Genomic DNA, 55,982 nt, shown 5'->3' on the forward strand with positions numbered 1-55,982 from the left:
GGTTCGCGTCGCGGATCTTCTGAATCTCGACGGCGAGGCGGGTCTCGCGGAAGTCCGACCCCCGGACGTACTGGAGGACGAAGACCCCGTCCGTGAGGTACTCCACGATGCCGTGCCGCGAGGTGTACGGCGTGTCCTCGCTCGCCTCGGAGGTGAGCAGCGTCGTCACCCCCGCCTCCTTCAGCGAGCGCGTGAACCCGAACACCTCCGAGCGGCGCTTCGCCGGGTGGTCGTACATCATCTCCAGCAGGGAGACGGAGTCGAGCACCAGCCGGTCCGCGTCGAACTCCGCGATGAGCCGGACGAGGTCGTTGCGGATCGACGACAGCGAGTTCGCCATCTCGGTGGGGTCGATGGCGACGACCGCGAGGCGGTCCTCCGCGGCGTGTTCGCGGAGCGACCACCCCTTCTCGTCTGCCGTGTCGTAGATCGACTCCCTCGTCTGTTCGAGCGTGATGTAGATCCCCTTGTTCCCCGATTCGAGCGCGTGGTTGAGGAACTGGAGCGCGAACGTCGTCTTCCCGGTACCGGCCCCGCCGATGACCGACAGCAGCGACCGGCTGGGGACGCCCCCGAGGATCATGTCGTCGAGCCCCTGTATCCCGATGTCGGTCCGATCGATCCCGGACTCGAACTCGTCGGGGTCGACGTCGAAGTCGGTCGATCCGCCGGCGTCGGCGTCGTCGCCGAACGCGTCGAACCCGAACTGGTCGTCGCCCGCGCTCGCTGCGCCGCGGTAGCCGCCGAACGGGTCGCCGCCACCCCCCGCCGCTCCGCCGCCGCTCGACCGGCCGCCGGACCCGCCACCACCCCGACTCCCGCCGAAGGGGTCGTCGTCGCCGAAGGAGTCGAACCCGGCGTCGGCGTCGACGTCGCCGAACGCGTCCGCCGGAACGCCCCCGCTCGCCGATCCGTCTCTCGTTTCGTCGCCTCCGGAGTCGGCGTCCTCACCGACGGTGCCGCCGAAGGGATCGCCGTCGCCGAAGGAGTCGCCGTTGCCCCCCTCTGCGTCGGTCTCGTCGACGGCGCCGCCGAACGGATCGGCGGACTCGTCGTCGCTCGCGGCTTCCGTTTCCCCCGCCGGATCATCCCCGCTGGCTTCCGCGTCGTCTACCGCGTCCGCCTCGTCGGCGTCGCTCGCGGCACCGTCGGAGCCGCCTTCCACACCGTCGACCGGCGGCTCGTCCGACTCCTCGTCGGTCTCGCGCAACGCGCGGTCGAACCAGTCGTCCTCCTCGCTCATCGTTTCCGCCGCCCGTGGGGGGTCGACATGGGCCGAGCAACGCGGCCGAGCGGCTTGAAACTTTCCGGCGAGCTTTCAGGTCGCGAGAACTCGGCCGACTCACCGATGTCCGCATGCTTTTATTCCGGGATCGGGATGGGTTTCGCATGGAAGTGGGCATCGTGGCGCGGAAGGGGAGCGAGCGGGCGGCGTCGCTCGCGGCGACCCTACGAGACGTCGTCGCCGACGCGGGCGAGCGCGTCTGGCTGGACGAGGAGACCGCCGCGGCGCTCGACGCCGGCGACGACGCCCGGCCGGTCGACGCGTTCGGCGACTGCGACATCGTCGTCGCGGTCGGCGGCGACGGGACGTTCCTGTTCGTCGCGCGCAACGCGGGCGACACCCCGATCGTCGGGGTGAACCTCGGCGAGGTGGGCTTCCTCAACGCCGTCTCGCCGGCGGACGCCGCGACCGCCCTCCGCGCCGAGATCCGGGCGTTTCGCGACGGGGGGCTGGACGTCCGCGAGGCCCCGCGGCTCGCCGCCAGCGCCGGCGACTGGACGTCGACGCCGGCCGCGAACGAGGTGGTCGTCCAGGGCGAGCGCCGCGGTCCGGGCGGCGGGATCGACTACGAGGTGCGCGTCGACGGGTCCCGATACGCCGGCGGCCACGCCGACGGCGTCCTCGTAGCCACGCCGACCGGATCGACCGCGTACAACCTCTCCGAGCGCGGGCCCCTGGTCCACCCCGAGGTGGACGGGCTGGTCGTCAACGAGATGGTCGCCGACGAGGGGATGCCGCCGCTCGTCGTGGACACCGACGCGACGGTCACCGTCTCGGTCACGGGCGACGCGGGCGCGACGGTCGTCAGCGACGGCCGCGACACCGCCGAACTCGACGGCCCGGTCGAGGTGACCGTCGAGCGCACGGCGCCGCCGATACGGATCGCGGGGCCGCCGTCGGACTTCTTCGAGGCGCTCGGAAAGCTGTCATGACCCCCGAGCGTACGACTTCAACACTCGCTCGAACGCACCCACAAAGCGTTTACCGAGCGCCCGAAGACCGGAGAGCGTGAATCGCCGGTCGACGCTCGGGCGGTACGCGGTCGCGGGCGCCGTCGTCGCCGCGCTGGCGGCGCTCGCGCTCGCGGTGTCGCCGGAGGCTGCGCTCTCGCGGCTCCGCTGGCTCGCCACCGACCCGCTCCGGTTCGGGGTCGCCGTCGTCGCGCTCGCCGCCGTGAGACCCCTCCTCGCGTGGCCGACGACGCTGCTCCCCGTCGCCGTCGGCTTCGGCTACGGCTGGGTCGGGACGCCGTTCGCGCTCGCGCTCGTCGTCGGCACCGCGCTCCCGCCGTACGCGCTCGCCCGGGCGGGGCGGATCCGGCTCGGCGACGACACCGAAACGGGAGCGGAACAAGGTTTCGCCGCCCAGTTCTGTCGGGCCGGCGAGCGCTTCGCGGCGGAGTCCGGCAGCGTCCGCGCCGTGGCCGGGACCCGCCTGCTGCCGCTCCCCTCCGACGCGGTGACGGTCGGGGCCGCGGCCGCCGGCGTCCGGACCCGACCGTTTCTGGCCGGCACCGCGCTCGGCGAACTGCCGTGGGTCCTCTCCGGAGTCGCGGTCGGCGTCTCGATCGACCGCCTCGCAGCGAGCGGCGGATCGCTCGTCGACCCGACGGTGATCCTCGGGATGGCCGCGGTCGGCGCGCTGGTGCTCGCCGGACCGCTCTACCGGACGTTCCTGCGGTCGGACGCGACGGCCGCCTGACTCGGTGCGAAATAAAAAGCGCCGAAACGGTGAACGGATCGGGGAAAACGAAGATCGCCCGTGTGCGTTGTCGCGCGGACGATCGTGCGGGTCGTGTGCCTCTGACGGCGAACGCGTGCCTCTGTTCGGGAACCGACCGCAACGGCGCGCGCATTCCCCCGGTCCCCGAATCCCGGGAACCGACCCAGCCCTGACCCCGAAGTCGCGGCGCGGTCCGCGCTCGCGCGGAGCGAGCGGCCGGACGCGACGCGACTTCAACGGGGGACCGGGGGACTGCGGCGTCGCTACGAGCCGTCGGTCTCGTTGCCGTCGCTCGAACCGCTCTCGTCCGATCTTTCCGGCTCCTCGTACTCCACTTCGATCCCGCTCGGCACCGGCCGGAGGAGGTACCGTCCGTTCCCCCGCAACACCGGCGCGAAGTCCGCGGTGAACGTCGTCCGCGTGTTCTCGCGGGTCTCGAACGGCTCGTTGAACTTCAGCGGCGCGTTGCCCGGCAGGTCGACTGGGGCGTCGCTCCCGTCGGTGAGCGTCCCGTCGGCCGACGACACGTCGAGCTGGAGATACGGGTACTCGCCGGTCTGTAGCTCCCGCTCGTCGACGAGCTGGGTCTCGCCGTTCTGGAGTTCGACGAGGTCAGCCTCCTGGGATTCGTCGAACTCGAAGTACTCGCGACCCTCGGCGGCGTCATCCTCGTCGCCGGTCTCGTCGCCGGCGTCGGTCTCGTTGCCGCCGGCGGACCCGTCGTCGCCGCCGTCGTCCGTGTCGGTCTCGTTGCCGTCGTCGTCGCTCTCCTCCGGGTCGGCTCCCTCCGGACCGAGCCAGAATCCCTCGACGGTGACGACGAGCGACTCGAAGTCCGCGATGTCGGCCGGCTGGTCGGTCACCTGCGTCGCGAGCGTTCCCGTCGCGCGGCCGACGCAGCCGGCGAGGCCGGTCGTCCCGAGGGCCGCGACCCCGGTCGCTTTGAGGTAGGTCCGGCGATCGAGCGCGTCGAGGTCAGGCGCGTGGTCCGTCACGTTACGCCTCCCCCTCCGCGTCGGTTCCGCCGTCCGCGTCGCCCTCGCCGGCGCCGTTCCCGGCGACCTCGCTCACGGTCTCGCCGAGGTCGTCGACGCCGCCGCCGAGGAACTCGTTCACGCTATCGAGGATGCCGCCGACGAAGTCCGGCACCTGATCCGGGAGGTCGCTCGGCGGGCCCGCGTCGCCCGAGGCGTTGTCCGGGCCGGGCGTCGCCGCGACGGCACCGGCGGCCGCGCCGGTCCCGATCAGTACCACCGTGGCCAGCCCCACGAGCAGCGTCGTTCTGAGTGCGGTCATTGCGACTCACCCTCTGGGTCCGACCCCCTTTAATGGCGCAAGCCGTTCAGCCGAATTACGCCCAATTTAACTCGGTTTAACCGCCGTGAGAGGCTTCGAAAGGCGGATATCGTCGAATCGGAGGAGTCGTTTATAACAGACGGCAAACGGCCGGCAGATCGATCGTCGCTCGCGCGGGAGTCGGATGTCTCTCGTGCGGCGGCGTGTCAGGGTACGGTCGGGGGAAGTCTCGGGACAGCCGGGGGGAGTCCCGCCTGCCCGAGTCGAGCGCGTCCCGCTACGGCTCCAGCCGGTTCGGGTCGCGCGGGAACATGATCGCCTCCTTGATGTTGTCGAGGTCGGCGACCTTCTGGACGAGGCGGTCGATGCCGAGCCCGTAGCCGCCGTGGGGGGGCGTGCCGTAGCTCAGCGCCTCGATGTAGAACTCGAAGTTCGCGGTCTCGACGCCCTCCGCCTCCATCACGTCGACCATGCGCTCGACGTCGTGTTCGCGCTGGCCGCCCGAGGAGAGTTCTTGGCCCTTGTAGATGAGGTCGAACTTCCGCGAGGCGATGTCGTCCTCCGGCACGTCCTGCATGTAATAGAACTTCTCGTCGGGGTAGCCGACGACGAAGAAGGCGGGATGCCCCTGTTCCTCGAAGTGTTCGCCGAGGAGCTTCTCGCCCTTCGTGTCGAGGTCGGTCGGGTCGTCCGGGAAGTGCCCGTACTCGGTTTCGAGGATGTCGAGCGCCTCGTCGAAGGTGATCCGCGGGAAGTCGTCCTCGGGCACGTCGAGGTCGACGTCGAGCAGGTCGAGTTCGCGCTCGGCGTTCTCCGCGACCTCGCGGAGCGCGTAGCGCAGCGACTCCTCTTGAACGTCCATCACGTCGTCCTCGTCGTCGATGTACGCCAGCTCCACGTCGAACATCGCGATCTCGGAGACGTGGCGCGAGGTGGCGAAGTCCTCGGCGCGGAACGCCGTGCCCGTCTCGTAGACGGCCTCGTACCCCGAGGCCATCAGCATCTGCTTGTACAGCTGGGGGCTCTGCGAGAGGAACGCGTCCTGGTTGTAGTAGAGGATCGGGAACAGCTCCGCGCCGCCCTCGGCGCCGCCCTTCGAGATCAGCGGCGTCTTGATGTCGACGAACCCTTCGTCTTCGAACCACTCCTCCATCGCGGTGATCAGCTCCGAACGGAGGGTGAACACCGCAAGCGTCTCCGGCTTGCGGAGGTCGAGCGCGCGGTTGTCGAGCCGGGTCGAGAGGTCGACCTCGATGTCCTTCGAGATCTCGAGCGGGAGCGGGGACTCCGCCTCGTCGATGACCTCGTACTCGGTCGGCGCGATCTCGACGCCGCCGGGCGCCTGGTCGCTCTCCAGCGGTTCGCCGACGACGCGGACCACGTCCTCGGCGCCGACGTCCTGAACGGCCTCGAACAGGTCCGGCTCGCGCTCCTCCTTGAACACGATCTGGATGAGCCCTTCGCGGTCGCGCACGATGAGGAAGACGAGGCCTCCCAGGTCGCGGATCTCGTGGACGTGGCCGGCGATGGCGACCTCGTCCGCGTCCGGTTCGACGTCCGACGTGTGGATTCGCTCGATCATGGCGGTCTGCTTGTCCGCAACTGGTCGGGGAGCCGGCATAGGCCTGTCGTCTCGGCGTCGACGGAACGGCTCGCCGGCGGCCGCTCTGGCGGGTTCTCGGGGACTTCCGAACCAAACCCGCCGTGGCATGTGGTCGCATAACTAACATAATTTTAATACGAAACCGACACACGAGGTGGATAACGGCGCCCGAGGCGCCGCGGAGTCCGATCATGACCCGTTCCACCACCTCGACGCTCGCGCGGTCCGCGAGCGTCGCGTTCCTCGGGTGGATCGGGATCGGGTATTCGGCTCCGAACTCACGGTCCGTCCGCCCGACCGCGTGACGCGCGTCGGCTGGGGAGTTCCCCCGCGGGACGGACCATCTCCCGTTCTCTCCAGCCGCCGCTGTCCGTCGCGCGCGTCGAGCCTGACGGCCGTCCCCTCGCGAGCGCCGCCGGTGGCCCGGCTGCCGACCCCAGTCGGTGGCTCGCCGTCGGCGCGTTCGAGGACGCGGATCTGTCGCTTCCCGGGTTCGAACCGGGAGTCGACCGGCCGCGCCGCGTTCGACTCGCGGCGAGGGCGTATGGCGGCAGCCATCCACACGCCGTCGGTCGAGGCCACGGTGACCGTCCGCGTTTCGCAGGCGGCCACCGGCGACCTCGTCGCCGGCGCCAGAGCACAGATCGAGCGAATCGACGGTCTCCGCGTCGAGGAGATCGAGATCGCCGGCCTCCGGCCCGGCCTCAACGACACCACGGTTGAGGCGGTCGCCACCCTCGCGGTCGGCGAGGAAGCGGGTCCGGACACGGACCCCGACGACGCCGCGGGGTTCGTCGTCGTCGACCGCGTCCGCGAGCGCCTCGCCGACGGGTTCGGCGTCGACCCCGAGCGGGTCGAGCGCGTCGACCCGCCCGACTGACGGCAGTGGGGGTCGTCCTCCCTCGGCCTACTCCCCCGAGAGTCGCTCCCGGACCTCGGCCTCGGCGCGCCGAAGGACCTCGCGGATCGGGAGGCCGGTCGCCTCCGCGACCGCGGCTGCGTCGTCGTACTCCCCGCTGACGTCGTACACCGCCCCCGCCGTCGTCGAGGCGACCTTCACGCTCACCTCGTGGTCCGCGCCGTCGACTCGGAGCGTCGCCGTCTCGAACTCGCGCTCGGCGATCCAGCGGTGGCTCGCGCCAGACTGGCGCACCCCGAGCGTCCCCGTCTCGCGGGCGAGTCGCTCGGCGACCGCCTCGGCGTCCTCGGGCTTACAGATGACCTTCACGAGGTGGCCCGGGCGGGACTTCTTCATCGTCGTCGGAACGATCGTCACGTCCCGCGCCCCGGCCCGCTTGAGCGTCTCCTGAAGCCCGCCGAGGACCTCCGGCGCGGCGTCGTCAAGGTTCGTCTCCAAGACGGCGATGTCGTCGTGGACGAGTGACCCGTCGGTGGAGTGGCCGCCGTGTGCGTGGTCGGCGCCGTGTTCCTCGCGGTCGTCGTCCGATCCGGGGTCTCCCCCGTCGCCGACGAGCGCGCGCAGGACATTCGGATGGCGCTCGAAGTCGGCGTCGCCGGCGCCGTAGCCGGCGCGTTCGACCGCCAGGTCCGGGACCGCGTCGACGCCCTCAGCGACAGCTCCCAAGATCGCGGCGCCGGTCGGCGTGAGCAGTTCGCGGTCGATCGGCCCGCCGACGATCCGGAAATCGGCGCGGGTCGCGATCTCGGTGGTTGCCGGGGCGGGAACCGGGTATGTGCCGTGACTCATCTCGACCGTCCCCCCGCCGGCGGCGACAGGCGTGGTGACAACTCGGTCTGGGTCGAGGTCGGCGAGCAGCAGCGCCGCGCCGACCACGTCGGCTATCGCGTCGTCCGCGCCCACCTCGTGGAAGTGGGTGTCGTCGAGGTCGGTGCCGTGGACCGACGCCTCGGCGCGGCCGAGCAGTTCGAAGGCGTCGAGCGCGGTCGACTCGACCGGGGCAGGGAGCCCCATCGACTCGACGAGGCCGACCACCTCGCGGTAGCTCCGGTGAACGCCGGCGCCCTCGGCGGGTTTGTCCGGTTCGGCGGAGTTCGTGTCGTGCGTGTGGTCGTGATCATGGCCGTGACCGTGACCGTGGTCGTGGTCGCTGTCGGTCTCGACCGTCTCATCTCCGTCGTCAACGAGGACGTCGACGGTCGTCGCGCGGATCCCGTTCTTCTCGGTTTCGCCGACCTCGTATCGGACTGGGAGCGCCTCGCTCACCGGGGCGAGGACGTCGGGGTCGGCGCCGGCCGCGATCAGCGCCGCGCAGATCATGTCGCCGGCGGCGCCGGTCCGGCCGTCGAAGACGAGCGTTCGCATGGATTCTCCGAGGCGACTGGCAGACAAATACCCCCGGATCGGCGACGTCCATTCTGTCGGATAGTCGGTTAAGCGTCTCCGCAGGACGGTCGTCTCCAATGTATAGATAGTCGACGACGCCGCGCGGAACACCGCCAAAGCCCCGGCGCTCGGTCATACTCAGGTGTTACTCCGAACAGTACCTCCAAAGCCCCAGCCGGGAGGATGGCACACGCTCGTTGCGCGCTTCAGTCGCTCACGCTGTTCGCTCCTTCCAGTGCTTACGTCGCCTGTGCCATCCTCCCGGCTGCCCCTTTGAGTCCCCCCGCCCGCACAGCACCGCACCTCACCCCTCCCCAGCCTCGTCGGCCGCCCTTCGGTCGGCCGACTCCAGTGAGGGACCTCCGGTCCCTCTGGCAGCCGGCGCGTAGCGCCGGCGACCTCGCACGCGCTCCTCGCGCCCTTCGGGCGCTCGGAGGCGCGCGCCATACCGTCAAATCCAATAGTAAGTCGAACACGTCGGAACGTCGCCGCAAAACGGCAAAAACGGCGGGTGCGACCGACCGCGAGTCCACGGCGAAAACGCACGCTTACGACGAGGTTTTAAGAGCGGATACCTAACCGTGCTATATGATAACACAACCTGACGCGGGCGTCGGGCGCTCGGCGCCGGGCGGCGCCGGGACGGGCAACAGGCTTATTCCCGAACCGGAAGGAGATACCACCATCCCCCGCGAGGAATCATGAACGAAGTCCAACTCGAAGTGGCGAAGGCGTACCCGAACGACTCGGGGCGCGGCATCGCCCGACTCGACCCCGACACCCTGTTACACCTGAAGCTCTCGCCCGGCGACATCATCGAAATCGAGGGCGCGGAGACCACCGCCGCGAAGGTCTGGCGCGCGGACCGCCAAGACTGGAACACCGACACCGTCCGCGTGGACGGGTTCACCCGGCAGAACGCGGACGTCGGGATCGGCGAGCGCGTCACCATCCGGAAGGCGGAGGCCGAGAAGGCCGACAAGCTCGTCTTGGCCCCGCCCGAGGAGGCGTCGGTCCAGTTCGGCTCCGACGCCGCCGGCATGGTGAAACGCCAGATACTCAAGCGCCCGGTTGTCGAGCGCGACATCGTCCCCGTGATGTCGTCGACGAACCACCCGTTCATGCGGTCGCCCGGGCAGGCGATCCCGCTGATCGCGGTCGAGACGGAGCCCGACGGCGTCTGTCTCATCACCGAGGACACCGAAGTCGAACTGCGCGAGGAGCCGATCTCCGGCTTCGAGAAGACCGGGGGCGGCATCACGTACGAGGACATCGGCGGCCTCCAGTCGGAGATCCAGCGCGTCCGCGAGATGGTCGAGCTGCCGATGAAACACCCGCAGATCTTCTCGAAGCTCGGGATCGAGCCGCCGCAGGGCGTCCTGCTTCACGGCCCGCCCGGGACGGGGAAGACGCTGCTCGCGAAGGCGGTCGCCAACGAGACCTCGGCGTCGTTCTTCTCGATCGCCGGCCCGGAGATCATCTCGAAGTACTACGGCGAGTCCGAACAGCAGCTCAGGGAGATATTCGAGGACGCGAAGGAGGAGAGCCCGAGCATCATCTTCATCGACGAGCTGGACTCGATCGCGCCGAAGCGGGAGGACGTCACCGGCGAGGTCGAGCGCCGCGTCGTCGCCCAGCTGCTGACGATGATGGACGGGCTGGAGACCCGCGGGCAGGTGATCGTCATCGGCGCGACGAACCGCGTCGACAGCGTCGACCCCGCGCTCCGCCGCCCCGGGCGCTTCGACCGCGAGATCGAGATCGGCGTTCCCGACGAGGTCGGCCGCAAGGAGATCCTCCAGATCCACACCCGCGGGATGCCGCTCTCGGACGACGTGAGCCTCGACCACCTCGCCGACGAGACGCACGGCTTCGTCGGCGCCGACATCGAGAGCCTGACGAAGGAGGCGGCGATGAAGGCGCTGCGCCGGTACCTGCCAGAGATCGACCTCGACGAAGAGGAGGTGCCGCCGAGCCTCATCGACCGGATGATCGTCAAGCGCGACGACTTCTCGGGCGCGCTCAACGAGGTGGAGCCCTCCGCGATGCGCGAGGTGCTCGTCGAACTCCCGAAGATATCGTGGGACGACGTCGGCGGGCTCAGCGAGGCCCAACAGCAGGTCCAGGAGTCGGTCGAGTGGCCGCTCACCTCGCCGGAGAAGTTCGACCGCATGGGCGTCAACGCCCCGAAGGGGGTGCTGCTGTACGGGCCGCCCGGGACCGGGAAGACGCTGATGGCGAAGGCGGTCGCCAACGAGACGAACGCGAACTTCATCTCGGTCAGGGGACCGCAGCTGCTCTCGAAGTGGGTCGGCGAGTCGGAGAAGGCGATCCGGCAGACCTTCCGGAAGGCCCGGCAGGTGAGCCCGACGATCATCTTCTTCGACGAGCTCGACAGCCTCGCGCCCTCGCGCGGGCAGGAGATGGGGAACAACGTCTCCGAGCGCGTCGTCAATCAGCTCCTCACCGAACTCGACGGGCTGGAGGACATGGGCGACGTGATGGTCATCGGCGCGACCAACCGCCCGGACATGATCGACCCGGCGCTGCTCCGGTCCGGCCGGTTCGACCGCCTCGTGATGATCGGCCAGCCCGATCAGGAAGGCCGCGAGCAGATCCTCGACATCCACACCGAGAACACGCCGCTCGCGCCCGACGTGAGCCTCCGCGAGATAGCCGAGATCACCGACGGTTACGTCGGCTCCGACTTGGAGGGGATCGCCCGCGAGGCCGCCATCGAGGCGCTGCGCGACGACGACGACGCCGAGGAGGTCGAGATGAAGCACTTCCGGCGCGCGATGGAGTCGGTGCGGCCGACGATCAACGAGGACATCCTCGCGTACTACGAGGACGTCAGAGAGCAGTTCAAGGGCGGCGGCGGCGAGTCGCTCCGCGACACCGGCGGCCGCATCGGATTCCAGTAACGCGGCCGACCGGGGGCGCCTTCGGAGGCATTTTTCCGTTTTCGCGCGCGTAGTGTGAACCATGCCCGACGACGTGACCGTCGACGTGGAGGTCGAGGTGGAGGTCGACCGCGACGAACTGGAGGTCGAACGCGAGGACGCCGAGGTCCTCGAAGCGACCTACGAGGCGAACGGAATCGAGATCGAGATCGAAGCGGAGGTGGAGACGGACGGCGGAGACGGCGAGTCCACCGGAGACGACGACGAATCCGCCGAGGGCGACGAAGAATCCGGCGACGAGGACTTCGAGTAGCGGGCGTCGCGGTCGCCGTCGCTCCGGCCGACGACCGACCTGTTCCGCTCCTTTTAACCTCGACAGCGACTAAGGCGGAGCCATGTCTCAGCCCCGCGTCCCCGGCGGCGACGAGAACGCGCTGGAGCTACCCTGCGGGGAGACGGTCGGCGTCGGCGAACTCGACCTCGGGATGCGCGAGTACGAGTGCGACTGCGGCGAGACCCACGCTGTCGTGATGGACGTCCACCCCCCGGAGCGGTTCCTCCCGGACTTCCTCGTCGAGGTCCTCCGCGAGGCGATCGAGACGACCAGCGAGGAGATGCCGGAGTTCGACACGCCGCACCTGCTCGGCGTCGTCTTAGAGGAGTTTCCGGAGGCGGTCGTCTCGCACGACGCCAGCGAGAACGCGGACGTGGGGTACGCGATGGTGTGGGTGACGGAGTTCGACTCCCGGCGCCTCCACGAGGTCGTCGTCGAACTCGTTGTCGAACTGATGGAACACGCCGTGAGCCACGCCGACGACGACGAGGCGCTGTCGGCGTTCGAACAGGAGATGGTCGAGTTCGACGTGAGCGAGTTCGTCGAGCAGTACCGCGCGGAGCGCGACCTCGAAGCCGAAGACCCGTACGCCTAATCGAGACGACCCGCCGCCGGTCGGTTTTCGCAAATCCGCTCAAACCTCCAAAAAAACCCGTCTCACGCCACGTGTCAGACAACCGTCCGACTCCTGTCTCACTGAACCCTATATGTTCGGAGACCATACGTAAGACGTATGAGCGCCGGTGAATACGACCGGTACGACCGGATCCGCGGCGTGCTCGCCGAGGCCGACGAGCCGCTGACGGCCCGGGAGATCCTCGCGCTCGTCGAGGAGTGCGACGAATGCGACGGGATCGACAGCCCGCACCGCGTCGCCACGGTACTCGGGCGCCGCGCCGAGCGCGGCGAGGTCGAGGTCATCGCGGGCCAGCCGTACCGGTACCGGCTCGAAACCTGAGCCGGCTCGGAACGCGGAGCGATCCCGCCGCACCGAGGGGCGGATCTGCGGTCAGCTGGCGGCGGTTCGCGGACACCTCTACGGCGTGACGATCAGGTCGAACCGAGAGATGCCATCTCGGTACTCGACGACGACGTTCCGGAAGTCGACGCGGTCGTCGTAGCGCTCGATCGGTTCGAGGTCGCCGGCGATGCCGAGCGCGTCGAGGGCCTCACCGAGTTCGTCCGACGGCGGCGCGCCTTCCTCGTAGCGGCGCGGGTCCTCGGCGAGCGCGTCGTCGAGCACCCCTCGCGCGCCCGCCGAGAGCCCGGCCGCGTCGAAGTCGCGGTCGACGATCGCCGCCCGCGCGTACTCGTCGAACCGACTCCGCCGGTCGGCTATCTCGCTGATCGCGTACGTCCACTCCGGAACGTCGACGGTCCGTCGCTCCGCGACCGCCCGGAAGTACTCGTCTTCGTACTCAACGAACTCGAACGGCGGCGACGGGACGAGGGCGCTGGCGTCGGCGTCGAGGTCGTGGTGGAACTCGACCGTCTGAAGCTCGTCGAACTCGGGGTCGCCGAGGAAGCCGTCGTGGCCGGCGTACACGGCGTCGAGCGCCGCGTCGAGTACGCGCTGGTCCTGATCGGAGAGGTCGAACGGCGGCCGGGCGACCGTCGCGTCGTCGGGCGGCGTCTCGTCGATCCGGTCGACTGCGAAGTGCCACCGCTCGCGTTCGAGGACGCGCTCGTCGGCGATTCGAACCTCGTAGAAGGTCCCGTCGCGTTCGATGAACGTCGGGCGGGGTCGCGTCTCGGTCCCCCACGCGTCCCGACCGACGAGCGGCCACTGTTTGACGGTCACGCTCCCGGTCTCGAACAGGGTCGAGAGGGAGGCCTCCTTCGTCTCAGTCGCGAAGTCGACGCGAGTCACGGCGTCAACCGCGGTCGGATCGGGCCGCAGGTAGGGTCGACCGACCGAAGAAAGGTCCAGATCGTCGCCGATGAGCGCGTACGAGTCGAGGCTGCCGGGGCTGAGACAGCCGGCGGCGCCGGCATAGTGCCTAGTAGAAGTTATGAAGGTAGAGTTTGATGTGTAGCTATGTCTGGGGATCGCCGTAAAGAGATCGTCCGTCACCTCAGCNTTGAGAAGCTTACAGCTCAGATTAGTTTCGCAGCCTCTTGGATCGATGATCACCTCGGTGACTATCTTCAAAAGTTACGCTAGGTACTACGCCGGCGCCGCCGAGCAGTTGGAGGGCACGGCGGCGGGAACAGGGCATGTCGTTCCGAAAATCTCGACATCTCGGTAAATTCCTTGTGGTGGGCGGCTCAGGCCGTTGATTCGACGGTGCCGCGCTGTACGGGCCGTGCGTCGAGTCCCGGCTCGTGATGGAAGGTATCGACTATCGTGGTGTATCATATCATCCACCGTGGTGCGAATTAACTTGCGAAAATCGCAAACTCGCTGCGAGATTCGTACTCTACCGCCGACCTTATTACGATGAGCGTATTCCGTCCGCGTAATGAGCGAGGACCGGACGATTCTACTCATCGGCAGCGGACCGATCCAGATCGGGCAGGCGGCCGAGTTCGACTACTCCGGCGCGCAGGCGTGTCGCGCCCTTCAGGAGGAGGGCGCCCGCGTCGTCCTGGTGAACTCGAACCCCGCGACGATCATGACCGACCCCGAGACGGCCGACCGGGTGTACATCGAGCCGATCACGCCCGAGGCCATCGCGGAGGTCATCCGGATCGAGGAGCCGGACGGCGTCATCGCCGGCCTCGGCGGCCAGACCGGACTCAACGTCACCGCCGAACTCGCCGAGGAGGGAATCTTGGAGGAACACGACGTCGAGGTGATGGGGACGCCGCTCGACACCATCTACGCGACGGAGGACCGCGACCTGTTCCGCCAGCGGATGGAGGGGCTCGGCCAGCCGGTGCCGAAGTCGACCACCATCTCCCTCGACGACGACGAGTCGGTCACCGACTTCGACGAGGAGTACTTCCGCGAGCGCGTTCAGGACGCGGTCGACGCGGTCGGCGGGCTCCCCGTCATCGCCCGGACGACGTACACCCTCGGCGGCTCCGGCTCGGGCGTCGTCGACGAGTTCGAGGAACTGGTCGAGCGCGTCCGCAAGGGGCTCCGCCTCTCGCGCAACAGCGAGGTGCTGATCACGGAGTCCATCGCGGGCTGGGTCGAACTGGAGTACGAGGTGATGCGGGACGCCGACGACTCCTGTATCATCATCTGTAACATGGAGAACATCGACCCGATGGGGATCCACACCGGCGAGTCGACGGTCGTCACCCCGTCGCAAGTGATCCCCGACGACGGCCACCAAGAGATGCGCGACGCGGCGCTCGAAGTGATCCGCGACCTCGGTATTCAGGGCGGCTGTAACATCCAGTTCGCGTGGCACGACGACGGGACGCCCGGCGGCGAGTACCGCGTCGTCGAGGTGAACCCGCGCGTCTCGCGCTCCTCCGCGCTCGCGTCGAAGGCGACGGGCTACCCGATCGCCCGCGTCACCGCGAAGGTCGCCCTCGGCAAGCGGCTCCACGAGATCGACAACGAGATCACCGGCGAGACGACCGCCGCCTTCGAGCCCGCCATCGACTACGTGGTGACGAAGGTGCCGCGGTGGCCCATCGACAAGTTCGACGACGTGGACTTCGAGCTGGGCACGGCGATGAAGTCGACCGGCGAGGCGATGTCGATCGGCCGGACCTTCGAGGAGAGCATGGTGAAGGCGTTGCGCTCCTCCGAGTACGACCCCGCCGTCGACTTCGACGCGGTCGACGACGACGAGCTGGAGTCGGAGTACCTCGAACGCCCCAGCCCGGACCGCCCGTACGCGATGTTCGAGGCGTTCGACCGCGGCTACGCCGTCGACGACGTGATCGACCTCACCGGCATCCACCGCTGGTACGTCGAGCGGTTCGAGAACATCGCCGACGGCACCGCCGCGGCCGCCGAGGGCGACTTCACCGAGGCCGCGATGGTCGGCCGCACCGACTCGGAGATCGCGGCGACCGCGACCGCGGGCGGCGTCGACGCCGACGTGGGCGAGGTCGAGACGGCGGTGCCCGACCGCACCTACAAGCAGGTCGACACCTGCGCCGGCGAGTTCGAGGCCTCGACGCCGTACTACTACTCCGCGCGGCTGCCGGAGTTCCTTCAGGGTGCGGACACCGCGGGCGCGGCCAACGAGGTTCGCGTCGACCCCGACGTCGAGAGCGTCGTGGTCGTCGGCGGCGGCCCGATCCGCATCGGGCAGGGCGTCGAGTTCGACTACTGCGCGGTCCACGCGGTGCGCGCGCTCCGCGAGTTGGGCATCGACGCGCACGTGATCAACAACAACCCCGAGACGGTGTCGACGGACTACGACACCTCCGACGGGCTGTTCTTCGAGCCCATCTCCGCCGAAGAGGTCGCCGACGTGATCGAGACCACCGGCGCCGACGGCGTGATGGTCCAGTTCGGCGGGCAGACCTCCGTCAACGTGGGCGAACCGCTTCAGGCCGAGATCGAGCGCCGCGGGCTCGACTGCGAGATTCTGGGGACCGGCGTCGAGGCGATGGACCTCGCGGAGGACCGCGACCGGTTCAACGTCCTGATGGACGAGCTGGGTGTCGCCCAGCCCGAGGGCGGCACCGCGACGAGCGAGGCCGAGGCGCTCGAACTCGCACACGGGATCGGCTATCCGGTCCTCGTGCGTCCCTCCTACGTGCTGGGCGGCCGCGCGATGCGGGTCGTCGAGGACGACGCGGAGCTGGAGGAGTACATCGAGGAGGCCGTCCGCGTCTCTCCCGACAAACCCATCCTCGTCGACCAGTTCCTCGACGACGCAGTCGAGCTGGACGTCGACGCGGTCGCGGACGGCGAGGACGTCCTCCTCGGCGGCGTGATGGAGCACGTCGAGAGCGCGGGCGTCCACTCGGGCGACTCCGCGTGTATGATCCCGCCGCGGTCGCTGGGCGAGGAGACGCTCGGCCGGGTCCGCGAGGTCACCGAGGACATCGCCCGCGCGCTCGACACGGTCGGCCTGCTCAACGTCCAGCTGGCGGTCACGGGCGTCGAGAGCGACGCGGAAAGCGAGGTGTACGTGCTGGAGGCGAACCCCCGCTCCTCGCGGACGGTCCCGTTCGTCTCGAAGGCGACGGGCGTCCCCATCGCCAAGCTCGCGGCGAAGGTGATGACCGACGACCTGACGCTCGCCGACCTCGACGTCGACGAGCAGATCCCCGAACACCGCTCCGTGAAGGAGGTCGTCCTCCCGTTCGACCGCCTGCCGGGGTCGGACCCGCGGCTCGGCCCGGAGATGAAGTCGACCGGCGAGGTGATGGGCACCGCGACCTCCTTCGGCAAGGCGTACGACAAGGCGCAGGACTCGACCGGAAAGCCCATTCCGGAGTCGGGCACCGCCGTCGTCGACCTTTCGGCCGAGGAGTTCCCGGACCCAGGCACTGAGGCGGGCGAGGCGCTCGTCGACGGGTACGCCGAGCACTTCGATCTCAGCGAGGCGACGGACCTCATCGAGGCGGCGAAGCGCGGCGACCTCGACCTCATCGTCTCGCGCCAGCGCGACCTGCTGGAGGTGGCCGTCGAGGAGGAGATCACCTACTTCTCGACGCACGCCTCCGCGACGGCGGCGCTGGAGGCGCTCGACCACGCGGGCGACGACCTCGACGTGATGGCGGTGTCGGACCGACCGAAGCGCGTCGCGGAGTGGGGCGCGGGCGAGTAAGCGGCGGTGACGGTCCGAAATTCGGGCTCTTCTAAGGGGGAACGCACAAGCCGTCCGCCGCCCTGCGGACCGGTGTGAACGTCGATATTCTGATCTACGACGGGTTCGACGAACTGGACGGGATCGGCCCGTACGAGGTGTTCGACTACGCGCTCCGCTACGCCACAGACGACGAGGACCGCGCCGGCCGCGTCCGGTACGTCACGCTCGACGAGCGAGAACGCGTGACCGCGAGCCACGGGACCCGCGTCGGCGTGGACGGGACGCTCCCCGACCCGAAAGCCGACGACGCGCCCGACCTGTTGGTCGTTCCCGGGGGCGGGTGGAGCGCGCGCGACGAGGAGGCGAGCGCGTGGGCGGAGGCACAGAAGGGCGACGTGCCGGACGCGCTCGCGGCGCACCACGCGGCCGGCACGCGCATCGCCTCGGTGTGTACCGGGTCGATGCTGCTCGCGGAGGCGGGCGTCACCGACGGCCGCCGGGCGGTCACGAACGCCTCGGCGATCGAGGAGCTCCGCGAGTCGGGCGCCGAGGTCGTCGAGGCGCGCGTCGTGGACGACGGCGACCTCCTCTCCGCGGGGGGAGTCACGTCCGGGATCGACTTGGCGCTGTACGTCGTCGAACGCGAGTTCGGGAGCGACGTCGCCGACCGCGTGGCGACCGTCATCGAGTACGAACGACAGTACGAGGTCGCGGAGTAGACGGACTGCGGGGACGACGAGCGTTCCCCGCCCACGAGCCCGACGAGCGTTCCCCGCCCACGCGCCGGACGCTCAGTCGCCGTCGTTCGGGAGGGGGACGTCGCCGTCGTCGCCGCTTTCCGCCTCGTCGCCCGTGGTCTCGCCGTCGGCGTCGACCGTGATCACGGTACAGTCGAGCTCGCCGCGCAGGAACGAGTCGATGTCCGGGTCGGAGAGCAGCTTCTGGACCATCCGCCGCCACCGGCCGGCCTGCTTCGAGCCGATGACGACGATATCGGCCCCCTCGGCGACGATCTCTTCGAGGATCGTCTCCTCGACGAGGAAGCCGCGGCGGACGACGTAGCGCGCGCGGTCGAGCCGACCGATCCGCTCCTCGACGGCGCGCTTGAGGTCGCTGCGCGAGACGCCGCCCGAGCGCTGGTACAGGTCGACGTGGAGGATCGTGAGGTCGGCGCCGCGCTCCTCGGCGATGCGAGCCGCCTCTCGGAGCGTCGCCGCCGAGTGCGACGAGGGAGGGAATCGGACCGGGACCACGACGAGCGTCATGTCAGACCGGTGGGACCCCCGGCGTAAATACGCTGTCGGTGTGGCGGCTGCCCGGCCCGCCGCTCAGTCGTGGCCGTCGATCGGGACCGGCTCGTACGGCTCGGCCAGCCAGTCGAGGTCCGAGTCCGAGAGGTCGATTTCGAGCGCCTCGACGGCGTCGACGACGTACTCCGGCTTCCGCGCGCCGACGATCGGCGCGTCGACCGCGTCCTGATGGAGCAGCCACGCCAGCGCGATCTGCGCCATCTTCACGCCCTGCTCCGCGGCGAGTTCCTCGACGCGCTCGTTTATTTTCCGGCCACCGTTCGCCGCGTACGTCGTCAGCCGGTCGTGGAGGTACTGGTCGGTTTCGCCGCGGACGGTCGCCTCCAGCTCCTCGTGTGGCCGCGTGAGGTACCCGCGAGCCAGCGGGCTCCACGGGATCAGCCCCACGTCGCGCCCCTCGCAGAGGGGGACCATCTCGCGCTCCTCCTCGCGGTACGCGAGGTTGTAGTGGTTCTGCATGGTGACGAACGGCTCGTACCCCCCGCGCTCGGCCGCGTGAAGCGCCTCGGCGAACTGGTAGGCCCACATCGAGGAGGCCCCCACGTGGCGAACGTCTCCTCGTCGGACCGCGTCGTCGAGCGTTCGCAGCGTCTCCTCGATCGGCGTCTCGTCGTCCCAGCGGTGGATCTGATAGAGGTCGATCGCGTCCGTGCCGAGCCGATCGAGGCTGTTCGACAGCTCCTGTTCGATCGCCTTCCGCGAGAGCCCGCCGGAGTTCGGGTCGTCGTCGTCCATCTGGAAGTAGCCCTTCGTCGCGATCACCTGCCGGTCGCGGTCGTACCCCTCCAGCGTCTCGCCCAGAACGCGCTCGCTCGCGCCGGTGTTGTAGGCGTTCGCGGTGTCGAAGAAGTTGATCCCGTGTTCGATCGCGGTGTCGACGACGTCCTGCGCCTCTTCGGCCGAGAGGTGCCACTCGGCGTCGCCCCCGAAGGTGTTGGTCCCGATCCCGATCCGGCTCACCTTCGTCCCCGAACTCCCGAGCGTGGTGTACTCCATACGACGGCCACGCGCGGCGGGGAGGAATGCGTTCGGTTCGCGGCCGCGACCGCGGGCTTTTGCCGCCCGCTCCCGAACGGACTCGTAATGAGTCGGGACGGAACGCGAAGCGCGGTCGACGCCTGAGATGGACCGCCTCCCCACCGAGCGGCTCTCGCCGCTCGCGAGCCGCGTCGACGACGTCCTCGCGCTGTACGGCTACGAGATGCGACCGGCGATCGACGCCATCGACGCCGCCGTGACCGGCTACGGCGGCCTGTTCGACCCGACGACGACCGACGCGGAGATCCGGACCGCCGTCGAGGAGGTGCTCGCCGCCGACCCGCCGCCGGCGAGCGACGACCCGCGTGCGGCCGCCGGCGACGCCGTCGTCCTCTACGTCGACGGGAGCTCGCGCGGGAACCCGGGGCCGGCCGGCGCGGGGGCCGTGCTGCTGGTCGACGACGACCCACTCCTTCAGTTGGGCCGGCCGGTCGGCACCAGCGCCGAGAACAACACCGCGGAGTACGCGGCGCTCCACCTTGGGCTCGAAGCCGTGGCCGCGCGCTGCGACCCGGCTGCGGTCGAGGTCCGGATCGACTCGCGGACCGTGATCGACGACGTCTGGGGGGACGGCGACGGGGTCGCGGCGGCCGCGCCGTACCGCCCGGCGATCCGGGAGCGGCTCGGGGCGCTGCCGGCCTGCGAGTGGACCCACCTCGCCGACAGCGATCCGAATCCGGCGGACGCGCGCGCCGCGGTCGGCGCCGACATCGCGGCGCTCGGCCCGTAGACGGCACCGACCGCGACCGCGTTACGACCCGTCTTCCTCGTCGCCGGCCGAGACGACCTCGGGGTCCCCTCTCGGGGGTTCGAGCCGAACCGGGTGCCGCGTGTGTCGGGCGTGGGTCCGCGCCCAGCGCCGCGCGGGCCGCTCGGAGAGGAACCGCTCCCCGTCGGGACAGCGGTCGCACCGAGCGACCCACGGAGTCACGCCGTCCGGGTAGTGGCCGGTGTGACGCTCGTGGTCGAGCGCGAACTGCTCGATCGCGTGGCTCCCCGGATCGAGGTCGTCGACCTCGCGGTCGAGCGTCCACTCCCGGTCGCATCGTTCGCACGAGACGGTCGGTCCCTCTCGGTCGTTGGAAAACCCGTCGTCGGAGAATCCATCGTCGGAGAAGCCGTCGTCGGTCACGGGATCGCTTCGGGGCGCACACACTTGAACGGCGACGCCGCAGTGTCCCGAAGGCGCCTCAAAGCGCGGGCGGCTCGTCGCGGCCGATGACGATCTCCTGCCCCTCGACGTCCTCCAAGGCGGCGACGCGGCCGCCGATCTCGACGCGCCCGTTCTCGGTCTCGACGACGAGCGACGCGACCTCCTCCGTCTCCACGATCGCGACGTCGACCACCTTCCCGCGGACCGTCACCTCCTCGCCGGTCTCGATGTCACGGCCCTCGACGGTCGCGTAGAACTCCTCGTCGTCGAACTCGCGGACGTCCTTCACGGCGCGGCGGATGGAGGCGTAGCGGCGCGGGAAGGGCCGCTCCTCCCCGTCGGCGGCGAGCGTCTCCGCGGTCGTCCACAGAACCGTCCCGAAGAAGCCCGAGACGAGGAAGCCGAGGGCGGAGCGGTTGAAGATGACGCCGTAGCGCTCGCGGTCGTCTCGCAGCGCGTCCTGCGTGGCGTACACGGAGTACTCGCCGTCGCCGACGGCGAGGACCGGCGTGGTAATCCCGCGGCGAGCGCGAGCGATGGTCGCGACTTCGAGGTAGTCGAACTCCGTCGGATCGGGCGCGTTCGACGCCGGCGTGACGAGCAGTTCGACGCTGACGCCCGCGGCGACCTTCGCGGCGAGTTCGTCGCGGAACCGCCGAAGGAGCCCGGGCGTGAGCGACAGGGCGAGCTCGTACTCCGCGTTCGCGATCACCTCTTCGAGGTACCGGAGGATCGTCGAGCGCGACTTCACGAGCGACACCGCCTCCGTCTCCCGCGTCGGCGCGGTGTATCGGGCCTCCAGCTCGTCAACCATCTCCGTGAACGACGAGCGCAGTTCGCCGAAGGCGTCGTCGGGGTCGACGGCGACGATCTTCATCGGCCGCGACTCGCGGAGCTCGACGAGCCCGCGGTCCGAGAGGCTCCGGACGGTGTCGTACACCCGCGGCTGCGGGATGTCGGTCCGGTCGGCGATGTCGCTCGCCGTCAGTTCCCCGTGTTCCAACACCGCGAGGTACGCGTCGATCTCGTACTCGCCGAGGTTGAACCGGTCCCCGACGCGGTCGAGGGTGTCCCGGAGATCGTCGGTCATGGTCAGACGAACGGGGGCGGGGATTATAGCTTTTTACTATGAGTCGAGTTGTACGCGTTTTCGGAGCGTGGTCCTCACCGCGGGACCCGCCGGCCGGTTCGCCGCCGGACGTACGCGGGGAGAAACGCTTTTTCGGATGGCCGACGGCGAATTCCCATGGTCTTCCCGGAGGGGGCGGCGATGGCGGGAGTCGTCTCGCGGCTCGACGGGCTCGTCTCGCGGCTCGCGGATCTCCCGGGAACCGGCGTTCTGACGGTCGTCGCGTCCGTCGCGCTCGGCGTCGTCGTCGCCAACTTCCTCGTCCGACTGATCGGCCGGCCGGTGGCGCGTCGCGTGTCGCGACAGAGCGTCGCGCAGACGATCGTCCGGGGCGTCCGAGTGGGGACGATCGGGGCGGCGCTCCTCGTCGGTCTCAGCGCGGCCGGCTTCCAGTTCGAGGAACTCCTCGTCGGGACGGCGGTGTTCTCGGCGGTCATCGGTATCGTCCTCGCTCCGCTGGTGGGGAACTTCATCAACGGCGTCTTCATCCTCGCCGACCAGCCGTTCGAGATCGGGGACATGATCGAGTTGGAGGACGGGACGACCGGGTTCGTCGAGGACATCACGATCCGCTACACGAAGATATTCACGCTCGATAACACGTTCCTCGTCGTGCCGAACGGGACGATGCGCGAGCGCGACGTGACGAACTTCTCGGCCGAGGACGAGCGGACACGGCGGTCGATCGACGTCCTCGTCACCTACGAGAGCGACATCCCGGAGGCGCGCCGGCTCGTCGAGCGCGCCGCGCGGGACTGCGAGGCCGTCATCGACGGCGGGCCCGACATCCGCATCGGGGTGGCGCGGTACATGGCCGGACCGGACTGTCGGCTCCACGAGTTCGGCGACGACGGAATCTTACTCCGCCTCCGCTACTGGGTGAAGAAGCCGTACAAGCTGGCGAAGGTCCAATCGGACGTGAACACGCAGATCCGGCAGCGGCTGGCCGACGCGGACGTGGAGATGGCGTACCCGCACCGCCACCTCGTCTTCGACGACACGTCCGGTGTCGCCCGCGTCGACGCCGGGGCCGGGTCGCCGGCGGACGGCGACGCCGCCGCGGGCTCGGAGCCCCCCGGAGCGGACGGTTCGGAGTCGTCGAGCGCCGTCGACCCCGGCCGCGACCGGGGCGACCTGGGGACCGGAGGATGACCGAATCGGAAGTCTGATAGAGCGCCCCCGGCGTTTGTGTAGCAGTGAGCGACGAGCCCGCTGCCGATCCCTCCGATCCGTCGGACTCCACCGACGGGCCCGACGACGCCGTCAAGCGCCGCGAGGGCGACACGCCCGGCGACGGCCCCGAGGACGACGGCCCGCTCGACGACGAGTCGATCACCGAGGGGAGCCTCCTCCGGCCGCTGTTCCGCCTCGCGTGGCCGATCGTCGTCATCCAGCTGTTACAGGTGACGTACAACATCGTCGACACCCTCTACCTCGGCCGGCTCTCGGCGGAGGCCGTCGGTGCGATCAGCCTCGCGTTCCCGCTGATCTTCCTGCTGATCGCGGTCGCCGGCGGCTTCACGACCGCGGGCGCGATCCTCGTCGCGCAGTACACCGGCGCCGACGGCGACGGCTCCGCCGGACTCGTGGCGGGACAGACCATCTTCACCGTCTCGGTGCTGTCCGCGTTCATCGGGGTCGGCGGCTACTTCTACACCCGGCCGGCCCTCGAAATCCTGCCCAGCGACGCGGACACCGCTGCGACGGTGATCCCGCTCGCGGCCGACTACATGGAGGTCATCTTCGCCGGGATCCCCTTGATGTTCGGCTTCTTCGTCTTCTCGGCGCTGATGCGCGGCTACGGCGACACGCGGACGCCGATGGCGGTGATGTTCATCTCCGTCCTCCTGAACGTCCTGCTCGACCCGTTCTTCATCTTCGGGTTCGACGGGAACCCGCTGTTCGAGTGGCTCGCCGCCGTGCCGGGTATCGCCGCGCTCGACCTCGTCGCGCTGGAGGCGACGCTGCTCTCGATGACGGGGGTCACCGGGATCGGCATCCAGGGCGCCGCGCTCGCGACCATCCTCTCGCGGGGCGTCGCGACGGGCATCGGGCTCTGGATCCTGTTCGGGACCGGGTACGGGCCGAACGTGACGTTCGGCCACCTCGTCCCGGACCTCGACTTCATCCGCGACATCTTCCGGCTCGGCCTCCCCTCCAGCGTCGAGCAGACGACGAGCGCGCTCGCGATGATCACGCTCACCGCGATGATCGTCACCTTCTCGCCGCCGGTCGTCGCGGCGTACGGCCTCGGGAACCGCCTCATCTCGCTCGTGTTCCTCCCCACGATGGGGCTCGGCCGCGCCATCGACACGATGGTCGGGCAGAACCTCGGCGCGAACCGCGCCGACCGCGCGGGCAAGGCCGTGAAGTTCGCCGCCACGACCGGCGCGGGCGTGATGTTCCTCGTCGCGGTCGTCGCCGTGACGTTCACCGAGCCCATCGTCGGGGCGTTCCTCGGCGACGTGCCGGACGCGCCGGCGACGATCTCTTACGCGGTCGAGTACGTCCGGATCCGGTCGGTCGAGTTCGCCTTCATCGGCGTCTCGCAGGTGATCCTCGGCGCCTTCCGCGGCGCGGGCAACACGAAGACCGCGATGGTCATCTCGATCGTCACCCTCTGGGTTGGTCGGGTCGCGAGCGTGGCGTACCTCGTGTTCGTGGCCGGGTGGGGAGAGACCGGCGTCTGGGTCGGCATGGCGCTCGGAAACATCCTCGGCGCGGTCGTCGGCGTCGCGTGGTTCTCGCGCGGCACGTGGACCGAGCGCTACATCGACGACCCAGAGCCCGCCGTCGACCCCGTTGGCGACGACTGACGGACTCAGCGGTCTCCCGTTCGCTCAGTGCCTGAACAGATAGACCGCGTCGCCGTCGCGGAGCAGACAGAAGCGCGCGCCGTCGTTCTCCGGGAACGTCGTGCCGGCCTGTCGCGTGAGGAACAGCCGCGAAAAGACGTCCTCGCACACCGGACACGCCATCTCTTCCCTGTTCTCCCAGAGGCTCGTGCGGCCCGAGTCGCGGAGCTGTTTCAGCTCGTGGCGGTGGTCGTGAACGTCGAACTCGCTCATAGGCGGGGGTTCGACGGGAAGGTGTTGAACGTGTCCTCGCGAGTCTCAGTTCGGAGAACGCGGACTCAGCATTTTCGAGGTGGAGCCTCCGGCCTCGAGCGAACGGAGTGAGTGAGTAGGCTGAAGAGGAAACCGACATAGTACGACACAACCGGCATACCTCGACTACCTGACTCCCAAGAGTTTAAGAAGCGTTAGAACTACATCTGAAATATGGAGGTCCGACGTACTGCACCCGTCAAACTTGTCGTTCCCGACGAGCGCCGCGACGACCTCCACGAGTCCGCCCGGCAGTTCCTTCACTGCGCCAACCGTGCCGCCGAGTTCTGTTGGTCCGACGACTCCTACACTGATTGTGTCACGGCCAACACGACCGCACGAGACGCACTCTACGATGAACTCCGGGAGGAAACCGATCTCACCGCGAACCTTGTCCAAGAGGCCATCCGACGCGCCGTACAAGCGACGAAAGGATGCGTCGAACGGTGGAAACAAGCGAAGCGAGTGAGCCAACCGGAGTTTACGTCGTGGAGTATGCTCTACGACAAGCGCAGCGCCACATTCTATCGGAACAAAGTCTCGCTCTCAACCATCAACGGACGTGTAGAGTGTGATTTTGAACTCCCCTCGGATAGCCCGACGCCCTACGACCAGTACGTGCTGTCCGATGAGTTTGAGTACCGGGCGAGTACGCTTCAATATGATAAGGCGACCGACGAGTTCTACTTCCACATCACCACGCGGAAGTATGACTCCGAAGAAGACAACGATTCGTCCGAGGTTTCGGAAGATGCCGGGCACCAAACAGTCCTCGGTATCGACCTCGGCGTTAACAGCCTCGCTGTTTCCTCAACGGGGCGCTTCTGGCAGGGAGACGACTACGACCACTGGTGTCGTGAGTTCGAGAAGCGGCGTGGTGAGATGCAACAGCGCGGCACGCAAGCCGCACACAAGGCCCTGCTTCGCCTCGGCAAGCGCGAAGAAGCGTGGCGGAAACAGTACATCCACACGGTTGCCAACGAGATCGTTTCGGAAGCCGTCGAACACGACTGCGACGTAATCGTGTTCGAGGACTTGACCGACATTCGTGAGCGACTTCCGCACGCGAAGTGGCACCACGTGTGGGCGTTTCGACGGGTGTTCGAGTACGTCTCCTACAAGGGACCAGAGGAGGGTGTCTCCGTGGAGGAGGTTGAGCCGAACCACACGTCCCAACGCTGTTCTCGGACGGACTGCGGGTTCACACACGGCGACAATCGCCACGGAGAACACTTCCACTGCCAGAAGTGCGGGTACGAAGTGAACGCGGATTACAACGCGGCGAAGAACATTGGCGTGCGATACGGCCGGAAGCGACAACACAAACTCCGTTCCTCGCCCAAGTCGGGGAGTGGAGACGCACCAGTAGACGTGCGTGTGAATGGTGGGACGTTCACGAGAGCGGAGCTCTCGTGAGCCAACCAGAACGCTTTGCGTTCTGGTGACGTTGAACGGCGAGAGTCACCAGCCTATTGCTGGCGACTGATTGTCGGGAGTCCACATCAAAGCCCCACCCTCAAGGACCGAGGTCCGTATGCGCCGAGGGAGTAGGGTGGGGTAGTTTACTTCTCCAACCGCAACGGCTGTTTCTCCCCGTAGGTGAGCGTCCGCCACACCCACTCGACGGGGCCGAACCGGAAGTACCGCAGCCACAGCACCGAGAGGGGGACCTGAACCGCCCAGATGGCGACGACGATCCCGTACTGCTCGACCCGGCTGACGTATCCGAACAGCCCGAACCCGTGCCCGTAGAAGATCGTGGTGGCGATCACCGTCTGGAGCAGGTAGTTCGTGAACGCGGTCCGCCCGACCGCGGCGAACGCCCGCGTCACGGGGCCGTCCGGCCGACGCTTTGCGTACAGCATGACGAGCCCGACGTACCCGCCGGCCACGAGGAAGCTCCCGACGAAGTTGAACTGGAGGAAGAACAGCGCGGCGTCGGCGCTCCAGTCGTTCGCCCGGATGTACGCGACGCCCGCGACGACGATTCCGAGGCCCACGACGCCGGCGGCGACGAGCCGCCGGTACAGCGTCCGCGAGCGGTCGCCGGTCAGGACGCCCCACTTGTACAGCGCCATGCCGAGCAGCATGGTGCCGCCGATCTGCCAGAAGCTCTCGAAGATGGCCAGCTGTCGGTTGAACGCGGCCGGCACCCGGTGGTCGAGCTGTTGGAGCCAGCCGCCGCGGTAGGCCGCCACCTCCTGTCGGATCGCGGCCTCCGACGGCGCCCAAGACCCCCCGATCGCCTCGGCCCCGAGCGTCACCGCGGCGAACAGCCGCAGGCCGACGAAAAGCAGGAGGAACGCGACGCCGAGCCCGGCCAGCTTCCGCGCCTCGAGGTCGCGGGCGAACACCAAGAACAGCGCCGAGAGCCCGTAGGCCACGAGGATGTCGCCGTACCACAGCACGTACGCGTGGAGGAGCCCGATCGCGATGAGCACGGCGGTCCGGCGATAGTGGAGCCGAACGGCGTCCTGCCCCTTCCGCTCCTTGCTCTCCGCGAACAGGACGATGCCCGCGCCGAACAGCGCCGAGAAGATCGTGATGAACTTGTTCTGCGCGAACACGTGGCCGACGAACCAGGCCCAGTAGTTCGCGCCCGTGAAGTCGCCGTACGAGGTGGGGTTGATCAGGGTCGACTCCGGCATCGCGAACACCCAGATGTTGATGGCGAGGATACCGAGCAGCGCGAACCCTCGGAGCGCGTCGAGGCTGGTGATCCGTTCGGAGGGCGGCGTCGGGCCGGAATCGCGAGTCACGAGTTGTCAGAGGGGAATGAGTCCAGCACCGAATAGGTTCCCATCGCGGAGCGGCTCTCAGTCAAGCCGGACCGCCGCACCGATCTCCGAGGACCGGTAGATGGCGTCGATGACGCGCTGGACGCGCAGTCCCTCCTCGACGGTGTTGATGCCGGGCGCCTCGCCCGCGGCGGCCGCTTCGAGGAACGTCTCCTGCTCGGCGGCGTGGGCGTCGCCCTCGCGCGTCTCGACGGTCGCGTCCGTGAGGTGGTGGCCGCCGCCGACGCCCGACTCGTGGACCGTGAGGTCGCCGCTGCCGCGGTCGAACGTCGCGCCCGCCTCGGTGCCCCGGACGACGAACTCGTCGGTCTCGGGCCGGTTCGTCGCCCACGCGGCCTCCAGCGACACCGTGGAGCCGTCTTCGGCGCGGATGAACGCCGACGCGGAGTCGTCGACGTCGAACCCCTCCGGCCCGGCGTCGTCGCCCCACATGTGGACGTACGCGTAGTCGTCGCGGCCGCCGAACTCCGAGCGCGTCTTCCCCGAGACCTCCACGACCTCGGGGTGGTCGAGGAAGTAGAGGGCGAGGTCGATGGCGTGGACGCCGATGTCGATGAGCGCGCCGCCGCCGGCGACGTCCGCCGACGTGAACCACGAGCCTCGGCCGGGGACGCCGCGCCGGCGCACGTAGTTCGCCTCGACGTGGGTGGTCTCGCCGAACCGCCCCTCGTCTTGGTAATGTTTGACCACTTGAACCGGCTCCGCGAACCGGTTGTTGAACCCGACCATACAGAACCCCTCGGCGGCGCGGGCGGCCTCGGCGATTCGCTCGGCGCTCTCCAGCGTGTGCGCCAGCGGCTTCTCCAAGAGGACGTCGAGGCCCGCCTCCAGCGCGGAGGTCGCGTACTCCTCGTGGAAGCGATTCGGCGTGGTGACCAGCACGGCGTCGCAGGCGTCGTAGAGGGCCGCCTCGTCCTCGTAGGCGGGGACACCGAACTCCTCGTGGAACCGCCCGCGGGCGTCGGCGTCGACGTCCATTCCGCCGACGAGGGTCGCGCCGCGCTCGGCCAGCTTCGTCGCGTGGTGGGACCCGATGCCGCCGAGGCCGACGATGCCGACGGCGACGTCGTTCGGATGCGTCATGGGCGGGATTCACAACGAGTGTTGTTAAGGCTCACGTCCGGGGCGACGGGGGCGCGGGACCGGTTTCACGCCGGCGGCCGCACCGTCAGGCGACCGGAACGGAGGCGATCACCGCCGCCGCGGCGTCGAGGGGCACGGCGTCGACCACCGCGGGCGACATCGAGTCGACGAAATCGAAGAGGCCGCCGAGCGAGCCCGCGTTCTCGACGAGCCCGTTCCACGCGTTCAGGAGCGCCCGGAACCGCTCCGGCTCGCGGGCGATCACGAACCGACCGACCGACGCGCCCGCCCCGAGGAACGCGAGAACGGCCAGCACGCGCGAGATCGCGAGCAGCTTCAACAGGATCGGGAGCGCCAGCGCCAACGCCAGCGCGGCGACGACCCCCGTGACGACCTCGCCGAGGGATCCACCGTCGGCGAGGTCGACGACGCCCGCCCCGGAGAGCAGGACGAACCCACCGACGAAGAGCGCCAGCGTGCCCCACATGAACGCCGCGAGGAGACGGACCGGCCCGTCGTATCCGTTCCCGGCGCCGTCGGGGACGTCGTCGTGGACCCACGGGTTGCGCATACCTCGGGTCGGGGGGCGACGCTAATATAGATCGCTTCAAATCTCGGAAACGCTCCGCGTGAAACCGAGCGGCTACTCGCAGGGTCGCGGGGCTGTCACTCGCCCGGTCGTGAGGCGATCACTCGCTCGGATGCGGTCCGGTCATCCACTCGCTCGCCTGCGGTTCGGCCGGATCGGTGACGACCTCGACGAGCGCCGGGCCGTCGCGGGCGCGAGCGCGCTCGACGGCGTCGCCGACCGCGTCGCGCTCGCGGACGCGTTCCGCGGGCAGCCCCATCCCGGACGCGACCGCGACGAGGTCGAGGCCGGTCTCCGCCCAGCCGTAGCTCTGGTCCGGGAACTCGTACGACCGCGACGCCTCCTCGCTGATGATCGCGTAGTCGTCGTTGTTGAGCGCGACGACGGTCACGTCGATCCCCTCGCTCGCCAGCGTGTGGAGTTCGTGGACGCACATCATGAGCCCCCCGTCGCCGGTGAGCGCGACGACGTCGCGGTCCGGGTTCGCCAGCTTGGCGCCGAGCGCCGACGGGAGTCCGGTCCCCATCGTCGCCCATGAACCGGGGTTGACGTACGACTGCGGGCCGGCGGCGGGGAACGAGACGAGCGTCCACAGCCGGAACCCGCCCGCGTCGGCGGCGACGACCGCCTCGTCGGGGACCGCGTCGCGCACCGCCGAGAGGACTTCGACGGAGCGGAGGGGGCGGTCGTCGTCGTCGCTGTCGTCGGCGCCGTCTCCGGCGTCGCTCGATTCCGAGAGCGCGTCGAACCGCTCGCGGTCGGCGGCGCGGACCGACGCCGCGCGCTCGGCGCCGGAGCGGTCAGGAGCGGCGGTGCGCCCCGCGTCAAGGCGGTCGTCGAGCGTGCGGAGGAAGCGGTCGGCGTCGGCGACGACGCCGAGGTCGGTCTCGTAGCCGAACCCCACGTCGTCGCCGTCGAGTGTGACGTGGACCAGCGTCTCCGGCATCGAGACGGACCACGTGGCGGTCGCGACCGCGTCGAGGTCGGAGCCGACCACGAGGCCGACGTCGGCGCTCGCGAGGAGGTCACGCAGTTCCGCGCTGGCGCCGCCACAGAGGACCCCGGCCGACAGCGGATGCGTCTCGGGGAGCGTCCCCTTTCCTTTGTACGTCGTCACGACCGGTGCGTCCAGCCCCTCGGCGGCCGACCGGAGCGCGTCGCTCGCGTCCGACCGCCGAACGCCGCCGCCGGCGAGGACGACGGGCGAGTTCGCGCCGGCGAGCAGGTCGGCCGCCTCGTTCACCGCCTCGGCGGTCGGGGCCGGCGGCGGCGCGGGGTCCCGGTCGCCGACCGCCGGCTGGGGCGTTCGACCCGCGAGGAGGTCCTTCGGGATCCCGACGCGGACCGGCCCCTGCGGGTGTTCGCGGGCCGTTCGGATCGCCTCGACGACGGCCGGCACCGCGCCCGCGGGCGAGTCGACGAGGACGTTCTCCTTGACGACGGTGTCGTACGTCTCCGGCGGCGTCTCGTGGATTCCGTCGCCGCCGCGGACCGACCGTTCCGTCTCGACGGCGAGGTGGAGGAGCGGAACGCAGTCGTTCAGGGCGTTCTTCAGCCCGTTCATCGCGTTAGTGTCGCCCGGTCCGGGGACGACGCAGGTGGCGGCCATCTCGCCCGGATCGCTCGTCTCGGCGTACCCCCACGCCTGATGGGGGACCGCGGTCTCGTGCCGCGCGACGACGAACCGCGCGTCGCGGTCGGCGAGCGCCCGGTTCAGCGGGAGGGTCTGCTTCCCCGGGATGCCGAATACCGTGTCGACGCCGCGGTCGAGCATCGCGTCCACGACTGCCTCGGCGACGGTCGGCGGCGGGTCATCGTCCCTGTCGGCGGCGGGCGAGGGCTCGTCAGCGTCCATGTCGCGAAGTCGCCGGAGTGCGTGTTGAAAGCTTCGCCCGGCGACGGACCCGCGGGCGAGTACGGGGACCCGACACCGCGAGGGAGGGGAACTCGTCGGAGAGACGGCGACGCGCCGACTCGTACGTACACTTATTTTCACGTGCGCTGTCACATGGTATGTATGCGCTTACCAGAGACGCGAGACCTGTTCGCGAGGAAACTACAGTTTCCGGCGTCCCGGGACGAGGTGCTGGAGACGGTCGGTGACACGGAGCTGTCGCCGCCGGACGGAGAGTCCACGACGATCCGGGCCGTGATCGATCGGTCGGACGTCGAGACGTACGGCTCGGCCGACGACCTCTACGACGAACTGATGATGCTCGTCGGCGCTCGGTTCGTCGGCCGCCGGTACTACGACGACCGCGGCGGCATGCCGGGAGACGAGGAGAACGAGGTGAGCTTCTGATGTCCGTCACGCTCGTGTCGGGGGTCAACGGCGTCGGTCTCTCCAGCGTCTGTCAGGCCGTCAGGCGCGGACTCGGAGAGGGATACAAGCTGATCAACTTCGGCGACGCGATGCTCGAACAGGCGGCGGCGATGGGTATCGCGACCGAGCGGTCGCAGCTCGGCACGCTCTCGCAGACCGAAACGCGTCGACTCCAGCGTCGCGCAGGCGAGTTCGTCGCCGAGGAGGCGGAGACGACGAACGTGATCCTCTCGACGCACCTCGCGGTCGAAACGCCGACCGGCTACGTCCAAGGGCTCCCCGTCGAAGTGCTTCAGGACGTCTCGCCGGACGCGTTCGTCCTCGTGGAGGCGGAGCCGGCGACGATCCTGGAACGCAGGCGGGAGAGCGACCGCGACCTCGACGGGGTCACCGAACGCCGGATCGACTTCGAGCAGGACCTCAACCGATCCGCGGCGCTCCAGTACGCGAGAGACCAGAACGCGCCCGTCCGGTTCGTCGAGAACGAGGGTGAGATCGAGGAGGCGGCCGAGCGCGTGGCGGACGCGCTCTGATCGGGCGGTTCGACGCGCGGGTGGCTCGACGCGCCGAGAGGCGGCCTACTCCGCGACGTTCGTCTCGCGAACGCGGACGCCCTTCCGGCCGAGGTGCCGCATCTGTCGCTGGGCGAACTCCTCCCCGCTCGACCCGCGCGTCGCGAGGACGTAGACGAGCGCGGAGCCGGTCGGGCGCATCGTCCGCCCCGCGCGCTGTGAGCCCTGTCGCCGGGAGCCGCCCAGGCCGCTCGCGACGACCGCCAGCTCCGCGTTCGGGAGGTCGATCCCCTCGTCGCCGACCCGGGAGACGACGAGGACGTCGAGGGCGTCGTCGTCGCGCGCACCCGCCGAATCCTCCTCGCCCTCGGTCGCGTCGCCGTCTGCCGCCCGGAACCGCCGGAACAGCTCCGCGCGCTCGTGGTGGGGCGTCTCGCCGCTGATGAACGGGGCGTCGAGCGCGTCGGCGATCGCACGCCCGTGATCGAGGTACTCGACGAAGACGAGCGCCTTCTTGTCTCGGTGGGCGGCGAGCAGGTAGCGGATCTCCTCGACCTTGGCGGGGTTCTCGGCCGCGAGCCGTCGGCGTTCGCGGCCGTCCGCGGCGGCGTACTCGTTTCGGGCCGTCTCGTCACGCCACGGGACGTACCGTATCTCGACCTCGGGCTCTTGGACGAAGCCGGCCTCGAAGAGGGAGTCCCAGTCGGCGCCGATGGGTTGGCCGATGAGGGTATATATCTCCTCCTCGCTGCCCGTTTCGCTGACGGGGGTCGCCGAGAGCCCGAGTCGGTGTCTGCTCTGGAACTCGGCCGTCCGGGAGTAGACGGGGCCGGTGACGTGGTGCACCTCGTCGAAGCAGATCAGCCCCCACTCGCGGGAGTCGAAGAGGCTCCGGTGGCGGTCCATCCCGGCGATCTGGTACGTCGCGATCGTGACCGGGCGGATCTCCTTGGTGCCGCCGTGGTACAGCCCGATGTCTGCGCGGTCGACCGTGGAGTGCTCCAGCAGTTCCTCCCGCCACTGGTCGGCGAGTTCGCGCGAGGGGACGAGGATGAGCGTCTCGCCGCCGACCGCCGCGATCGTCGCGATCCCGGCGACGGTCTTTCCGGAGCCCGGTGGGCCGACGTACACACCGGACTTGCGGTCGAGGAACGTCTCGACCCACGTCGCCTGGTAGTCGCGGAGGTCCGTGGTGAGTTCGATCTCGACCGGGTCGCCGGTCTCCAGGTCGCGGTCGTCCTCGACGGGGTAGCCGGCGTCGTAGAGCGCGCGCTTGACCGCGGCGACGGCGTCGTCGTTGACCCACGCCTCAGTGTCGGAGATGGGCGCGCGGAGGTGGTCGTCGTCGAGGTGCTGGTCGGCGACGTTGCCCATCAGGCTCTCCGAGGCGGCTTCGAGGACCACGTAGCCGTCCGCGTGGGTATACAGCCGGAAGCGGTGCGCGCGGCGCCACTGGTCGCGCACCCAGTCTTCGAGGTGGTCGTCGCGCCGCGGGATGACGGAGCGGAGCGCGCCCACGAGCGCGTCGGCGTCGTCGAACGGCGCGGCCCACACGTCCTCCTGCCGGATCCGGTAGAGGTAGCCGCGGGTTCCCGGCTCGGTGCCGGTGGTGTCGACGAGGTTCGCGAACTGCGAGAGCCGCGCCCGGGTGTACTGCGTCGGGCGGTCGACGACTATCTCGCGGCGCTTCGGGAAGACCACGACGCGCTCGCGGCTCGCCAGCGCCCCCCAGTCGCGCGGGTAGAAGACGACGGGGTCGGCCTCGACGTCGAGTCGGTCCACGTCGCCGCGGTCGACGAGCGCCGCGAGCGCGTCGCGGGCGGCCGCCTGCGTGGTCCCGAGTCGGCGGGCGACCTCGCTCGCGGTCGCGACCGGGCGCTCCTCGGCTTCGAGCGCCTCGTGGAAGCGATCCAAGGAGAGGTTGTTAGCGTCGTCCTCGCTGAGATCGTCTCCGGCGTCATCGCCGGTATCGTCGGTCATCACCGCCGCTTCGGTCGCGACGCGGAAATGGATAGCGTCAGCGGACGGGACGAGTCAGAGACGTCACCGAAATCGTATGGGCTTGCTGCCGGATAATCGACCGCGAACAGCCACAAAGCCCCAGCCGCGAGGCGGGCGCACGCTCGTTGCGCTCCTCAGTCGCTCGTTTCACTCGCTCCTTGCGGTGCTTACGTCGCCTCCGCCCGCCTCGCGGCTGCCCCTTTGAGTCCCGCCCCACCCCGAACCGCATCCTCATTCCTCCCCAACCCCGTCAGTCGCCTCCGCTTCGCTTCGGCGACTGACTCCCTCGCACGCGCTCCTCGCGCCCTGCGGGCGCTCGGAGGCGCGCGCCACAGCACTACTCGGTTGCTAGTGAATCGCGCGAACAGGACTCGCTTAAAAAGCAATACCGACGACTACCGCCCCGGCGACCGCTGCCGACACCGTCGCGAGGTGATCCCCCCCTTCGAGCGGAACCGGCAGCCGCAGTCGGTACAGCGCACGAACGGCTCGCCCGGCTCGGTTTCGAGGCGGTGTTCGCCCACCTCGAACGGGCGGGTCACGGTCCGGGGTCGAATGCGGTCCGGAATGGGCGTCGACGACGACTCGCTGAGCGCGGCGCGCACGGCGATGGTGTCCACGTCGACGCCGTCCCACCGCGGCGCTTCGAGGGCGGCCTCGCGGTCCGCGACCTCGGTCCACCCCGTGACGACGACCGGGGAGTTCGTCTCCGTGTCGCTCACGACCACGACGAAGCGGACGCCGCCCTCAACGAGGGCGAACCGCCAGCCGTCGGTGTTGTTCCAGCGGAGCTGTCCCCCCCGGATCGCGTCGCTCACCGTGCGCGTCGAGACGTACCGACCGGGCTGTTCGAGCCGCTCGCGGAAGTGGTCGGTGAGCGCGTAGAGCGAGGGGTCGCGCACCGGGGGGTCCTCCGGCGTCCGGGCGGCGGCCTCCCCGCCGTGGGGCGGGTCGACCGACCGATACTCCGGGCGGTCGGTTCGGCCGGCCCGAGCGCGGCGGCGCGCCGGCGACTCCGGCGGCGACCGGGGCCGAGCGTCTCCCTGCCGGCTCGCGGCGGCGGTCGTGGAAGCGGTCCGACGCTCCGTCGATCCGGGCCCGAGGGGCTCCGCGTCCCCCGACCCGCCCTGTCGGGATGCCACTACGACATCGTACCGAGCGCGCTCTTAAGTGTGTTACGCCGACACAGGGAGATCAGTTGTTTCGACCCCGAAACTGGGCAGCGACTCGCAGGCCTTCCCGTCGCCGTCGGCGTCGAGGTCGTGGGGATCGCCGGCGATCCGATCGAGGACGGCGTTCGCCTCCGCCCGCGTGTCGAAGTCGGAACAGTCGTAGTCCCCGTCCGCGGGGAGCGGCGGGAGGTCGGCGTCGTCGACCTCGCTCACCTCGGTGGGGTAGTCCGACTCGTCGAAGTCCCAGAGCCCGACCCCGCGCTCCCTCGCGTCGGCTTCGGCCGCCGCGTACGCGTCGCGCAGCGCGAACTCGGTGTCATACAGCCGCGCGTCCCCCTCCGTGAGCAGGCGCTCGTTGAAGTCCTCGCCGTCGACGTACAGCACCGCCAGCAGCCGCCCGTACCCCCCGCGGCGGTCGCCGCCGGTGACGACCGTGACCTCCTCGCCGGCGAGTTCCGACTCCGCGAACGCAGAGGCCTCGATCCCCCACGCCCGGAGGTGCGCCCGGCCGGCGTCCGTCTCCGGGATACCCTCGAACTCGGCGGGCGACGTCGATCCGGCGCTCGTCTCGGGCGTGTCGACGCCGAGGAGCCGGACGGTGTCGACCTCGCCGTTCGGGAACTCGATCTCCATCGTGTCGCCGTCGACGACGCGCACGACGGTCCCGATCCACGCCGTGTCGTCCGGATCGTTCGGGTCGGCGCCAGTCGGATCTGGGGGTGGCGAGTCGAGATCGGCGTCACCCGGGGCAGTGTCCGAGAGATCGGTGGTCGGCACGCCCGCACAACCCGCCAACGCGACGAGCGCGACGACAACAATCGCTGCCCAACGGACTCGCATACTCGTCGTGACGTCGGGAGCGCTCAAAAGCAGCGGGTTTGGTTGAGGTTCGCGTCGAGAAATCTGTGGGTATCTGTCACGATCTCAGGCACGAATGTGTATCATACCTTTCAGCGCCCAAAATTCCCAATTCCATTTTGGAACACTTCCAACGAAATGTACTATTCGGTTGCCATTGTCCCCTACTCGGGTGCTGACTGATTAAATATCCACATAGCCCCTGAAGCAATCATACCCACGTAGCTCACCAACGCAGCACTTAGTCCATACGTGATGAGATCATTTCCGGAGATAGGAAGTTGGTAGTATCCACCAATCTGAAAAACACCTACGAGTGTGATAGCAGTCCCTAATATCGCAGCAAGTATCGACACAGCAGCTGTTTGGACGTGGGTTTGATTTCGCCACTCAGAAAGTGATGTTTCGGAGGATTTCGGCTCAACCTCAACATCTGGTGGAATGGGCCAAGTCGACTCGGGGCGATTAACCCAGTATATCTTCCCGTTATTGATTTCTTGTAATCGTAGCACGTCTCTTTCATTCAGTTCTTCCAGCCGAGTTCGCACGGTATCGTCACTAGCTGAGCCCCCAAGAGCGGCGTGCATCTGAGAAACACTATAAAACGGCCGGTCACCAAATACAAACTCTTCAGCAACCCGCTTTTGTGTCAGGTCTTTGTTGAAATTTGGTTCCTCAATTCTGGATGATATCCAATCTGGTAATACATCCTCTTCACTCTCCATAGGGCTAAAACAGTGTGGTAGGTCAAAACTCTCATCCTGTTCTACATTCGCCGAAGCAGGTTCCCGAATCGTAGAATCGTCTTCTCTGTTTGTCGAATTCCGGTTTTTCAGTCTATTATAACGAGTATCACGTCGTTATGGATGGTGATGCGTTACAACAGCATCAACGCAAACGCAGCAGAGGTGATTAGTGATGTCAATCAGTGCTGAGGCGTTATTAGCGAGTCTGGTGTTTCTCCTAACCAGTGTTGTATGGATTTACGTTCGTGGTCTATCCCCGACAGGATTTTCGGCACAGGCGAATCTCATAGCGTTCCTGTCGGCCGCAATCGCTGGTGTCGCCGTCTACGTCAACGCTAAGTAGGAGAAATAACCCAACCACAGAAGCTCATCGAGCTATTCTCCTAACTTATCGACGAGAATACGAACAACGACAGTCCGTTTTAGAAGTGATGCGGCGACAGCGCACCCGATCCAAACTCTCACAATAATAAATTCTTCCAGCCGATTGCTGTCGCTTACCGATGGTGAGGAACAGTCCGCCCTCCCCGAATTGAACGGGGGACAAGTCGATCTACAGTCGACTGCTCTACCAAGCTGAGCTAAGGGCGGTTACCGAAACATAGCCGCCGGATTCGACTTAAGGGTTCCCTTTCACGACCGGTGTGATCCGCCGTACCGCGGCCCCGATCGCCGGACTCGAACGCCGCTCGCGACCCGCGCTCGCCGCGCGGCAGTTAAGTCGCTCGCGGCGGGAGCGGGGACATGGCCGACGGCGACGACAGACAGGCGACGTTCGGGTCCGACGGGAGCCTCGAAACCGAGACGACGCCGGACGCGACGGGCGAGAACGACTTCGGCGAGGAGAAGGCGGCGAACGAGACCGACGGCGGGTACAGCCGGTACGTCGTCTCCAGCCTCCTCCAGAAGGCGGTCCGGCGCTCCGACGAGGAGGTCGCCGCGTGGGCGGCGTGGGAGCTGGCGCGCTCCGGGTACGCGTGGAACCTCTGGGACCGGCTCAACCTCTACGTCGTCGAGGACCTCCGCGCGGGCGACGAGGTCGCGCTCACCATCGAGCGCTACGAGGAACTCGCCACCGAGCGCTGGGAGCCGGCCGCGTGGAAGGGCCGCCTCTGTGCGATCCACGCGGCGCTCGCGGCCGCCCGCGCCCGCTCGACCCGCGAGGCGTCGAACGCGGACGCGTACTTCTCCGCCGTCGCCGACGTGCGGGCCGAGGCCCGCGAGCGCGGCGAGGCGCCCGCCCACGACTTCCCCGTCGGCGACCTCGACCCGGAGGGCAAGTTCGACGCGGTCTTCGACGGGCACACGGGCGAGGGGTCGAAGCGCGGGCGCGGCACCCGATTCTTCAAGACCCACGGCACTCGCGTCGGGCCGGAGGGCGAAGACGAGCGGAGCGCGCGCTGGCAGCGGCTCGCGATGCTGCTCGACGAGGACGTCGAGTACGACGAGAGCGAACTCGACCGCGCCGTCGCACCGGTCGACGCGGACGACCCGTGGCGCGACTCGGACGCGAACGCCAGCGCTGACGGGAGCGGCTCGGGGGCGACCGACGACGCCGACGACGCGGACGACGAGACCGGATCGCTCACCGACTTCACGGAGTAACGCGCCGCTCTAATCGGCGCTGCGGCGGCACCCGGCTTCGATCCCCGCTTCCGTCAACGCTTATCAGCGGGGCGCGAGTATTGCGACCATGACGAACGTCGTAATCGTCGGCGGTGGCCCCGCCGGTCTGAGCGCCGGACTGTTCGCGAGCAAGAACGGCCTCGACACCACCCTCTTCGACACGGACGGGACGTGGATGCACAAGGCGCACCTGTTCAACTACCTCGGCGTGGGCTCCGTCGGCGGCAGCGAGTTCATGGCGACCGCGCGCCAGCAGGTCGACGACTTCGGCGTCGACCGCCACCAGGGCGAGGAGGTCACGGGCGTCGAGTCCGCCGGCGACGGCTTCACCGTGACGACCGAGGAGGGCGAGTACGACGCCGACTACGTCGTCCTCGCGACGGGCGCGAACCGCGACCTCGCGGAGGAAATCGGCTGCGAGTTCGACGACGATGACACCGTGAGCGTCAACCTCTCGACGGAGACCAGCGTCGACGGCGTCTACGCGACCGGCGCGATGGCCCGCGCCGAGGAGTGGCAGGCGGTCATCTCGACTGGCGACGGCGCCGCCGCCGCGCTCGACATCCTCTCGAACGAGAAGGGCGAGCACTACCACGACTTCGACGTTCCTGACACCGCGGCGTCGGTGTTCGGCGACCTGATCGACGACGAGGAGTAACGCCCCGACCGCGGTTTTTTCGCGACGACTGACTGCCGCTCAGCGACGCGACAGGCGCCGCCGCACCGCGTCGATGCTTCGCCGCGCCCCGCGAGCGACCCGCATGGCGGCGAACGCGCCGCGGACGAACCAGTCGGTCGGGATCCGCTCCGGGAACGTCAGCGGCCCGACCCGCGAGACGCCGACGGTACGGGTCTCCGTGTACCGCTGGATCCCCTCTCGCCCGTGTCGGCGGCCGAGTCCGGAGTCGCCGAACCCGCCCATCGGCGCGTCGTTCGCGCCCCACGTCGCGAGGAACGCGTCGTTGACGTTCACCGTGCCGCAGTCGATCTCGCGGGCGATTTCGGCGCCGCGCTCGCGGTCAGCGGTCCAGACGCTCGCGTTGAGCCCGTACGGAGAGTCGTTGGCCGCGTCGACCGCCGCCTCGGCGTCCGGGACCGGCGTCACCGCGGCCACCGGGCCGAACGTCTCCTCGCAGGCGACCGTCGAGTCCGGCTCGACGCCGGTCAACACCGTCGGCTCGTAGCAGTACGGGGCCACGTCGGGGCGGGCGCGCCCGCCGGTCTCGGCCGTCGCGCCCGCCTCGCGGGCGTCGTCGACGTGCGACTCGACGCGGGCCAGCTGGTCGGCGTCGACGAGCGAGCCGAGGTCGGCGTCGTAGTCGTACCCGGTCCCGAGCGTCAGCGACTCCGTCTCGCGGACGAACGCGTCGAGGAACGCGTCGTACGCGGACTCGACGACGTAGATCCGCTCGGCGGAGAGGCAGAGCTGGCCCGCGTTCGAGAAGCAGGCCTGGACCGCGCCCCGGGCGGCCTCGTCGATGTCGGCGTCTCCGAGCACGACGAGGGGGTTGTTGCCGCCGAGTTCGAGCGAGCAGCCGATCAGGTTCCGTCCCGCGCGCTCCGCGATGGTCCGCCCCACCGCCGTGCTGCCGGTGAACGCGACGTAGTCGACCGCGTCGATCAGCGGCGGCCCGACCGTCGGTCCCTCGCCGGTGACGACCTGAAAGAGGTCGTCCGGGAGCCCGGCGAGTTCCAGCAGTTCGGAGAGCAGCAGCGCCCCGTACGGCGTCTTCTCGTCCGGCTTGAGGACGACCGCGTTGCCGGCGGCCAGCGCGGGGATCGCGTCCGCCATCGACAGCGTGAGCGGGTAGTTCCACGGCGATATCACGCCCACGACGCCGACCGGCTCGCGGGTGACCGTCGCGGTCGTGACCCCGGACGCGACGCCCCGGCGCCGCTCCTCGGCGAGCGCGTCGGGCGCCTCGTCCGCGACGTACGCGCAGCCGCTCGGCACGTCGAACAGCTCCTCGACCGCGGTGCGACGCGACTTCCCGGTCTCCAGCTGGAGGAGGTCGAGCACCTCCTCGCGGCGGTCCGCAACGAGGTCGCCGAGCCGGTCGACGACCTCCGCGCGCTCGTCCGCGGGAACCTCGGCCCAGTCGGCCTGCGCTTCTCGGGCGCGCTCGACCGCGGCCGCGACGTCGTCCGCGTCGCAGGCCGGGACGCTGCCGATCCGGTCGTCGGTCGCCGGGGCGAACACGTCGATCGAATCGGCGGCCTCGGCGTCGTCGCGGGCGGGTCGCGAGCGCCCGACGCGCTCGGCGAGGCCGGAGAGTCGTCGCGCCGCGAGCGTCGGCGCGTCGCCGACAGCCGTGGGGGGATCCGTCGAGGACATCAGATACCGGACGGACGGTCGGCGGAGGGAAAGCCGTACCGGCGGCGTCGACCGCGACCGTCCGCTCGGCGACGGTCAGTCCGCCGACTCCGCCGTTCCCTCCGACGCGACGGGGGCCACCTCGCTCTCGGACAGCATGTCGATCACTTCGAGCAGCAGCGACACGACGAGGGGGCCGACGATGACGCCGATCGCGCCGAGCGTGAGGATGCCGCCGACGAACCCGACGAAGTACAGTCCCGGGGAGATCCTGCCGGTCCAGTCGGCGAGTTGGGTCCGTATCACCGCGTCGGGGACGAAGGCGATGACGACGAGTCCGATCACCAGCACGCCGACCGCCCGTTGGACGTTGCCGACGAGGAGGTCTCCCGCCCCGAGCCCGACGATGAGCACGCTCGGTCCGATCACGGGGATGAACTGGAAGACGCCGGCGATGACCGCCAAGAGGACCGGCGACCCGTAGCCGAGGATCCGGAACACCACGAGCGATAGGACGAACGTCGCCGCCGCGGTCGCGGCCTGAAGCACGTAGATCGAGTACAGCGTCTGCCGCGTGCGCTCGTGGAGCCGCGTCGGGATGTCGTGGTACTCGGCCGGAACGACGCCGAAGACGGCCGTCCCGACCGCTCCCGGCCGATAGAGGATGCCGTACACGAGGAACGTGAACACGACGAGCTCCAATACGAGCACCGGGGCCGCCCCGGCGACCGCGAGCGCGACATCCCGGATCCACGCCTCGGCGGCCGCGACGAACGGCGCGATCTCGACGACGGTCGCGAACCCGCCGACACTGATCGGGACGAAGTCCGGGATCCCTTCGAGGATCGCGATCAGTTCAGACCGCCGCCGGTACAGCGCGTACAGCAGCGGCGCCACGAGGAGCGTAGCCCCGAGGAAGGCGACGGCGGTGGCGACGGCGCACGCGATCCGACGCGAGAGCCCGCGCCCGACGAGCCCCTGTCGGAGGGGATACAGGACGTACGCGACGGTAACCGCGAACACGACGGTTCGCAGGACCTCCGCCAGCACGGCCGCCGCGAGCGTCGCCAGCGCGACGAGCAGGGCGGCCAACAAGCGCTGCCGGTTGAGAAGCATGTCTGCGTGTCACAATCGGCGAGCAAAGTCGTTGCGGTGGGAACCGCTCTCGCGGAGCAGCGGGGGCTCCCGAGACCACAGCACCTAACCTCGCGCCCGCCCGAGTACGGGCATGCGCATCGACCCGTTCGGCCTCGAACGCTGGTTCGCGGAGCACGAACACGAGGCCGACATCATGCTGGCCGAAAGCGGCATCCGGTCGCTCGACGCGAGTCGGTTCGACCTCGACCCCGGAAAGCTCGGCTACGTCATCCCGACGAACGGCGACCCCGAGTTCCGGGCGTCCGTCGGCGACCGCTACGACCGGTCCGCCGACGAGGTGCTGTTCGCGTGCGGCACGCAGGAGGCGAACTTCCTGACCTTCCTCTCGCTGCTCGGCGACGAGGGTCCGGTCGATGGAGGGAGTGGAGAGGCGGGCGTCGGCTCCGGCACCCACGCCGTCGTCGTCACCCCGACGTACCAGGCGCTCCACGCCGTTCCCGACGCGTTCGGCGACGTGACCCGCGTCGAACTGGAGCCGGCGGAGTGGGAGCTAGACCCCGAATCGATCGCCAACGCCGCCCGCGACGACACGGCCGTGATCGTCGTCAACAACCCGAACAACCCCACCGGGCAGTACCACGACGAGGCCGCGATGCGGGCGGTGTACGACGTCGCCGTCGAGCGCGACGCCTACCTGCTCTGCGACGAGGTGTACCGCCTGCTCGCCGAGGACCCGCAGCCGCCCGTCGCGAGCTACGGCGCCCACGGAATCTCCACCACCAGCCTCACGAAGGCGTACGGCCTCGCCGGCCTCCGGTTCGGCTGGATCGCCGGGCCGGAGGCCGTCGTCGAGCGCGCGTGGCAGTGGAAGGACTACACGACCATCTCGCCGAGCCTGTTCGGACAGCACGTCGCGAAGCAGGCGCTGGGGGGAAGCGAGGAAAAAATCCTCGCGGAGAACCGCGAGCTGGCGGCCGCCCACCGCGAGACGGTCGCGGACTGGGTCGACGACCACGACCTCGACTGGCTCGACCCGGTCGGCGTCAACGCGTTCGTGACGGTCCCGGACGGGTTCGACGACGCGGAGGCGTTCTGCCGGACCGTCGTCGAGGAGGCGAGCGTCGTCCTCGCGCCCGGCGGCCTGTTCGGCTTCCCGGACCGGTTCCGGATCGGGTTCGGACTACCGACCGACGAGCTGGAGGAGGGGCTGGACCGGGTGAGCGGCGTGATAGAGGATCACGCGACGAAGACCGACTCGGCCGCGACGACCGGAGGTGACGCCTGATGGGGCTGCTCGGCGACCTCAAAGACGACGTGGTCGGGCTCGTCCGCGACCCGACCGACGAGCAGAAGATACTGGTCGTCGCGTTCGCCGCCATGGCGGTCTCGGACCGCTACTTCTACTTCAACGACATCCCGTTCGTCGTGCGGACGACCGCGGCCGTCGGGGTCGGCTTCATCGTCATGTTCGTCGTCAGCTACCTGTACACGGGCCAACTCGTCCCGCCGGACGGGAACGTCGGCGACGACGACGAGCCGGAGGAGTACGTCGACGAGCTCGACCCGTAGCGGCTTGGTACATTCGCGTCCGACCGCGACGCGCGCGGTCGTTGCTCGCCGCCCGCTCAACCCGGAGAGCGGCGGCGTTCCAAACCGTTTATACCCGCGCCGGGGAAATTGGCGGACATGCCGCGAGAGCAGAAGCAGGTTCGCGAACTCCAGGAGGGAAGCTACGTGATGATGGACGACGCGCCCTGTAAGATCAACCATTACAGCACCGCCAAACCCGGCAAACACGGCAGCGCGAAGGCCCGCGTCGAGGGGAAGGGCGTCTTCGACGACAAGAAGCGCTCGCTCTCGCAGCCGGTCGACGCGAAGGTGTGGGTCCCGATCATCCAGCGCAAGCAGGGACAGGTCGTCAACGTCAGCGGCGACGAGGTCCAGGTGATGGACCTGGACACCTACGACACGTTCACGATGCGCATCCCCGAGGGCGAGGACTTCACCTCGGACGACAACATCGAGTACCTCGACTACGAGGGCCAACGGAAGATCATCGGGTAATCGGATGTTCCCCGGGGCGACGACAGACCGCGAAGCTGCTTCCTACGTGGTCGTCGGCGCTCCGCTCGACGCCACGACCACTTTTCAGCCGGGCACCCGGTTCGGACCGGACCGGGTCCGGCGATTCGCCGAGACGTACGACGACTACGACCGCCGCACCGACAGTCGCTTCTCCGCGCTGGGCGTCGGCGACGCCGGCGACGTGCGTCCGTGGGACGACGTGCCGGCGTACCTCGACCACCTCGCCGCCGAACTGCGGAGCGTCGCCTACGACGACGCCGTGCCCCTCCTCCTCGGCGGCGAACACACCGTCACCTACGCGGGCGTCAAAGCGGTCGATCCCGACGTTCTCGTCGTCGCCGACGCGCACCTCGACCTCCGCGAGGCGTACGACGGGAACCCGTGGAACCACGCCTGCGTCACGCGCCGGTGCCTCGACGACCTCGGCGTCGACCGCGCGGTGATCGTCGGCGCGCGGACCGGCTCCGAGGCCGAGTGGGACCGGGCGGCCGACGCCGACGTCGAGGTCGTCGCGCCCGAGGACGCCCGCGAGTGGGTCGACGCGCTCGACGGCGACGGCTCCGGGGAGGCCGGACCGTTCGACGACGGCGAGTCCGTCTACTGCTCGATCGACGTCGACGGGCTCGACCCCGCCTACGCTCCCGGGACGGGGACGATGGAACCGTTCGGGCTGGAGCCGCGGACGGTCCGCGACCTCGTCCGCGCGGTCGCGCCGCTGGCGGACGGGTTCGACGTCGTCGAGGTGAACGACCGCGACGACGGGCAGGCGGCCGCGGTCGCGGGCAAACTGCTGCGGGAGTTCGCGTACTCGCACGCCGCGGCGACCGAGTAGCCGGGCTCTCGACGGCGACTTACGAGACCTCTGAGAGCCGGCGCCGCGCGGCGGTCACGGCCTCCATCGAATCGATCCACTCGCGGGGGTCGGTACACCAGATGCGGTCGCCCGCCACGCTGACGCAGAAGACGGACTCGCCGGAGGGCGACAGCGTGACGCGGTCGACGTCCGGGCGGTCGCCGAGGTACGCGTCGATGAGCCGTCGGGCGGTCTCCGCCTCGGAGCGGAGGCGGTCCCCCGCGGCGTACTCGATGGCTATCTCTGCCATGTTGTCGGTTTATAACTACACGATTAATAACGACTGTCTTCTGGCAGCGATTGCGGCTTTCCCGGCGCTCCGCCGCGTCACCTCCCACGTCTCCGGTCTTCCCGGCTCACCGGTCGTCGAACACGACCTCGCCGTCGACGACCGTCAGCGCGACGTGGATCTCGTCGACGGCGTCGTCGCGCTCCCACGGCGAGTCGTCGAGCGCGACGAGGTCGGCCCGCTTTCCCGCCTCGATCGTCCCGAGCCGGTCCTCGTCGAAGCCGGCGTAGGCGGCGCCGCTCGTGTACGCGCGGAGCGCCTCGGTGACGGTGAGCCGCTGAGACGCGGCCGGCGCGTTGACCGCGTGATGGACGCCGACGAGCGGGTCCATCGGCATCCCGTCGGAGCCGAACGCGAGTTCGACGCCCGCGTCGAGCATCTCGCGGTAGCGGTTCGTCTCGGCGGTGCGCTCGGGGCCCAGTCGCTCCTCGTAGAGCCCGCCCTCCCGGGCCCACTTCAGGAAGTTCGGCTGGACGCTCGCGACGACGCCCGTCTCCGCGAGCCGCTCGATCGCGTCGTCGTCGGCCAGTTCGACGTGTTCGATCCGGTGGCGCGCCTCGCCCGCGTCGGTCCGCGAGGCGTCCTCGTAGGCGTCCAGCACGGCGTCGACCGCCTCGTCGCCGATGGCGTGAGCGGTGAACTGGAACCCCGCGTCGGTGGCATCCGCCACCGTCTCGTTCAGTTCGTCGGGGTCGACGACCCACTGACCCGTCTCGTCGGTCGCGTCCGCGTACGGTTCCGAGAGCCGCGCGGTGCGGCCGCCGAGGCTCCCGTCCGTGTACGACTTGATCGCACCGACCTGAACCATGTCGCTCCCGGCGTTCGTCGCGAGCCCGACCTCCCGGACCGCGTCGAGGTGGTCGCTCCAGTAGTTGATCCGGACGCGGGCGGTGAGCTCCCCGGCGGCGTCGAGGTCGCGGTACACCCGGGGGGCGTGCGAGTCGCGGACCATGTCGTGGAACCCGGTGATCCCGCGGGCGGCGCAGCCGTCGAGCGCGGCCTCGACGACCGCGCGCGTCTCGCTCGGTCCCGGTTCGACGGCCCGGTAGATCGGGTCGATGGCGGCTTCGAGGAGGACGCCGGTCGGCTCGCCGTCGTCGCCCGTCGGCACCGTCTCGTCGGGCGCGTCGGCGAGCGCGTCCGCGAAGCGGTCGAGCGCGACGCCGTTGACGGCGGCGACGTGCATGTCCTCGCGGAACGCCGCGACCGGGCGCTCCGTCGAGACGCGATCGAGGTCCTCGCGGGTCAGATAGCGCGACTCGTCCCACGTCGACTCGTCGTAGCCGTAGCCCAGCACCCAGTCGTCGGATTCGGATTTCTCAGCCCCGCTCTCCGCCGATTCCACTTCCGCCGCGCGCTCCGCGAGCAGGTCGACGGCGTCGGCCGGCGAGTTCGCCGCGGAGAGGTCCGCGTGGACGAGGTAGCGCCCCACGGTGGTGAGGTGGGTGTGCGCGTCGACGAAACCGGGGAGGAGAACGCGGCCGTCGAGGTCGACCACGTCGGTGTCGACGCCCGCGAGCAGTTCCACGTCGTGCGTCCGCCCGGTTCGGACGATTTCGCCGTCGCGCACGGCGACGGCCTCGCGGACCGCGTCGCCGCCGTCGTCCGGGTCCGCGAGCGTGTGTATCTCCCCGTTCACGAAGATCCGGTCCGCGGCCTCGGTCATGGAGATTCGGCGGGCGCACAGCGTGTTAACCGTTCGGGAACCGGTCGCTGCGACGCGGCTGGGAACCGGTCACCGGGAACCGCCGACCGATTTATTCGGTGTGACGGCGAAGCGTCACGTATGTACGACAACGTCCTCCTGCCCACCGACGGAAGCGTCGGCGTCGACCGCGCGACCGACCACGCGATCGACGCCGCCGACCGCTACGACGCGACGCTCCACGTCCTCTACGTCGTCGACAGCGACGTGATAAACGCCTACTCCGGCGACGAGTTCGTCGACGGCGCGGAGGGGGCCGAGGAGACGCTCGAAGAGGCCGGCCGCGAGGCGCTCGACGCCGTGGCACAGCGCGCCGGCGACGCCGGCGTGGAGACGGTCACCGACCTGCGATACGGCGTCCCGCACGAGGAGATTCTCCGGTACGTCGACGAGGCGGACGTGGATCTCACGGTGATGGGGTCGAAGACGCGCTCCGGGGACTACCGCCGGATGCTCGGCTCGGTCACCGAGCGCGTCTCGCGGCAGTCGACGGGCCCGGTGAGCATCGTCAAGACGACCGTCGAGGCCTGAAGACCGAGCGCGCGCTACAGCCGGTCCCGCACGTCCCCGGCGACCGCCTCCAGCGCCGCCTCCCCGGCGTCGACGCGGTCCGCGAGGCTACAGAACCCGTGCGCCATCGCCGGGTAGTGGCGGTGTTCGACAGGGGTACCCTCGCGCTCGAATCGCTCCGCGAGTGCGACGCCGTCGTCTCGGAGCGGGTCGAAGCCGGCGGTGACGACCGTCGCGGGCGGGAGGTCACCCAAGTCCGCCGCCTCCAGCGGGACCGCGTAGGGGTTCGCGGCGTCGACCGGACTGCGGAGGTACCGATCGTAGAACCAGCGCATGTCGTCGCGGGTCAGTAGGGGACCGTCCGCGTTCTTCCGGTAGGAGTCCGTCTCGAAGTCGTGGCCCGCGATCGGGTACAAGAGGAACTGCCCCGCCGGCTCGGGGAGATCGCCGAACTCTCGGGCGCGGAGCGCCGCCGCGACCGCGAGCGCGCCGCCGGCGCTGGTGCCCGAGACGCCGATCCGTTCGGGGTCGACGCCGAGCGCGGCCGTCGTCGCCGCGACCCACTCGACCGCCGCGGCCGCCTCGTCGACCGCGACCGGGAACGGGTGTTCCGGCGCGAGCCGGTAGTCGACGGAGACGACGACTGCGTCGGCCCGGTCCGAGAGTTCGCGGCAGATCCCGTCGACCGAGTCGAGCGTGCCGAGCGTCCACCCGCCGCCGTGGAGGTGAACGAGTGCGCGGGAGGGGGTCGCGTCTTCGGACGTTCCGGCGGCGCTTTCGGGGCGATACACCCGGACCGGCACCTCCCCGTGGGGCCCGTCGAACGCGAGGTCGCGGACCTCGGCCACCGGGGGCTCGGGCGGCCCGGAGAACAGGTCGTCTTCGAGCCGGCGGGCGGCCGCGACGGAGAGGTCGTTCCACGCGGGCAGGCCCAGCGACTCGATTTCGGCGACCGCCGCGGCGAGGTCCGGGTGGAGTTCGTCCGCGCGCATACCGGGGCGAGGCGGTGGGCCTTTGTAAGTCGGTCGGCAACTCCGGGCGATGGACGTCCGGTTGACTTACGAGGACGGCACGATCCGGGTCGACGCGGACGCCGACCTCGGGGCCGACGCGTTCCCGCCGCTTCCCGGCGTCGAGACCGACCCCCGTACCGGAACCGGCCGCGCGCCGGCGCACCGCTACGCCGAACTCCGGCGCGCGCTCCGGGTGGCCGGCGTCTCCGTCGACGACCGGGTCCTCGACGCGAGCGACCGCGCCGCGAGCGACGCCGGCCTCCCGGACGCGCTCGCCACCGACTACGACCTCCGCGAGTACCAGCGAGAAGCGCTCGACGCGTGGCGCGACGCGGGCGACCGCGGCGTGGTCGAACTCCCGACCGGCGCCGGCAAGACCGTGATCGCGATCCGCGCGATGGTCGACCTCGGCGTCCCGACGCTCGTCGTCGTCCCCACGGTCGACCTGCTCGACCAGTGGCAACGGGGGCTGGAGCGCGAGTTCGACGTGCCGATCGGCCGCTTCGGCGGCGGCGAGCAGCGTCGCGAGGCGATCACGGTGTCGACGTACGACTCGGCGTACCTGAAGGCGGACGGCGTCGGCGACGCGTTCGAGTTCGTCGTCTTCGACGAGGTCCACCACCTCGGCGGCGAGGGGTTCCGCGACGCCGCGCGCCTGCTCGCCGCGCCCGCACGGCTCGGGCTCACCGCCACCTTCGAGCGCCCGGACGGCGCGCACGAGGCGGTCGCGGAGCTGGTCGGCGACCGCGTGTACGCGCTCGACGTCGACGACCTCGCGGGCGACCACCTCGCGCCGTACGATATCCGCCGGATCGAAGTGGAGCTGACCGACGCGGAGCGCGAGCGCTACGACGAGAAGCAGGGCACTTTCGTCGAGTACGTCCGCGACGCTGGGATCACGTTCACGAGCGGGAGCGACTATCAAGAACTCGTCAAGCGCTCCGGCAACGACCCGGCCGCCCGGGAGGCGCTCCTCGCGAAGCAGGACGCCCGCGAAATAATGATGAACGCGGAGCGGAAGGTCGAGCGGCTCGGCGAGATACTCGACCGCCACCGCGACGACCGCGTCATCGTGTTCACGGCCCACACTGACCTCGTCTACCGGCTCTCCGAGCGCTTCCTCCTCCCCGCGATCACCGCTGAGACGGGCGCGAAGGAGCGCCGCGAGATCCTCGAACGGTTCCGCGAGGGCACCTACGGCCGGGTCGTCGCCGCCAACGTCCTCGACGAGGGCGTCGACGTGCCGGACGCCAACGTCGCGGTCCTGCTCTCCGGTTCGGGCAGCGAGCGGGAGTTCACCCAGCGGCTCGGTCGCGTCCTCCGCCCGAAGGACGACGGCGGCCGGGCGACGCTCTACGAACTCGTGAGCGCCGAGACCGCGGAGGAGCGGGTCGCGAGCCGGCGGCGATAGCCGACCGTCGCCGGCCGGTCACTCCGCGTCGCGATCCCGCCGAAGTTCCCTGACGCCCAGCAGCACGTACGCCGCGCCGACGAGTCTGAGGAACGTATCGAACCCCGGTTTCCATTCGACCGCGTCCGGGTCCTCGTAGAGGAGCCGCGCCGCGATCGCACGGTACGCCGTCGGAACGACGAGGAGGACGGTTCCGGAGGCGCCGGTGACGTACATCGCCAAGCCGTAGACCCGGCCGCCGATCAGGGCGAGCGCGACGACGGCCACGCCTTCGGCCCGAAGCGTCGGGCGCGTTCCCCGTCTCGGTTCGACGTCGTCCGGGTTCTCGACGGCGACGCGTTCGAAGGCGGTGACAATACGGTCCGGGACCAGCACCGTGAGCGCGCCGAGCGCGCCGATAATTGCTCGGATCATGGTCGGAAATACGCGCCGGGGCTCATTAGTCGCCCCTGCGGTTCTCTCGCTCTGAGAAGGTCGTCTCAGTCGTCGCCGTCCATGTCGAGCGAGCGCTTCTCGCCCAGCTCCGATTCGAGGCTGCCGCGCTCCCAACTCCTGACCGCGTCGCCCTCGACCTCGGCCCGGAGCTTCTCCTCGAGGAGGTTCACCGCGACGCTGTTGGCGCCCTCCGGGATGATCACGTCGGCGTGCTTCTTCGAGGGCTCGATGAACTGCTCGTGCATCGGCTTCACCGTCGAGAGGTACTGGTCGATGACACCCTCCAAGTCGCGGCCGCGCTCGATCACGTCTCGCCGAATGCGCCGCAGAATCCGCACGTCGGCGTCGGTCTCGACGAACAGCCGGAGGTCCATCATGTCGTTTATCTCCTCGTCGTACAGCGCCAAGATCCCCTCCAACACGATGACGTCGGTCGGCTCGACGGTGACGCGCTCGTCTTTCCGGTTGTGGATCTCGAAGTCGTACTGGGGCATCTCGACGGACTGTCCTTCGAGCAGCGCCTCCAAGTGTTCCCTGAGGAGTTCCCACTCGAACGCCGAGGGGTGGTCGTAGTTGACCTCCTGACGCTCCTCGAACTCGAGGTGCGAGAGGTCCTCGTAGTAGTTGTCCAGCGGGATCCGGGTGACGCTGTCGCCGAGGTCGCGGGTGACGAGCCGGGAGACCGTCGTCTTCCCCGCGCCCGTCCCCCCCGCGATCCCGATCACGAACGAGGGAATGACCATACCGCCGTTCGAACGCCGGAGGGTTTGAACGCTCCCTTTTCCTCGTCGCGGTGGGACGCGATCCCCGTCGCACGCGGGCCGCGATCCCCGTCGCATGCGGGCCGCGATCACCGCCGCGGACACGCCGCACCTCCCCGCCACACGCGCCGCACACCGAATTTCATGCGAACCGATCGCAATTGTACGACCGGCACGAATAAAACCCTACCGGGGGCACCTTTTAGCCGGTCGGAGCGGATCCGAGTCGTATGCGAACAGACACCACGGTCCGTGACGTGATGCATCGCGAGTTCCTCGGCGTCAGCGAGTCGGACTCGCTCCCGGAGGCGGCCGCGCTGCTGGTCGACGAGGAGACGAACTGCCTGGTCGTCGTGCGCGGCGGCGAGCCCGTCGGGCGCTTGGAGTCCCGCGACGCGCTCGACGCGCTACTGGACGCGACCGGCGCCGCCGGCGCGTCCGGGGCCGAGACCGACCCTGCCGACTTCACCGTCGGAGACGCGATGGGCCCGCCGCTGCCTGCCGTGTCACCCGACGACTCGCTGGCGGCGGTCGAGGAGCGCCTCGTCGCGGAGGGGGCGGACCGCGTCGTCGCGGTCGCCGACGGCGAGGCCGTGGGCGTGGTCACCGACGGCGACGCGCTCGCCGCGGGCGCCCCGCGGACCGGCGCCGGCGCCGACGGCTTCGGCGACGAGGGCGCGGCCGGTGACCTCCGGTCGAAGGGGACGGTGCTGTCGACCGCGGCCGCCGCCGACTCCGATGCGGAGCGGGGCGCCGAGGCGACGATGGACCCCGAGGCGACACGGCCCGCCGCGGGCGGGTCGCGAGACGAACCCGCCGGCACGGACGGGGATGCCGATCCGGTCGCGGAGGCAGCGAGCGGAGCGTCGACGCAGGGCGTCTGCGAGAACTGCGGCGCGCTCGTCCCCGACCTCGTCACCGCGAATGGGCAGGCCGTCTGCCCGAACTGCCGCGAGATCTGAGTCGGCTTCGAAACGCCCGATCCGCCGGCCGGCAGTCTCAACACCCCGCGAGCCGAAGGCGTCCGCATGGGCGAGACGGACGCGCGTATCGAGTCGGCGACCGCCGACGACATCGACGCCGTCACCGACATGTGGGTGACGCTCGCGGCCGGCCAGCGCGAACACGGCGCCACACTCCGCGCAGAGGCGAACCGCGCGACCGTCCGCGAGTGGGTCGCGCAGTCGGTCGTCACGGGCGAACTGCTCGTCGCTCGCGACCCGGAGATCGACGACGGTTCTTCGCTCGTCGGCTTCGTCGGCTTCTCGCTCGAACGCGGCGACTACGAGCGCGACGCCGTCCGCGGGACCGTCAGCAATCTCTTCGTGGCCCCGGAGCGTCGCGGGGAGGGGATCGGCGCGGCGCTGCTCGACGCGGCCGAGCGCGCGCTCGCCGAGGCGGGCGCCGACGGCGTGACGCTGGAGGCGCTCGCCGACAACGAGCGCGCCCGGGCGTTCTACGCGGACCGCGGTTACGACCTCCACCGCGTCGAGTTGGCGAAATCGCTCGGAGACGACGCCGCGGCGGCCTCGGAGGAAGACGACGGTCGCGACCGTGCGGACGCCGCATCCGCGGACGAAAGCGACTGACGCCGGCCGGGTTCGCGGAAAGCGACACGCACACATAGGAGGACCGAGTACGGCCGCACGCGCCAGGGGAGCATGGGTGGTTCATGCACTCGACTTGTAATCGAGACTTCCGGGGTTCAAATCCCTGCCCTGGCTTCGATGGTTTTGTTCACACGCCAACGAAACAGCAGTCGCCACTATCCACGCCCCTCGGCCGAGATGGCCGGGGGGTCATTTCGCTGATCAACCCGATACGAGAGACGGCAGAGACGCCGCAGTCTCTCGGTTTCGGTCACCGCAGGATGAACGCCTCGGCGCAAAACCCCACGCGTCGAGACAACCGTTACACGCCGATGTGAGAAGGAGGTACCGTAACCGTGCGTGGTTACTCGTCCGTTAGCGGTAGTCCGCCAAATCCACCGTCTCGTTCCGCGCTGAGACACGGCGCTCGTGTCGTCGCGCGGCGCGCTTGAGACGACGGCCGAACGGCGTGTCTTGTCGCATCGCTTGCCGGCGTGCGCGCTCCTCCTTGAACCACCGATCCAACTCCGCAGGATCCATTTCCTCCCACCGTGCGGGAGGATGTAGTCCGTCTGGTAGTCAGTCATCCATCATCATCCGTCCGTTCGTCGTTCAACTCCCGCGCCTCGTCCGCGAGGTAGCGCCGGTTTCAGACGAACCCCTGTGCGTTTGAAGCCTCGGACCAGTGCCGGGTCACGTCACTTCGGAGGCGTTTCAGACGAACTATTGTGAGTTTGAAACAACATCGTGAAGCTGCTCCTAAACTCATTCTGAGGCTTTCAGGCGAACCCTCATGAGTTCGAAGCACGAGCGACGACACGGTGCTGTTTGTCGAGCACGGTTTCAGACGGGTAGCGTTGCGATAAGGAATGAGGCGGTCAAAAGATTGAGTGGTCAATGCTCAGTTTCGACCGCCTTAGCGATGGGTAGTTGAATTGTCACACAGGACCCTCCAAGTGTCGTTGCGTCCGTGATCGAAAATGATCCATTTGAGTTCCGAATAGCGTATTCAACTAACCAGAGCCCCACACCCGAGCCATGTGACAGTGCTGTTTCTGTTCGGGTTGTCAGTGGCGTAACTTCGTCGCCGTCAATTCCTGGACCATCATCCTCGATAGATACGATACCGTTGTTCCCTTCGGTTTGAACTGTCACAATGAGGTGTGGCGGTGAATCGCCTGTATGATGCTCAATCGCATTTTCAAACAACTCTTTTATTACAGTTTCGATGAGCGGGTGACCACTAACAGTAATCTTCTGTTCAATCGTTGTTTCGATTGTCGCCGGTGTATTGTCACTCAGTCGTTCGACGTGGGTCTGTACTATTTCAGAAATATTATGTTCCTGTTGTTGTTGATTATTGCGGATGAGTTTTCGGAGGTCAGTAGCTTTCTCACTGTGGGCGAGCAGTTGTTGGCTTGCCTGTTTGATTTCTTTAATCTCGCTTGTATGCTCATCCGCTGTATCGTTGCTCTCGACAAGTGCTGCGTACCCATTGATGATATTCAATTTGTTTCGGAAGTTATGCCGGAACACCCGGGCGAAAATACCATTCAGAAGCTCTAAATCGGTTTCTCGTTTCCGAAGCTGGGTAATATCGCGGAAGACAATTACTGTCCCAACTTGTTGATTCCCTTGTCTGACTGCTTCTGTCTGTGGGATGAATTCCCGCTTCTCACCGTGCTGTGTCACGGTTAGCTCTGTGGGGGCCGTGTCCTCATCGATGACTGCCTGTAACTGAGGGTACTCCGCAAAGAGGTTCTCTGTGCTGACACCGACTGGATCTTTGTCGATATTGAATACGTCTTTTGCAGCCTGATTCATATCAACGACAACCCCAGACTGTCGCACTGTCATTACGGGATCACCCAAGATCTCAACGGCCGTACGACGACTCACTGGGACAAGATTGAGTAACTCATACCTGTTGAGAGCAAGTCCCCAGAGTGACGCCGTGATCAGAAAGGTCGTCGGTGTGAAATCAATATACAATGGAATTAACTCAATATTTCGAAACAAATGTGTCTGAAGCGCCCCTGGAAACCCAATGGCCCATCCAGCCATCAGCAGCAACAGTTGGCGGCGGTGAATACCGTGTGCGCCGCGAAAATCAGAGATGAGCAGCCCTATCGGGAGCATTGCCAGCGTACTCGCGTACGCGATGTGAACGTAGTACCATGGCCTGAGAACGAACTCACTGATACCTGCCGGGTTGGCCGGCGTTGCCGGGTCGATAATCAAATAGTGGAGCGGGTTTGTTGCTGCCAGTACGATACTACTAAGAGGAATGATTAACACTCCGACAAGTAATCTCTGTGAGACGTGTATTTGTTCACGGCGTAAGTATTCAACCACAAACAACGGCCACCCAACGGCAACTAATGTCTGAAATGTAAAGCGGCCCGTAATATTCATGTGGACAGGGAGTACAGCACTTGGCCACGTCAATAATAAAAGCATCAGCGACCATCCAACCATCCCAACCAAACAGAGCAATAACCCACGCGCACCTGGCCTGTCTCGATTCTGTAGCACATAACCAGTGACGCCAATAATTGGGATTGTTGAGAGAAACATCAAAAATGCCATCGACTGTGCTCCCTGTGTCATAACTACAGCTCCCTTGATATGTCATACTAAATTATATCAACAGTAAGTATATACTTTATGTATATCTTATTATATATCTTACTAAAATTATATAAAAGATGTCAGAGAGTGCTTCGGCGCTACTCTCATACTTAAGAAAGCAGAAATGCTCAACAACGACCGGCCTTAGAGCAGCTATTCACGGTGTTCAACGATAATCTGGCCAATACGCAGCTCAGCGCGCGCTGGGTGCTAAACTACATACGCTCTTGTGGAGCACATTGTTGATGGACTGCGGTATTGCGACTTGCGGGTGCGTGAATCAAATTTGGAGTCCACGGTAGAGGTGATTAGAAAGTCAATTGGTGTTCCCACTCAGCTACCAACGACTGTATCAACAATCTCCTACAGAAGAGCGCATGTATAATTTCACTAACTGCTGAATAAAATAGTATTGGGTCTTCTTGCTTATTTATTTAGATTTATATGTTTCTGTGCGAAATGTTATATAATGGGATCTTCTGAGAGGGATAACATCGAATACCAACAAGCGGTTTCAGAGCTTCATAATGTCGCAAGTGAACTTGCCGAGATGGATTCTCAGGATGATATCTGTCACCGGATTATCGATGCTGCGGAAACACTCTTAGATTTCGACTTCTCGATCGTTGCGCTTGAAGAAGGTGGGCGATTGTGTCCCAAAGCCGTCTCTTCAGAGTTAGAACCCGACGAGTTCGATACGATGTCTATTCACGACGGGGTCGC

53 protein-coding genes and 2 tRNA genes (1 of these 55 running past the window's edge) are annotated in these 55,982 nt (G+C 68.3%); 27 read left to right on the forward strand and 28 right to left on the reverse strand.

Annotated features, from left to right (window positions below; all coding sequences use genetic code 11):
- Positions 1-1,243: KaiC domain-containing protein (locus C463_RS10730; RefSeq protein ID WP_008443656.1), on the reverse strand; the 1,243-nt coding region annotated here is incomplete at its 3' end.
- A gap of 146 nt (positions 1,244-1,389) precedes the next feature.
- Here C463_RS10730 and C463_RS10735 point away from each other — a divergent pair.
- The gene (locus C463_RS10735) at positions 1,390-2,217 is read left to right on the forward strand and encodes an NAD(+)/NADH kinase (protein WP_008443658.1); all 828 of its coding nucleotides are present in this window, start codon (positions 1,390-1,392) and stop codon (positions 2,215-2,217) included.
- A gap of 76 nt (positions 2,218-2,293) precedes the next feature.
- Positions 2,294-2,986, forward strand: coding sequence for a VTT domain-containing protein (locus tag C463_RS10740; protein WP_008443660.1), 693 nt, complete (start codon positions 2,294-2,296; stop codon positions 2,984-2,986).
- A 284-nt stretch (positions 2,987-3,270) separates the two neighbouring features.
- Here C463_RS10740 and C463_RS10745 read toward each other — a convergent pair whose 3' ends face one another.
- The 3 genes from C463_RS10745 to aspS form a co-directional block, all read right to left on the reverse strand.
- On the reverse strand, positions 3,271-4,002 hold the full coding sequence (locus C463_RS10745; protein ID WP_008443662.1) for a DUF4382 domain-containing protein: 732 nt from the start codon (positions 4,000-4,002) through the stop codon (positions 3,271-3,273).
- 1 nt (position 4,003) lies between these two features.
- The gene (locus tag C463_RS10750; RefSeq protein WP_008443664.1) at positions 4,004-4,303 is read right to left on the reverse strand and encodes a hypothetical protein; all 300 of its coding nucleotides are present in this window, start codon (positions 4,301-4,303) and stop codon (positions 4,004-4,006) included.
- Between the two features lie 277 nt (positions 4,304-4,580).
- On the reverse strand, positions 4,581-5,885 hold the full coding sequence (gene aspS, locus C463_RS10755) for an aspartate--tRNA(Asn) ligase (RefSeq protein ID WP_008443666.1): 1,305 nt from the start codon (positions 5,883-5,885) through the stop codon (positions 4,581-4,583).
- A gap of 565 nt (positions 5,886-6,450) precedes the next feature.
- Here aspS and C463_RS10760 point away from each other — a divergent pair.
- On the forward strand, positions 6,451-6,786 hold the full coding sequence (locus C463_RS10760; protein ID WP_008443668.1) for a hypothetical protein: 336 nt from the start codon (positions 6,451-6,453) through the stop codon (positions 6,784-6,786).
- A 27-nt stretch (positions 6,787-6,813) separates the two neighbouring features.
- On the opposite strand, the gene larC is transcribed toward C463_RS10760, so the two are convergent.
- Positions 6,814-8,190, reverse strand: coding sequence for a nickel pincer cofactor biosynthesis protein LarC (gene larC, locus C463_RS10765; RefSeq protein WP_008443670.1), 1,377 nt, complete (start codon positions 8,188-8,190; stop codon positions 6,814-6,816).
- 722 nt (positions 8,191-8,912) lie between these two features.
- On the opposite strand from larC, the gene C463_RS10770 reads away from it, so the two are divergent.
- The 4 genes from C463_RS10770 (at position 8,913) to C463_RS10785 (ending at position 12,406) form a co-directional block, all read left to right on the forward strand.
- Entirely contained in the window at positions 8,913-11,135 is a 2,223-nt protein-coding gene (locus C463_RS10770; RefSeq protein ID WP_008443672.1) for a CDC48 family AAA ATPase, read from the forward strand.
- Between the two features lie 61 nt (positions 11,136-11,196).
- On the forward strand, positions 11,197-11,427 hold the full coding sequence (locus tag C463_RS10775; RefSeq protein WP_008443673.1) for a hypothetical protein: 231 nt from the start codon (positions 11,197-11,199) through the stop codon (positions 11,425-11,427).
- 82 nt (positions 11,428-11,509) lie between these two features.
- Entirely contained in the window at positions 11,510-12,043 is a 534-nt protein-coding gene (locus C463_RS10780) for a DUF5815 family protein (RefSeq protein ID WP_008443675.1), read from the forward strand.
- A gap of 138 nt (positions 12,044-12,181) precedes the next feature.
- Positions 12,182-12,406: a hypothetical protein gene (locus C463_RS10785; RefSeq protein WP_008443677.1), complete on the forward strand. Its 225-nt coding sequence runs from the start codon at positions 12,182-12,184 to the stop codon at positions 12,404-12,406.
- Positions 12,407-12,484: 78 nt separating this feature from the next.
- Here the strand turns inward: C463_RS10785 and C463_RS10790 are convergent, their stop codons facing one another.
- Positions 12,485-13,462: a hypothetical protein gene (locus C463_RS10790; RefSeq protein WP_049905841.1), complete on the reverse strand. Its 978-nt coding sequence runs from the start codon at positions 13,460-13,462 to the stop codon at positions 12,485-12,487.
- A gap of 448 nt (positions 13,463-13,910) precedes the next feature.
- On the opposite strand from C463_RS10790, the gene carB reads away from it, so the two are divergent.
- Both carB and C463_RS10800 read left to right on the forward strand, forming a co-directional pair.
- Complete coding sequence (gene carB / locus C463_RS10795; protein ID WP_008443682.1) at positions 13,911-17,138, forward strand: carbamoyl-phosphate synthase large subunit; 3,228 nt, start codon at positions 13,911-13,913, stop codon at positions 17,136-17,138.
- A 74-nt stretch (positions 17,139-17,212) separates the two neighbouring features.
- Positions 17,213-17,839: a DJ-1/PfpI family protein gene (locus tag C463_RS10800; RefSeq protein WP_008443683.1), complete on the forward strand. Its 627-nt coding sequence runs from the start codon at positions 17,213-17,215 to the stop codon at positions 17,837-17,839.
- A 72-nt stretch (positions 17,840-17,911) separates the two neighbouring features.
- Here C463_RS10800 and C463_RS10805 read toward each other — a convergent pair whose 3' ends face one another.
- Both C463_RS10805 and C463_RS10810 read right to left on the reverse strand, forming a co-directional pair.
- Entirely contained in the window at positions 17,912-18,385 is a 474-nt protein-coding gene (locus C463_RS10805; protein WP_008443684.1) for a universal stress protein, read from the reverse strand.
- A gap of 63 nt (positions 18,386-18,448) precedes the next feature.
- Entirely contained in the window at positions 18,449-19,426 is a 978-nt protein-coding gene (locus C463_RS10810) for an aldo/keto reductase (protein ID WP_008443685.1), read from the reverse strand.
- 127 nt (positions 19,427-19,553) lie between these two features.
- On the opposite strand from C463_RS10810, the gene C463_RS10815 reads away from it, so the two are divergent.
- Positions 19,554-20,198 (forward strand): ribonuclease HI family protein, encoded by a 645-nt coding sequence (locus C463_RS10815; protein WP_008443686.1) that lies wholly within the window; start codon positions 19,554-19,556, stop codon positions 20,196-20,198.
- Positions 20,199-20,219: 21 nt separating this feature from the next.
- Here the strand turns inward: C463_RS10815 and C463_RS10820 are convergent, their stop codons facing one another.
- Both C463_RS10820 and trmB read right to left on the reverse strand, forming a co-directional pair.
- Positions 20,220-20,600 (reverse strand): hypothetical protein, encoded by a 381-nt coding sequence (locus C463_RS10820; protein ID WP_008443687.1) that lies wholly within the window; start codon positions 20,598-20,600, stop codon positions 20,220-20,222.
- Positions 20,601-20,658: 58 nt separating this feature from the next.
- A complete protein-coding gene (trmB, locus tag C463_RS10825; RefSeq protein WP_008443696.1) occupies positions 20,659-21,711 on the reverse strand; it encodes an HTH-type sugar sensing transcriptional regulator TrmB in 1,053 nt (350 codons plus the stop codon).
- Between the two features lie 156 nt (positions 21,712-21,867).
- Here trmB and C463_RS10830 point away from each other — a divergent pair, with 156 nt between their 5' ends.
- The gene (locus tag C463_RS10830; RefSeq protein WP_008443699.1) at positions 21,868-22,902 is read left to right on the forward strand and encodes a mechanosensitive ion channel family protein; all 1,035 of its coding nucleotides are present in this window, start codon (positions 21,868-21,870) and stop codon (positions 22,900-22,902) included.
- Positions 22,903-22,946: 44 nt separating this feature from the next.
- Positions 22,947-24,566, forward strand: a complete 1,620-nt coding sequence (locus C463_RS10835) for an MATE family efflux transporter (protein WP_008443701.1) — start codon at positions 22,947-22,949, stop codon at positions 24,564-24,566.
- Positions 24,567-24,590: 24 nt separating this feature from the next.
- Here the strand turns inward: C463_RS10835 and C463_RS10840 are convergent, their stop codons facing one another.
- Positions 24,591-24,818, reverse strand: coding sequence for a DUF7385 family protein (locus C463_RS10840; RefSeq protein WP_008443703.1), 228 nt, complete (start codon positions 24,816-24,818; stop codon positions 24,591-24,593).
- A gap of 213 nt (positions 24,819-25,031) precedes the next feature.
- On the opposite strand from C463_RS10840, the gene C463_RS10845 reads away from it, so the two are divergent.
- Positions 25,032-26,273, forward strand: coding sequence for an RNA-guided endonuclease InsQ/TnpB family protein (locus C463_RS10845; RefSeq protein ID WP_008443704.1), 1,242 nt, complete (start codon positions 25,032-25,034; stop codon positions 26,271-26,273).
- Between the two features lie 146 nt (positions 26,274-26,419).
- Here C463_RS10845 and C463_RS10850 read toward each other — a convergent pair whose 3' ends face one another.
- From C463_RS10850 to C463_RS10865, 4 genes are all read right to left on the reverse strand, one after another.
- On the reverse strand, positions 26,420-27,616 hold the full coding sequence (locus tag C463_RS10850) for a DUF418 domain-containing protein (RefSeq protein WP_008443706.1): 1,197 nt from the start codon (positions 27,614-27,616) through the stop codon (positions 26,420-26,422).
- 57 nt (positions 27,617-27,673) lie between these two features.
- A complete protein-coding gene (locus C463_RS10855) occupies positions 27,674-28,738 on the reverse strand; it encodes a Gfo/Idh/MocA family protein (protein WP_008443708.1) in 1,065 nt (354 codons plus the stop codon).
- Between the two features lie 85 nt (positions 28,739-28,823).
- Positions 28,824-29,309 (reverse strand): hypothetical protein, encoded by a 486-nt coding sequence (locus tag C463_RS10860; RefSeq protein ID WP_008443710.1) that lies wholly within the window; start codon positions 29,307-29,309, stop codon positions 28,824-28,826.
- 118 nt (positions 29,310-29,427) lie between these two features.
- A complete protein-coding gene (locus tag C463_RS10865; protein WP_008443711.1) occupies positions 29,428-31,182 on the reverse strand; it encodes a thiamine pyrophosphate-binding protein in 1,755 nt (584 codons plus the stop codon).
- Positions 31,183-31,344: 162 nt separating this feature from the next.
- Here C463_RS10865 and C463_RS10870 point away from each other — a divergent pair, with 162 nt between their 5' ends.
- Complete coding sequence (locus tag C463_RS10870) at positions 31,345-31,629, forward strand: DUF5789 family protein (RefSeq protein WP_008443713.1); 285 nt, start codon at positions 31,345-31,347, stop codon at positions 31,627-31,629.
- Complete coding sequence (locus C463_RS10875) at positions 31,629-32,183, forward strand: adenylate kinase (RefSeq protein WP_008443715.1); 555 nt, start codon at positions 31,629-31,631, stop codon at positions 32,181-32,183. The genes C463_RS10870 and C463_RS10875 overlap by 1 nt, the downstream gene beginning before the upstream one ends.
- A 45-nt stretch (positions 32,184-32,228) precedes the next feature.
- On the opposite strand, the gene C463_RS10880 is transcribed toward C463_RS10875, so the two are convergent.
- From C463_RS10880 to C463_RS10895, 5 genes are all read right to left on the reverse strand, one after another.
- Complete coding sequence (locus tag C463_RS10880; protein ID WP_008443717.1) at positions 32,229-34,142, reverse strand: DEAD/DEAH box helicase; 1,914 nt, start codon at positions 34,140-34,142, stop codon at positions 32,229-32,231.
- Between the two features lie 416 nt (positions 34,143-34,558).
- The gene (locus C463_RS10885) at positions 34,559-35,305 is read right to left on the reverse strand and encodes a hypothetical protein (RefSeq protein WP_008443719.1); all 747 of its coding nucleotides are present in this window, start codon (positions 35,303-35,305) and stop codon (positions 34,559-34,561) included.
- Positions 35,306-35,338: 33 nt separating this feature from the next.
- Positions 35,339-36,175 carry a thermonuclease family protein gene (locus C463_RS10890; RefSeq protein ID WP_049905835.1) on the reverse strand — a complete coding sequence of 279 codons (837 nt, stop codon included), beginning with the start codon at positions 36,173-36,175 and terminating at the stop codon, positions 35,339-35,341.
- 182 nt (positions 36,176-36,357) lie between these two features.
- On the reverse strand, positions 36,358-36,918 hold the full coding sequence (locus C463_RS17840) for a hypothetical protein (RefSeq protein ID WP_008443723.1): 561 nt from the start codon (positions 36,916-36,918) through the stop codon (positions 36,358-36,360).
- A gap of 538 nt (positions 36,919-37,456) precedes the next feature.
- Positions 37,457-37,530 (reverse strand) — tRNA-Tyr (locus tag C463_RS10895).
- A 153-nt stretch (positions 37,531-37,683) separates the two neighbouring features.
- Here C463_RS10895 and C463_RS10900 point away from each other — a divergent pair.
- Both C463_RS10900 and C463_RS10905 read left to right on the forward strand, forming a co-directional pair.
- Positions 37,684-38,544: a hypothetical protein gene (locus C463_RS10900; protein ID WP_008443724.1), complete on the forward strand. Its 861-nt coding sequence runs from the start codon at positions 37,684-37,686 to the stop codon at positions 38,542-38,544.
- A gap of 88 nt (positions 38,545-38,632) precedes the next feature.
- Positions 38,633-39,223 carry an NAD(P)/FAD-dependent oxidoreductase gene (locus C463_RS10905; RefSeq protein WP_008443725.1) on the forward strand — a complete coding sequence of 197 codons (591 nt, stop codon included), beginning with the start codon at positions 38,633-38,635 and terminating at the stop codon, positions 39,221-39,223.
- Between the two features lie 39 nt (positions 39,224-39,262).
- Here the strand turns inward: C463_RS10905 and C463_RS10910 are convergent, their stop codons facing one another.
- Together C463_RS10910 and C463_RS10915 are read right to left on the reverse strand one after the other, a co-directional pair.
- Positions 39,263-40,900, reverse strand: coding sequence for a succinic semialdehyde dehydrogenase (locus C463_RS10910; RefSeq protein ID WP_008443727.1), 1,638 nt, complete (start codon positions 40,898-40,900; stop codon positions 39,263-39,265).
- 75 nt (positions 40,901-40,975) lie between these two features.
- The gene (locus C463_RS10915; RefSeq protein ID WP_008443729.1) at positions 40,976-41,995 is read right to left on the reverse strand and encodes an AI-2E family transporter; all 1,020 of its coding nucleotides are present in this window, start codon (positions 41,993-41,995) and stop codon (positions 40,976-40,978) included.
- A gap of 112 nt (positions 41,996-42,107) precedes the next feature.
- Between C463_RS10915 and C463_RS10920 the strand changes: the two genes are divergently transcribed.
- From C463_RS10920 to C463_RS10935, 4 genes are all read left to right on the forward strand, one after another.
- Positions 42,108-43,262 carry an aminotransferase class I/II-fold pyridoxal phosphate-dependent enzyme gene (locus tag C463_RS10920; RefSeq protein WP_008443730.1) on the forward strand — a complete coding sequence of 385 codons (1,155 nt, stop codon included), beginning with the start codon at positions 42,108-42,110 and terminating at the stop codon, positions 43,260-43,262.
- Positions 43,262-43,546 (forward strand): hypothetical protein, encoded by a 285-nt coding sequence (locus C463_RS10925; RefSeq protein WP_008443731.1) that lies wholly within the window; start codon positions 43,262-43,264, stop codon positions 43,544-43,546. The genes C463_RS10920 and C463_RS10925 overlap by 1 nt, the downstream gene beginning before the upstream one ends.
- A 117-nt stretch (positions 43,547-43,663) precedes the next feature.
- Complete coding sequence (locus C463_RS10930) at positions 43,664-44,041, forward strand: translation initiation factor IF-5A (RefSeq protein ID WP_004598442.1); 378 nt, start codon at positions 43,664-43,666, stop codon at positions 44,039-44,041.
- A 4-nt stretch (positions 44,042-44,045) separates the two neighbouring features.
- Positions 44,046-44,894, forward strand: coding sequence for an agmatinase family protein (locus C463_RS10935; protein ID WP_008443732.1), 849 nt, complete (start codon positions 44,046-44,048; stop codon positions 44,892-44,894).
- A gap of 19 nt (positions 44,895-44,913) precedes the next feature.
- Here the strand turns inward: C463_RS10935 and C463_RS10940 are convergent, their stop codons facing one another.
- On the reverse strand, positions 44,914-45,165 hold the full coding sequence (locus tag C463_RS10940) for a hypothetical protein (RefSeq protein WP_008443733.1): 252 nt from the start codon (positions 45,163-45,165) through the stop codon (positions 44,914-44,916).
- Between the two features lie 106 nt (positions 45,166-45,271).
- The gene (locus C463_RS10945; protein ID WP_008443734.1) at positions 45,272-46,870 is read right to left on the reverse strand and encodes an amidohydrolase; all 1,599 of its coding nucleotides are present in this window, start codon (positions 46,868-46,870) and stop codon (positions 45,272-45,274) included.
- Positions 46,871-46,990: 120 nt separating this feature from the next.
- On the opposite strand from C463_RS10945, the gene C463_RS10950 reads away from it, so the two are divergent.
- On the forward strand, positions 46,991-47,440 hold the full coding sequence (locus C463_RS10950; RefSeq protein WP_008443740.1) for a universal stress protein: 450 nt from the start codon (positions 46,991-46,993) through the stop codon (positions 47,438-47,440).
- A 14-nt stretch (positions 47,441-47,454) separates the two neighbouring features.
- Here the strand turns inward: C463_RS10950 and C463_RS10955 are convergent, their stop codons facing one another.
- Positions 47,455-48,411, reverse strand: a complete 957-nt coding sequence (locus C463_RS10955; RefSeq protein ID WP_008443742.1) for an alpha/beta hydrolase — start codon at positions 48,409-48,411, stop codon at positions 47,455-47,457.
- A gap of 49 nt (positions 48,412-48,460) precedes the next feature.
- Here C463_RS10955 and C463_RS10960 point away from each other — a divergent pair, with 49 nt between their 5' ends.
- Positions 48,461-49,843 carry a DEAD/DEAH box helicase family protein gene (locus C463_RS10960; protein ID WP_008443744.1) on the forward strand — a complete coding sequence of 461 codons (1,383 nt, stop codon included), beginning with the start codon at positions 48,461-48,463 and terminating at the stop codon, positions 49,841-49,843.
- An 18-nt stretch (positions 49,844-49,861) separates the two neighbouring features.
- On the opposite strand, the gene C463_RS10965 is transcribed toward C463_RS10960, so the two are convergent.
- A complete protein-coding gene (locus tag C463_RS10965) occupies positions 49,862-50,257 on the reverse strand; it encodes a hypothetical protein (RefSeq protein ID WP_008443746.1) in 396 nt (131 codons plus the stop codon).
- Between the two features lie 65 nt (positions 50,258-50,322).
- On the reverse strand, positions 50,323-51,021 hold the full coding sequence (udk, locus tag C463_RS10970) for a uridine kinase (protein WP_008443748.1): 699 nt from the start codon (positions 51,019-51,021) through the stop codon (positions 50,323-50,325).
- 248 nt (positions 51,022-51,269) lie between these two features.
- On the opposite strand from udk, the gene C463_RS10975 reads away from it, so the two are divergent.
- From C463_RS10975 to C463_RS10985, 3 genes are all read left to right on the forward strand, one after another.
- Complete coding sequence (locus C463_RS10975) at positions 51,270-52,001, forward strand: CBS domain-containing protein (RefSeq protein WP_008443749.1); 732 nt, start codon at positions 51,270-51,272, stop codon at positions 51,999-52,001.
- Between the two features lie 66 nt (positions 52,002-52,067).
- Positions 52,068-52,628: a GNAT family N-acetyltransferase gene (locus C463_RS10980; RefSeq protein ID WP_008443756.1), complete on the forward strand. Its 561-nt coding sequence runs from the start codon at positions 52,068-52,070 to the stop codon at positions 52,626-52,628.
- Positions 52,629-52,689: 61 nt separating this feature from the next.
- Positions 52,690-52,763 (forward strand) — tRNA-Thr (locus C463_RS10985).
- A 759-nt stretch (positions 52,764-53,522) separates the two neighbouring features.
- On the opposite strand, the gene C463_RS17845 is transcribed toward C463_RS10985, so the two are convergent.
- On the reverse strand, positions 53,523-55,238 hold the full coding sequence (locus tag C463_RS17845) for a histidine kinase N-terminal 7TM domain-containing protein (protein WP_080510822.1): 1,716 nt from the start codon (positions 55,236-55,238) through the stop codon (positions 53,523-53,525).
- A gap of 490 nt (positions 55,239-55,728) precedes the next feature.
- Between C463_RS17845 and C463_RS19715 the strand changes: the two genes are divergently transcribed.
- Positions 55,729-55,982 carry the 5' portion of a GAF domain-containing protein gene (locus C463_RS19715; RefSeq protein ID WP_049905837.1) on the forward strand. It continues 241 nt past the right edge of the window, so 254 of the gene's 495 nt are visible here — the first part of the coding sequence; it begins with the start codon at positions 55,729-55,731; its stop codon lies beyond the right edge, outside the window.

It is taken from the genome of Halorubrum californiense DSM 19288 (assembly GCF_000336875.1).
In the GTDB taxonomy this organism is placed as follows: Archaea; Halobacteriota; Halobacteria; order Halobacteriales; family Haloferacaceae; genus Halorubrum; species Halorubrum californiense.

Excerpts from the sequence above, each read along its gene's own strand:
- C463_RS10735 (WP_008443658.1), top strand. The coding sequence starts at position 1,390 with ATGGAAGTGGGCATCGTGGCGCGGAAGGGGAGCGAGCGGGCGGCGTCG.
- C463_RS10750 (WP_008443664.1), bottom strand. The coding sequence starts at position 4,303 with ATGACCGCACTCAGAACGACGCTGCTCGTGGGGCTGGCCACGGTGGTA.
- aspS (WP_008443666.1), bottom strand. The coding sequence starts at position 5,885 with ATGATCGAGCGAATCCACACGTCGGACGTCGAACCGGACGCGGACGAG.
- C463_RS10760 (WP_008443668.1), top strand. The coding sequence starts at position 6,451 with ATGGCGGCAGCCATCCACACGCCGTCGGTCGAGGCCACGGTGACCGTC.
- larC (WP_008443670.1), bottom strand. The coding sequence starts at position 8,190 with ATGCGAACGCTCGTCTTCGACGGCCGGACCGGCGCCGCCGGCGACATG.
- C463_RS10770 (WP_008443672.1), top strand. The coding sequence starts at position 8,913 with ATGAACGAAGTCCAACTCGAAGTGGCGAAGGCGTACCCGAACGACTCG.
- C463_RS10775 (WP_008443673.1), top strand. The coding sequence starts at position 11,197 with ATGCCCGACGACGTGACCGTCGACGTGGAGGTCGAGGTGGAGGTCGAC.
- C463_RS10780 (WP_008443675.1), top strand. The coding sequence starts at position 11,510 with ATGTCTCAGCCCCGCGTCCCCGGCGGCGACGAGAACGCGCTGGAGCTA.
- C463_RS10785 (WP_008443677.1), top strand. The coding sequence starts at position 12,182 with ATGAGCGCCGGTGAATACGACCGGTACGACCGGATCCGCGGCGTGCTC.
- carB (WP_008443682.1), top strand. The coding sequence starts at position 13,911 with ATGAGCGAGGACCGGACGATTCTACTCATCGGCAGCGGACCGATCCAG.
- C463_RS10805 (WP_008443684.1), bottom strand. The coding sequence starts at position 18,385 with ATGACGCTCGTCGTGGTCCCGGTCCGATTCCCTCCCTCGTCGCACTCG.
- C463_RS10810 (WP_008443685.1), bottom strand. The coding sequence starts at position 19,426 with ATGGAGTACACCACGCTCGGGAGTTCGGGGACGAAGGTGAGCCGGATC.
- C463_RS10815 (WP_008443686.1), top strand. The coding sequence starts at position 19,554 with ATGGACCGCCTCCCCACCGAGCGGCTCTCGCCGCTCGCGAGCCGCGTC.
- trmB (WP_008443696.1), bottom strand. The coding sequence starts at position 21,711 with ATGACCGACGATCTCCGGGACACCCTCGACCGCGTCGGGGACCGGTTC.
- C463_RS10830 (WP_008443699.1), top strand. The coding sequence starts at position 21,868 with ATGGTCTTCCCGGAGGGGGCGGCGATGGCGGGAGTCGTCTCGCGGCTC.
- C463_RS10840 (WP_008443703.1), bottom strand. The coding sequence starts at position 24,818 with ATGAGCGAGTTCGACGTTCACGACCACCGCCACGAGCTGAAACAGCTC.
- C463_RS10845 (WP_008443704.1), top strand. The coding sequence starts at position 25,032 with ATGGAGGTCCGACGTACTGCACCCGTCAAACTTGTCGTTCCCGACGAG.
- C463_RS10855 (WP_008443708.1), bottom strand. The coding sequence starts at position 28,738 with ATGACGCATCCGAACGACGTCGCCGTCGGCATCGTCGGCCTCGGCGGC.
- C463_RS10860 (WP_008443710.1), bottom strand. The coding sequence starts at position 29,309 with ATGCGCAACCCGTGGGTCCACGACGACGTCCCCGACGGCGCCGGGAAC.
- C463_RS10865 (WP_008443711.1), bottom strand. The coding sequence starts at position 31,182 with ATGGACGCTGACGAGCCCTCGCCCGCCGCCGACAGGGACGATGACCCG.
- C463_RS10870 (WP_008443713.1), top strand. The coding sequence starts at position 31,345 with ATGCGCTTACCAGAGACGCGAGACCTGTTCGCGAGGAAACTACAGTTT.
- C463_RS10875 (WP_008443715.1), top strand. The coding sequence starts at position 31,629 with ATGTCCGTCACGCTCGTGTCGGGGGTCAACGGCGTCGGTCTCTCCAGC.
- C463_RS10880 (WP_008443717.1), bottom strand. The coding sequence starts at position 34,142 with ATGACCGACGATACCGGCGATGACGCCGGAGACGATCTCAGCGAGGAC.
- C463_RS10890 (WP_049905835.1), bottom strand. The coding sequence starts at position 36,175 with ATGCGAGTCCGTTGGGCAGCGATTGTTGTCGTCGCGCTCGTCGCGTTG.
- C463_RS17840 (WP_008443723.1), bottom strand. The coding sequence starts at position 36,918 with ATGGAGAGTGAAGAGGATGTATTACCAGATTGGATATCATCCAGAATT.
- C463_RS10900 (WP_008443724.1), top strand. The coding sequence starts at position 37,684 with ATGGCCGACGGCGACGACAGACAGGCGACGTTCGGGTCCGACGGGAGC.
- C463_RS10905 (WP_008443725.1), top strand. The coding sequence starts at position 38,633 with ATGACGAACGTCGTAATCGTCGGCGGTGGCCCCGCCGGTCTGAGCGCC.
- C463_RS10910 (WP_008443727.1), bottom strand. The coding sequence starts at position 40,900 with ATGTCCTCGACGGATCCCCCCACGGCTGTCGGCGACGCGCCGACGCTC.
- C463_RS10915 (WP_008443729.1), bottom strand. The coding sequence starts at position 41,995 with ATGCTTCTCAACCGGCAGCGCTTGTTGGCCGCCCTGCTCGTCGCGCTG.
- C463_RS10920 (WP_008443730.1), top strand. The coding sequence starts at position 42,108 with ATGCGCATCGACCCGTTCGGCCTCGAACGCTGGTTCGCGGAGCACGAA.
- C463_RS10925 (WP_008443731.1), top strand. The coding sequence starts at position 43,262 with ATGGGGCTGCTCGGCGACCTCAAAGACGACGTGGTCGGGCTCGTCCGC.
- C463_RS10930 (WP_004598442.1), top strand. The coding sequence starts at position 43,664 with ATGCCGCGAGAGCAGAAGCAGGTTCGCGAACTCCAGGAGGGAAGCTAC.
- C463_RS10935 (WP_008443732.1), top strand. The coding sequence starts at position 44,046 with ATGTTCCCCGGGGCGACGACAGACCGCGAAGCTGCTTCCTACGTGGTC.
- C463_RS10940 (WP_008443733.1), bottom strand. The coding sequence starts at position 45,165 with ATGGCAGAGATAGCCATCGAGTACGCCGCGGGGGACCGCCTCCGCTCC.
- C463_RS10945 (WP_008443734.1), bottom strand. The coding sequence starts at position 46,870 with ATGACCGAGGCCGCGGACCGGATCTTCGTGAACGGGGAGATACACACG.
- C463_RS10950 (WP_008443740.1), top strand. The coding sequence starts at position 46,991 with ATGTACGACAACGTCCTCCTGCCCACCGACGGAAGCGTCGGCGTCGAC.
- C463_RS10955 (WP_008443742.1), bottom strand. The coding sequence starts at position 48,411 with ATGCGCGCGGACGAACTCCACCCGGACCTCGCCGCGGCGGTCGCCGAA.
- C463_RS10960 (WP_008443744.1), top strand. The coding sequence starts at position 48,461 with ATGGACGTCCGGTTGACTTACGAGGACGGCACGATCCGGGTCGACGCG.
- C463_RS10965 (WP_008443746.1), bottom strand. The coding sequence starts at position 50,257 with ATGATCCGAGCAATTATCGGCGCGCTCGGCGCGCTCACGGTGCTGGTC.
- udk (WP_008443748.1), bottom strand. The coding sequence starts at position 51,021 with ATGGTCATTCCCTCGTTCGTGATCGGGATCGCGGGGGGGACGGGCGCG.
- C463_RS10975 (WP_008443749.1), top strand. The coding sequence starts at position 51,270 with ATGCGAACAGACACCACGGTCCGTGACGTGATGCATCGCGAGTTCCTC.
- C463_RS10980 (WP_008443756.1), top strand. The coding sequence starts at position 52,068 with ATGGGCGAGACGGACGCGCGTATCGAGTCGGCGACCGCCGACGACATC.
- C463_RS17845 (WP_080510822.1), bottom strand. The coding sequence starts at position 55,238 with ATGACACAGGGAGCACAGTCGATGGCATTTTTGATGTTTCTCTCAACA.